Annotated in this window: 46 protein-coding genes (1 of these 46 running past the window's edge); 29 read left to right on the top strand and 17 right to left on the bottom strand. The window is 35.1% G+C overall.

Annotated features, from left to right (window positions below):
- The 15 genes from paaB to P7122_RS12600 form a co-directional block, all read left to right on the top strand.
- Positions 1-189, top strand: the 3' portion of a protein-coding gene (paaB, locus tag P7122_RS12670) for a 1,2-phenylacetyl-CoA epoxidase subunit PaaB (RefSeq protein WP_076620128.1). Its footprint begins 102 nt before the window's first position; the window shows 189 of its 291 coding nt (coding positions 103-291); the start codon falls outside the window, past its left edge; its stop codon occupies positions 187-189.
- A 98-nt stretch (positions 190-287) separates the two neighbouring features.
- On the top strand, positions 288-1,043 hold the full coding sequence (paaC, locus tag P7122_RS12665) for a 1,2-phenylacetyl-CoA epoxidase subunit PaaC (protein WP_278006174.1): 756 nt from the start codon (positions 288-290) through the stop codon (positions 1,041-1,043).
- 36 nt (positions 1,044-1,079) lie between these two features.
- On the top strand, positions 1,080-1,580 hold the full coding sequence (paaD, locus tag P7122_RS12660) for a 1,2-phenylacetyl-CoA epoxidase subunit PaaD (protein ID WP_278006173.1): 501 nt from the start codon (positions 1,080-1,082) through the stop codon (positions 1,578-1,580).
- 60 nt (positions 1,581-1,640) lie between these two features.
- The gene (locus P7122_RS12655) at positions 1,641-2,420 is read left to right on the top strand and encodes an enoyl-CoA hydratase-related protein (RefSeq protein ID WP_278006172.1); all 780 of its coding nucleotides are present in this window, start codon (positions 1,641-1,643) and stop codon (positions 2,418-2,420) included.
- 43 nt (positions 2,421-2,463) lie between these two features.
- A complete protein-coding gene (locus P7122_RS12650; protein ID WP_278006171.1) occupies positions 2,464-3,402 on the top strand; it encodes a pyridoxal-phosphate dependent enzyme in 939 nt (312 codons plus the stop codon).
- Positions 3,403-3,446: 44 nt separating this feature from the next.
- Positions 3,447-4,622: a 3-hydroxyacyl-CoA dehydrogenase NAD-binding domain-containing protein gene (locus P7122_RS12645; protein ID WP_278006170.1), complete on the top strand. Its 1,176-nt coding sequence runs from the start codon at positions 3,447-3,449 to the stop codon at positions 4,620-4,622.
- On the top strand, positions 4,622-4,930 hold the full coding sequence (locus P7122_RS12640) for a hypothetical protein (RefSeq protein ID WP_278006169.1): 309 nt from the start codon (positions 4,622-4,624) through the stop codon (positions 4,928-4,930). Before P7122_RS12645 ends, P7122_RS12640 begins: the two co-directional genes overlap by 1 nt.
- 23 nt (positions 4,931-4,953) lie before the next feature.
- Positions 4,954-5,331, top strand: a complete 378-nt coding sequence (locus P7122_RS12635; protein ID WP_278006284.1) for a PaaI family thioesterase — start codon at positions 4,954-4,956, stop codon at positions 5,329-5,331.
- A 108-nt stretch (positions 5,332-5,439) separates the two neighbouring features.
- Positions 5,440-6,648 carry a 3-oxoadipyl-CoA thiolase gene (gene pcaF / locus P7122_RS12630; RefSeq protein WP_278006168.1) on the top strand — a complete coding sequence of 403 codons (1,209 nt, stop codon included), beginning with the start codon at positions 5,440-5,442 and terminating at the stop codon, positions 6,646-6,648.
- Positions 6,649-6,882: 234 nt separating this feature from the next.
- Positions 6,883-9,420, top strand: coding sequence for a phenylacetic acid degradation bifunctional protein PaaZ (gene paaZ / locus P7122_RS12625; RefSeq protein ID WP_278006167.1), 2,538 nt, complete (start codon positions 6,883-6,885; stop codon positions 9,418-9,420).
- 158 nt (positions 9,421-9,578) lie between these two features.
- On the top strand, positions 9,579-12,044 hold the full coding sequence (locus P7122_RS12620; RefSeq protein ID WP_278006166.1) for a hypothetical protein: 2,466 nt from the start codon (positions 9,579-9,581) through the stop codon (positions 12,042-12,044).
- Positions 12,045-12,092: 48 nt separating this feature from the next.
- On the top strand, positions 12,093-14,909 hold the full coding sequence (locus P7122_RS12615; protein ID WP_278006165.1) for a CHAT domain-containing protein: 2,817 nt from the start codon (positions 12,093-12,095) through the stop codon (positions 14,907-14,909).
- 102 nt (positions 14,910-15,011) lie between these two features.
- The gene (locus tag P7122_RS12610) at positions 15,012-15,764 is read left to right on the top strand and encodes an enoyl-CoA hydratase/isomerase family protein (protein WP_278006164.1); all 753 of its coding nucleotides are present in this window, start codon (positions 15,012-15,014) and stop codon (positions 15,762-15,764) included.
- A gap of 57 nt (positions 15,765-15,821) precedes the next feature.
- Entirely contained in the window at positions 15,822-16,196 is a 375-nt protein-coding gene (locus P7122_RS12605) for a four helix bundle protein (RefSeq protein ID WP_278006163.1), read from the top strand.
- Between the two features lie 40 nt (positions 16,197-16,236).
- Positions 16,237-16,830 carry an acyltransferase gene (locus P7122_RS12600; RefSeq protein WP_278006162.1) on the top strand — a complete coding sequence of 198 codons (594 nt, stop codon included), beginning with the start codon at positions 16,237-16,239 and terminating at the stop codon, positions 16,828-16,830.
- A 78-nt stretch (positions 16,831-16,908) separates the two neighbouring features.
- Here the strand turns inward: P7122_RS12600 and P7122_RS12595 are convergent, their stop codons facing one another.
- Positions 16,909-17,382 carry an Lrp/AsnC family transcriptional regulator gene (locus tag P7122_RS12595; protein WP_278006161.1) on the bottom strand — a complete coding sequence of 158 codons (474 nt, stop codon included), beginning with the start codon at positions 17,380-17,382 and terminating at the stop codon, positions 16,909-16,911.
- A gap of 198 nt (positions 17,383-17,580) precedes the next feature.
- Here P7122_RS12595 and P7122_RS12590 point away from each other — a divergent pair, with 198 nt between their 5' ends.
- The 3 genes from P7122_RS12590 to P7122_RS12580 all read left to right on the top strand — a co-directional run bounded on the left by P7122_RS12590 (position 17,581) and on the right by P7122_RS12580 (position 22,254).
- Positions 17,581-18,864 carry a dihydrolipoamide acetyltransferase family protein gene (locus P7122_RS12590; RefSeq protein ID WP_437130092.1) on the top strand — a complete coding sequence of 428 codons (1,284 nt, stop codon included), beginning with the start codon at positions 17,581-17,583 and terminating at the stop codon, positions 18,862-18,864.
- 49 nt (positions 18,865-18,913) lie between these two features.
- Entirely contained in the window at positions 18,914-19,981 is a 1,068-nt protein-coding gene (locus tag P7122_RS12585) for a branched-chain amino acid aminotransferase (protein ID WP_278006159.1), read from the top strand.
- A gap of 197 nt (positions 19,982-20,178) precedes the next feature.
- A complete protein-coding gene (locus tag P7122_RS12580) occupies positions 20,179-22,254 on the top strand; it encodes an alpha-ketoacid dehydrogenase subunit alpha/beta (protein ID WP_278006158.1) in 2,076 nt (691 codons plus the stop codon).
- Between the two features lie 34 nt (positions 22,255-22,288).
- Here P7122_RS12580 and P7122_RS12575 read toward each other — a convergent pair whose 3' ends face one another.
- The 4 genes from P7122_RS12575 to P7122_RS12560 all read right to left on the bottom strand — a co-directional run bounded on the left by P7122_RS12575 (position 22,289) and on the right by P7122_RS12560 (position 26,820).
- Positions 22,289-23,959, bottom strand: a complete 1,671-nt coding sequence (locus P7122_RS12575) for a SulP family inorganic anion transporter (RefSeq protein ID WP_278006157.1) — start codon at positions 23,957-23,959, stop codon at positions 22,289-22,291.
- Between the two features lie 118 nt (positions 23,960-24,077).
- A complete protein-coding gene (locus P7122_RS12570; protein ID WP_278006156.1) occupies positions 24,078-24,638 on the bottom strand; it encodes a DUF4136 domain-containing protein in 561 nt (186 codons plus the stop codon).
- Positions 24,639-24,649: 11 nt separating this feature from the next.
- Positions 24,650-26,644 (bottom strand): urocanate hydratase, encoded by a 1,995-nt coding sequence (hutU, locus tag P7122_RS12565; RefSeq protein WP_278006283.1) that lies wholly within the window; start codon positions 26,642-26,644, stop codon positions 24,650-24,652.
- A 14-nt stretch (positions 26,645-26,658) separates the two neighbouring features.
- Positions 26,659-26,820, bottom strand: a complete 162-nt coding sequence (locus P7122_RS12560) for a C1orf53 family protein (protein ID WP_171032453.1) — start codon at positions 26,818-26,820, stop codon at positions 26,659-26,661.
- A gap of 380 nt (positions 26,821-27,200) precedes the next feature.
- Between P7122_RS12560 and P7122_RS12550 the strand changes: the two genes are divergently transcribed.
- Genes P7122_RS12550 through hemL form a run of 3 tightly spaced genes read left to right on the top strand, consistent with a single transcriptional unit; the run spans position 27,201 to position 30,207 of the window.
- Positions 27,201-28,106 carry a 1-aminocyclopropane-1-carboxylate deaminase/D-cysteine desulfhydrase gene (locus tag P7122_RS12550; protein ID WP_278006154.1) on the top strand — a complete coding sequence of 302 codons (906 nt, stop codon included), beginning with the start codon at positions 27,201-27,203 and terminating at the stop codon, positions 28,104-28,106.
- Positions 28,088-28,918, top strand: a complete 831-nt coding sequence (locus P7122_RS12545; protein ID WP_278006153.1) for a glucosaminidase domain-containing protein — start codon at positions 28,088-28,090, stop codon at positions 28,916-28,918. The genes P7122_RS12550 and P7122_RS12545 overlap by 19 nt, the downstream gene beginning before the upstream one ends.
- 2 nt (positions 28,919-28,920) lie before the next feature.
- The gene (gene hemL, locus P7122_RS12540; RefSeq protein ID WP_278006152.1) at positions 28,921-30,207 is read left to right on the top strand and encodes a glutamate-1-semialdehyde 2,1-aminomutase; all 1,287 of its coding nucleotides are present in this window, start codon (positions 28,921-28,923) and stop codon (positions 30,205-30,207) included.
- 48 nt (positions 30,208-30,255) lie between these two features.
- Here the strand turns inward: hemL and P7122_RS12535 are convergent, their stop codons facing one another.
- The 6 genes from P7122_RS12535 to P7122_RS12510 form a co-directional block, all read right to left on the bottom strand.
- On the bottom strand, positions 30,256-30,597 hold the full coding sequence (locus tag P7122_RS12535; protein WP_278006151.1) for a hypothetical protein: 342 nt from the start codon (positions 30,595-30,597) through the stop codon (positions 30,256-30,258).
- A 192-nt stretch (positions 30,598-30,789) separates the two neighbouring features.
- Positions 30,790-33,276, bottom strand: a complete 2,487-nt coding sequence (locus tag P7122_RS12530; RefSeq protein ID WP_278006150.1) for a zinc-dependent metalloprotease — start codon at positions 33,274-33,276, stop codon at positions 30,790-30,792.
- A 101-nt stretch (positions 33,277-33,377) separates the two neighbouring features.
- Positions 33,378-34,631 (bottom strand): fibronectin type III domain-containing protein, encoded by a 1,254-nt coding sequence (locus tag P7122_RS12525; protein ID WP_278006149.1) that lies wholly within the window; start codon positions 34,629-34,631, stop codon positions 33,378-33,380.
- Positions 34,632-34,785: 154 nt separating this feature from the next.
- The gene (gene lysS, locus P7122_RS12520) at positions 34,786-36,474 is read right to left on the bottom strand and encodes a lysine--tRNA ligase (protein ID WP_278006148.1); all 1,689 of its coding nucleotides are present in this window, start codon (positions 36,472-36,474) and stop codon (positions 34,786-34,788) included.
- A gap of 211 nt (positions 36,475-36,685) precedes the next feature.
- Positions 36,686-37,093: a DUF1573 domain-containing protein gene (locus P7122_RS12515; RefSeq protein ID WP_278006147.1), complete on the bottom strand. Its 408-nt coding sequence runs from the start codon at positions 37,091-37,093 to the stop codon at positions 36,686-36,688.
- Between the two features lie 109 nt (positions 37,094-37,202).
- Positions 37,203-38,258, bottom strand: coding sequence for a response regulator transcription factor (locus P7122_RS12510; RefSeq protein WP_278006146.1), 1,056 nt, complete (start codon positions 38,256-38,258; stop codon positions 37,203-37,205).
- Between the two features lie 108 nt (positions 38,259-38,366).
- On the opposite strand from P7122_RS12510, the gene P7122_RS12505 reads away from it, so the two are divergent.
- From P7122_RS12505 to lipB, 3 genes are read left to right on the top strand one after another with little or no spacing between them, the layout of a single operon-like run.
- Positions 38,367-38,525, top strand: coding sequence for a YqaE/Pmp3 family membrane protein (locus P7122_RS12505; protein WP_278006145.1), 159 nt, complete (start codon positions 38,367-38,369; stop codon positions 38,523-38,525).
- Between the two features lie 39 nt (positions 38,526-38,564).
- Positions 38,565-39,368: a hypothetical protein gene (locus tag P7122_RS12500; protein WP_278006144.1), complete on the top strand. Its 804-nt coding sequence runs from the start codon at positions 38,565-38,567 to the stop codon at positions 39,366-39,368.
- Positions 39,361-40,059, top strand: coding sequence for a lipoyl(octanoyl) transferase LipB (gene lipB / locus P7122_RS12495; protein WP_278006143.1), 699 nt, complete (start codon positions 39,361-39,363; stop codon positions 40,057-40,059). Before P7122_RS12500 ends, lipB begins: the two co-directional genes overlap by 8 nt.
- Here the strand turns inward: lipB and P7122_RS12490 are convergent.
- The 6 genes from P7122_RS12490 to rnhB form a co-directional block, all read right to left on the bottom strand.
- A complete protein-coding gene (locus tag P7122_RS12490) occupies positions 40,056-40,988 on the bottom strand; it encodes an ion channel (protein WP_278006142.1) in 933 nt (310 codons plus the stop codon). The genes lipB and P7122_RS12490 overlap by 4 nt on opposite strands.
- A 131-nt stretch (positions 40,989-41,119) precedes the next feature.
- Positions 41,120-41,683 (bottom strand): hypothetical protein, encoded by a 564-nt coding sequence (locus tag P7122_RS12485; protein WP_278006141.1) that lies wholly within the window; start codon positions 41,681-41,683, stop codon positions 41,120-41,122.
- A 220-nt stretch (positions 41,684-41,903) separates the two neighbouring features.
- A complete protein-coding gene (locus P7122_RS12480; protein WP_278006140.1) occupies positions 41,904-42,953 on the bottom strand; it encodes a nucleoid-associated protein in 1,050 nt (349 codons plus the stop codon).
- Positions 42,954-43,072: 119 nt separating this feature from the next.
- A complete protein-coding gene (locus P7122_RS12475; protein WP_278006139.1) occupies positions 43,073-44,611 on the bottom strand; it encodes an OmpA family protein in 1,539 nt (512 codons plus the stop codon).
- An 81-nt stretch (positions 44,612-44,692) separates the two neighbouring features.
- Positions 44,693-47,056 carry a ribonuclease HII gene (locus P7122_RS12470; RefSeq protein WP_278006138.1) on the bottom strand — a complete coding sequence of 788 codons (2,364 nt, stop codon included), beginning with the start codon at positions 47,054-47,056 and terminating at the stop codon, positions 44,693-44,695.
- A gap of 30 nt (positions 47,057-47,086) precedes the next feature.
- The gene (gene rnhB / locus P7122_RS12465; RefSeq protein ID WP_278006137.1) at positions 47,087-47,689 is read right to left on the bottom strand and encodes a ribonuclease HII; all 603 of its coding nucleotides are present in this window, start codon (positions 47,687-47,689) and stop codon (positions 47,087-47,089) included.
- Between the two features lie 215 nt (positions 47,690-47,904).
- On the opposite strand from rnhB, the gene P7122_RS12460 reads away from it, so the two are divergent.
- The 5 genes from P7122_RS12460 to P7122_RS12440 all read left to right on the top strand — a co-directional run bounded on the left by P7122_RS12460 (position 47,905) and on the right by P7122_RS12440 (position 57,590).
- A complete protein-coding gene (locus P7122_RS12460) occupies positions 47,905-51,135 on the top strand; it encodes a SusC/RagA family TonB-linked outer membrane protein (RefSeq protein ID WP_278006136.1) in 3,231 nt (1,076 codons plus the stop codon).
- A gap of 16 nt (positions 51,136-51,151) precedes the next feature.
- Positions 51,152-52,639, top strand: coding sequence for a RagB/SusD family nutrient uptake outer membrane protein (locus tag P7122_RS12455; RefSeq protein WP_278006135.1), 1,488 nt, complete (start codon positions 51,152-51,154; stop codon positions 52,637-52,639).
- Between the two features lie 10 nt (positions 52,640-52,649).
- Entirely contained in the window at positions 52,650-53,396 is a 747-nt protein-coding gene (locus P7122_RS12450; RefSeq protein ID WP_278006134.1) for a hypothetical protein, read from the top strand.
- Positions 53,397-53,519: 123 nt separating this feature from the next.
- Complete coding sequence (locus P7122_RS12445; protein WP_278006133.1) at positions 53,520-55,493, top strand: S8 family serine peptidase; 1,974 nt, start codon at positions 53,520-53,522, stop codon at positions 55,491-55,493.
- 198 nt (positions 55,494-55,691) lie between these two features.
- Positions 55,692-57,590: a putative porin gene (locus P7122_RS12440; RefSeq protein WP_278006132.1), complete on the top strand. Its 1,899-nt coding sequence runs from the start codon at positions 55,692-55,694 to the stop codon at positions 57,588-57,590.
- Positions 57,591-57,671 lie beyond the last annotated feature (81 nt).

Genomic DNA, 57,671 nt, shown 5'->3' with positions numbered 1-57,671 from the left:
ATGGCTTTAGAAAATGCAAGAGACGTTTACACAAGACGTAACGAAGGTGTAAGTATTTGGGTTGTAGAAAGTAAGCATATTACAGCATCAAATCCAGAGCATAATGGCGAATTATTTGAACCAGCACAAGATAAGGTGTATCGTCATCCAACATTTTATGATTTACCAGACGACGTAAAACATATGTAACAAAGCAAGGCTTTGTCATCCTGAACTCGTTTCAGGATCTCTTTATTTATGTTAAATGTCACCTTAAGCGCAGTCGAAAGGTCTCAATTTGATTAAAAATGAAAAACGAAAACTTATACAACTACATCCTGGGAATCGCAGATAACAGCCTAATTCTCGGTCAGAGATTAGGAGAGCTTTGCGGTCACGGACCAAGTTTAGAAACCGATATCGCGTGCACCAATATGTCGTTAGATTTATTAGGGCAAGTACGTAGTTATTATCAATATGCAACAAAAATTGCCGGAGATGGCAGAACAGAAGATGATATCGCGATGCTTCGTAAAGAACGCGAATACTTCAATGTTTTATTGGTAGAACAGCCAAATACCGATTTTGGGTACACAATGGCAAGACAATTCTTATTCGATGTATATCATTTTTTAATGCTAACCGAATTAGAAAAAAGTACTGATTTAAATCTGTCTGCAATTGCAAAAAAATCCATCAAAGAAGTGAGTTACCATAAGCGTTTCTCATCTGATTGGATTAAGCGATTAGGAGATGGTACTGAAGAAAGTCATAGTCGTATTCAAACAGCAATAAATGATTTATGGACGTATACCGATGAGTTATTCCATCAAACCGAAGCTGATAAAGCTATGGTTGCTGAAGGCGTTGGAGTAGATGTTACTAAATTAAAAGATGCTTATTACGAAGAAGTAAACGCAGTTTTAGAAGAAGCAACGTTAAGCGTTCCAGAAAGCAAATACTTTCAAAAAGGAGGAAAGCAAGGCATTCATACCGAACATATGGGTTACTTGCTGGCCGATTTACAATATATGCAACGTACCTATCCAAATATGGAATGGTAACAAATTCCTGCGAAAGCAGGAATCTCTTTTAAAATAATGACAACAACAGAGCAACATATCAACCCAAAACTGGTAAAGGTTCTGGAGTCTATTTCAGATCCAGAAATTCCAGTATTATCCATTATGGATATGGGTGTTGTGCGTTCTGCTGTTATCGAAAATGATATTGTAAAAATCGAAATCACACCAACTTACAGTGGCTGTCCTGCTATGGATGTTATCGGAGATGATATCAAACGCGCAATGCAAAAAGCAGGTTATATAGCTGAAGTAGATTTGATTTTACATCCAGCTTGGACAACCGATTGGATTACACCAAGAGGCAGAAAAGCACTCGAAGATTATGGTATCGCAGCACCATTAGATGAAGAAGCTGACAAGTCCGTGTTGCTGGAAGGAAAACAATTAGTAAAATGTCCGCAATGCGGAAGTGCAAATACAAAAATGATAAGTCAATTTGGTTCAACGGCTTGCAAAGCACAATTTCAGTGCAACGACTGTCAAGAGCCATTTGATTATTTTAAATGTTTGAAGTGACAACTTGTTGTTATCCTAAACTCGTTTCAGGATCTCATTAAGATTAATAATTATAAAATTATGAGTTCAATAGAACTAAAAATAGAAAACAACATAGCCTACATCACACTAAACCGACCAGAAGTTTTTAATAGCTTCAACCGTGAAATGGCATTAAACCTACAGCAAGTTTTTGACGATTGCGAAAGTAATTCTGAAGTAAGAGCAATTGTGCTAACCGGAAACGGAAAAGCATTTTGCGCAGGTCAAGATTTAAAAGAAGTAACAAGTCCGGAACTAAATCCAGGATTCAAGAAAATTCTAGAAGAGCATTACAACCCAATCATCACCAGAATTAGAAATATTAAAAAACCAATCATTGGTGCGATAAATGGTGTGGCGGCTGGTGCAGGAGCTAACATTGCATTGGCTTGTGATATCGTTGTGGCTAACGAAAAAGTAAGTTTCATACAAGCATTTAGTTTAATAGGTTTGATTCCTGATAGTGCAGGAACGTTCTTTTTACCTCGTTTAATCGGTTTTCAAAAAGCATCAGCACTAGCGATGTTAGGAGATAAAGTCTCTGCCGATGAAGCCGAAAAAATGGGAATGATTTACAAAGTGTTGCCATTAGAAAGTTTTGAAGAAGAAGTGAATAAATTAGCCTTAAAACTCGCTAATATGCCAACATTAGCTTTAGGGAAAATTAAGGAAGCGTTTAATCAATCTTTAACCAATAATTTAGAAGAACAGTTAGCATTAGAATCAAAATTACAGATCGAAGCAGCTCAAACTAAAGATTACGAAGAAGGCGTTTCAGCTTTTGTAGAAAAACGTAAACCAACTTTTAAAGGAAAATAACTTAGGTCTATCATCCTGAACTTGATTCAGGATCTCACCAATTATGAATAAAGAACTTCTCATACAAACCCACCAAAGAATAAAACCATTTATTCACAAAACACCTGTGTTAACATCACAATTATTAGATGAAATAGCAGGTTGTAATGGGTTTTTTAAATGCGAAAACTTTCAAAGAATGGGAGCGTTTAAAATGAGAGGTGCAGCAAACGCGATTTTATCCCTTTCTGATGAAGAAAGAAAAGGTGGAGTCGTAACACACTCTTCAGGTAATTTTGCTCAAGCTGTTTCATTAGCTGCCAAGAAAATTGGTGTTAAGGCATATATCGTTATGCCAGAAAATGCACCACAAGCCAAAAAAAATGGTGTTAAAACCTATGGTGGCAAAATTATAGAATGTGAGTCAACAGCTGAAGCGAGAGAGTTCACGGCCAATAAAATTCAGAAAGAAACCAAAGCCTCATTTTTACATCCATCTAATCAGGATGAAGTGATTTACGGTAATGCGACAGCAGCAATGGAGTTGTTAGAAGAACAGCCTAATCTTGATGTAATTATTACACCAGTTGGAGGTGGTGGATTATTAGCAGGTACAGCTTTAGCTGTTAATCAGTTTACACCAAATTGCAAAATAATAGGTGCAGAACCAAAGGAAGTCGATGATGCTTATCGTTCTTTAAAATCAGGTAAGATTGAAAAAAACGAAAGCGCAAATACCATTGCAGATGGCCTAAAAACCTATTTAGGCGACCGTAATTTTCCAATCATTAAAGCTTTGGTAAATAAAATTATTAGAGTAGAAGAACAAGAAATTAAAGAGGCTATGCAACTCATTTGGGAACGAATGAAAATAGTTGTAGAGCCATCAAGCGCAGTAGCTTTTGCGGCTGTTTTAAAGAATAAAGAAGAATTTAAAAATAAGAACGTCGGAATCATCATTTCTGGCGGAAATGTAGATTTGACAAATCTTCCCTTTGGATGATTTGTCATCCTGAATTTGTTTCAGGATCTCAATAAAAAACAAATATGAACGTAGGAATAATAGGTTCAGGAACAATGGGAAGCGGTATCGCTCAAGTAGCGGCAACTGCAGGTTGTTCCGTGGAATTATACGATACCAACCAAGCGGCTTTAGATAAAGCTAAAGCAAGCCTTGAAAAAATATTAAATAGACTCATAGAAAAAGGTCGAATAGATGCTGAAGAAAAAAACAGAATTCAGTCAAATATCAGGTATGTCGATAGCCTGAAAGCATTAGCAGATTCAAATCTTACGATTGAAGCTATTGTAGAAAATATCGATATCAAGAAGAAAGTCTTTTCAGAATTGGAAAGCTATGTTGCGGATGATTGTATCATTGCATCAAATACATCGAGTTTATCGATAGCATCCATAGCATCATCATTGCAAAAGCCGGAGCGTTGTATCGGAATTCACTTTTTCAACCCAGCACCATTAATGAAGTTGGTTGAGGTTATTCCAGCAGTGCAAACCTCAAAAGCAGTTTTAGACAAATCTGTTGAAACTATAAAAAGTTGGAAGAAAACAGTAGCTGTTGCCAAGGATACACCTGGTTTTATCGTAAACCGTGTAGCGCGACCATTTTACGGAGAAGCGTTAAGAATTTACGAAGAAGGCATTGCTGATTTTGAAACCATTGACCATAGTTTAAAAACATTGGGAGGTTTTAGAATGGGACCATTCGAATTAATGGATTTCATTGGTAACGATGTCAATTACACAGTAACGGAAACCGTGTTTACAGCCTTTTATTTCGACCCAAGATACAAACCTAGTTTCACACAAAAACGTTTAAGTGAAGCAGGCTATTTAGGAAGAAAATTTGGAAAAGGTTACTATGATTACGACCAAAATGGAAAAATTATAAATACTTGTCATCCTGAACTTGATTCAGGATCTCGTGAAGATTTGGCTCAAACCATTTTCGACCGTGTTCTAGTAATGTTAATCAACGAAGCAGCAGACGCTTTGTTTCTAAACATCGCATCAGCAGAAGATATAGACAACGCTATGACCAAAGGGGTTAATTACCCAAAAGGATTATTAGCTTGGGCAGATGAAAAAGGCATTGATTGGTGTGTAGTCAAACTAGATGAATTATACAACGAGTACCACGAAGACCGTTACCGTTGCAGTCCGTTGTTGCGTAAAATGAATAAAGAAAATAAAACATTCTTTTAATGCAAAAAAGTGCTGTTTTCTTTGTTCAATTTGTTGCAGTTATGAAAGGAGAAGGTTTGACTTTATTTGGGTATACGATTGATAATGAAAATGTTGAAATAGGAGAGTGCGTTGAGTTCAAATTTGAGGATAAAAAGATTCGAAGGAAAATTAAGGGAATAGCATTGGTTAATAATAGAGAGAACTTTGAAAAAGGACTTAATTCTATTGCACTTTTTATTCAAAGTAAAGATAAAGAAGAGTCTAAAATAATTTCTAATTCTTATTTAAAGAATACAGAGTGTGAAATTTATAAAGAAAAGAATTGAAAGGAAGAGATATACCACATAAAATGTTAAGTCAAGATGCATTCAGTACTTGGCTAGGCATCGAAATTTTAGAATGCGAAATTGGTCGTTGTCGAGTGGCAATGACGGTTCGGAATGAAATGTTGAATAGTATGGGAAAAGCACACGGTGGAATCAGTTACGCATTGGCAGATACCGCTTTTGGTTTTGCGGCAAATACACACGGAAAATTTGCTGTGTCCATAGAAACCAGCATCAACCATATAGAAGCTTTAGAAGAAGGAGATTATTTAGTCGCTGAATCTGTGATTGAAAACGTAAAAAATAAACTCGGATTTAATATCGTAGAAGTAAAACGAGGAGATGAACTGGTAGCCCTTTTTAAAGGTGTTGTTTATCGCACTCAAAAAGATTGGGAATAAAAAGACTTGTCATCCTGAACTTGATTCAGGATCTAAAAAAGAATAGAGAAAAATAAAAAGTAAGAAGTTCGACTTCAATTTCGATTTCGGCTTCGATTTCAAAATAATATGGAAGCATACATAATAGACGGCATAAGAACACCGATAGGAAATTACAAAGGCACATTATCGGCTGTACGTACAGACGATTTAGCAGCTTTAGTAATCAAAGAAATCGTAAAACGAAACCCAAATATCCCAAAAGAAGCATACGACGATGTTATTCTTGGTTGTGCTAACCAAGCCGGAGAAGACAATCGTAACGTAGCTCGTATGGCATCACTTTTAGCAGGATTACCATTTACAGTTCCAGGAGAAACCGTAAACAGACTGTGTAGTTCAGGTTTGTCAGCAATTATTCACGCAAACAGAGCGATAAAAGCTGGTGATGGAGATGTCTTTATTTCAGGAGGCGTAGAGAATATGACACGCGGACCATACGTTATGGCAAAACCATCAAGCGCTTTTGGAGGCGATTCAAAACTGTACGATTCTACATTCGGATGGAGGTTTGTAAACCCAAAAATGCACGAAATGTATGGCACTGACGGAATGGGAATGACAGCCGAAAATCTTGTCGAAAAATATAACATTTCAAGAGAAGACCAAGATGCATTCGCGTACTGGAGTCAGATGAAAGCATCACAAGCACAAGAAAACGGACGATTAGAAAAAGAAATTCTACCTGTCGAAATTCCTCAACGCAAAAAAGACCCAATCGTTTTTGCAAAAGACGAATTTGTAAAACCAACAACATCAAAAGAGATTTTAGCCAAATTACGACCAGCCTTTAAAAAAGAAGGAGGAAGCGTAACAGCAGGAAACGCATCAGGTTTAAACGACGGAGCAGCAGCAACCATTATCGCTTCAGAGGAAGCTGTAAAAAAATATAATCTAAAACCATTGGCGCGCATCGTGAGTTCAGCTGTCGTAGGAGTAGAGCCGCGAATCATGGGCATTGGTCCAGTCGAGGCGTCCAACAAAGCTTTGGCAAAAGCTGGATTAACAATGGACGATATCGACATCATAGAGCTCAACGAAGCCTTTGCTGCACAAGCATTGGCGTGCACCAGAGCTTGGGGATTGGCGGACAATGATCCAAGAATCAACCCAAATGGAGGTTCTATCGCAATTGGTCATCCGCTTGGCGTTACAGGTACCAGAATCGCCTATTCAGCGGCTTTAGAGCTCAAAGAGCAAAACAAACGTTACGCATTGGTAACAATGTGTATTGGCGTGGGTCAAGGCTATGCAGCTGTGATTGAAAACGTGAATTAAAATTAGAATGTAGACCGCTACGCTGTTAGAATTTAGAATAGAGACAGCAGATAGGTCTCGTTGAAATGCAGAATAAAAAAATGAAAGCGTTAAAAATTTTTGAAGCCTTGGAAAAAATTTAGATTTCATTTTGAGGTTTTCAATCTGTAAAACAAGATTGAAAAATTCCTCATTTCAACTTGAATTTTTGGTTCGTTTTGTTTCAAGACAAAATGAACATAAATATAAAATAAGATGAAAAAAATAGAACATTATATCTGCGGAAACTGGACCACAGGAAAAGAAGAAGGAGCACCAATTTACGATGCCATAACAGGCGAACACTTCACAAATTGGGCTGTTGAAGGATTAGATATTCCTGAAGTTCTTAACTACGGACGCACAAAAGGAGGCGAAGTACTTCGTAAAATGACCTTTCAAGAACGAGGTAATATGCTTAAAAAATTAGCACTTTACCTTACAAAACGCAAAGAGCAATTTTACGATTTAAGTTACAGAACTGGCGCAACTCGTGTAGATAGTTGGATTGATATTGAAGGTGGTTTTGGTAACTTGTTTGCCAATGCTTCATTACGAAAATTGTTTCCAAACAAACCGTTTCACGTAGAAGGCGACCCAATCGATTTGTCTCGTGGTGGACGCTTTATGGCGCATCATATTATGGTGCCCAAAAAAGGTGTTGCAGTACATATCAACGCTTTTAATTTCCCGGTTTGGGGAATGTTAGAAAAGTGTGCTGTAAACTGGATGGCTGGTGTGCCAGCAGTGGTTTTGCCAGCACCATCATCGGCTTATTTAGCAGAAGCGGTTGCGAGAGAAATTATCAATTCAGGTATTTTACCAGAAGGCGCACTTCAAATCATAAACGGAACAGTAAAAACCATTTTAGATACTGTTGAGTCTCAAGATGTCGTAACCTTTACAGGTTCGGCAACAACAGGTCGTTTGTTAAAAACACATCCAAGATTGATTGAAGAATCTGTGCCTTTTACTATGGAAGCCGATTCGCTTAACGCTTCTATTTTGGGCGAAGATGCAGTTCCTGGAACACCAGAATTCAATTTGTTCGTTAAGGAAGTTCGAAAGGAAATGACCGTAAAAGCTGGACAAAAATGTACAGCCATCCGACGCATTATTGTGCCTGAAAATTTAGTTGAAGATGTTCAAATTGCATTAGCAAAAGAACTCGATAAAGTTACCATTGGAGACCCAAGACTTAAGGAAGTGAGAATGGGCTCATTGGTGAGTAAGCAACAAGTTGAAGCTGTTAAAAGTTCTATTGCAGACATCAGTAAAGAAGCTGAAATGGTTTATGGCAATTTAGATAATATTGAAACCATTGGTGCGGATGCTAATAAAGGTGCGTTCTTAAGTCCAATAGTCTTTAGAACAGATAATCCTTTCCAGAATAATGTAGTTCACGAGCGCGAAGCTTTTGGACCAGTAAGTACCATTATGCCTTACAAGTCAATGGGCGAAGCTGTACAATTAGCACAAATGGGTAAAGGGTCGTTAGTGTCTTCTATTGCAACTTACGATGATAACATTGCAACCGATTATGTTGTAAATGCCGCTAGTCATCACGGAAGAATATTGGTGATTAATCGCGAAATGGCAAAACAAAGTACAGGTCACGGTTCGCCATTACCTTACTTGGTTCACGGAGGTCCAGGACGTGCTGGTGGTGGAGAAGAAATGGGTGGAATGCGTGGTATTAAACACTATTTGCAACGTACAGCCATTCAAGGAACACCAACTACAATTACAGAAATCACTGGCATATATCAGCAAAATGCAAAATATAAGGAAGCCGAAGACCATCCGTTTAAGTACCATTGGGAAGATATTCAACCAGGAGTGTCTTTAAAAACGCATAAGCGTACACTTACGGATACTGATATTCAGAATTTTGCCAATTTAACTTGGGACCATTTTTATGCACACACAGATATTACCTCTTTAGATGGAAGTATTTTCGAAAAACGAACAGCTCACGGTTATTTCATAATTTCGGCTGCGGCTGGATTGTTTGTGTATCCTAATAAAGGACCTGTAGCGGCAAATTACGGTTTGGATTCTATCCGATTTTTAAGACCGTTATATCACAACGATACCATTTATGTGCGTTTAACCTGCAAGGAAAAAGTAGATAGAGATGTGTCATCAACAGAACATCCAAGCGGTATTGTAAAATGGCACGTTGAGGTGTTTGATGCTAATTTTGAAAACCGACCAGAAAGTCAAAAAACAGACAAAGATAGTCCGTTGGTTGCAGTGGCTACTATTTTAACAATGGTTCAGAAAAAACAAGAAACCTTTGTTGAAATGACCGAAGAGAAAATCAACGAATGCTTATCAAAGTTAAAAGCAGATGCTAAACCAAAATGGGGCATTATGACGCCTCAACATATGATAGAGCATTTAGAATACACTTATAAAATTGCGTCTGGCGAAATTCAAGATTTTGAAATTTCTACACCAGAGAAGATTTTAGACAAGGTCCATGCAAGCTTGTATAACTATAGAAAGTTTCCACAAAACTCTCAATTTCCACAGTTAGAAAAAGACACGCTAGACGATTTAAAACATCAAGATTTAGAAACAGCGATTGAGAAGTTTAAAGAACAACGTAAAAAATACATCGAGTTTTTCAAGGAAAATCCAGATGCTAGATTGAAGAATTTAGTATTTGGCGAGTTGAATCGTTATGAGTCATACTTACTCGAAAGAAAACATTTAAACCATCATTTTGAGCAATTCGATTTGTTGTAGTTGGTTGTTAAAAATATATTGTGAAAATAAGCGCTTCCGAAAGGTGGCGCTTTTTGTTTTATAATGCCTATTTATAAGGTTTTGAAAAAAATATACGACATTCATCGTATGTTTTTACGTAGGATTTACAGTTAGTTTTGACTATCAAATCTTACTAAATGAAACATCTATTTTTTTGTGCCGCTATGATAGTGGCTTCTTTTTGTAATGCACAAGGAAATCATTTTTGGAAATCGCAAAATGAGAATACACAGATTCAAGTCATAGTAAATGCCAGCGAAACAAAAGCAGCAGTCTTTACAGGTGATTATCTCACAACCTACGATTTAGCAACTGGAGAAAAAATTACAAGTCACGGTTTTGTTTATGATGACGTGGTTAAATTTGCAAATGGCGAGCATATCACTTCTTTTTCTGAAGACCTTTCATTGGTTATTATTTCAAATGAAAATAACTCGTTCTGGTCTTTAAATACCGTAAAAAATAAGTTTGAATTACCAGCGAAGTATGATAAAAAGCATGCGTTCTCAGGTCTTGATTATGACGGTAACCCAATTCAATATAAAAAGAACGATAAAAGCTTATACATTAATTATACTTCAAGCGAATTTGAAATTGATTCTAAAGTAGCGAACTACAAAGATCTTATTGTAAAGCCGAGCGGATTGTATAGTGTTTATACAAAAGAGAATGATAGAAATATTTACATATTTAATCATAAAACACAGAAAACATCAAAGTTTCCTGAAAAGGATTTTATTCTAGATTTAGCTGAGAATAGAAACTTAAATAATGGAAATTACATATACGCTACACAAGGTGATACTTATGCTATTTATGATATAGAAAACGAAACCATTGAGAAACATAAAACCGCTTTAGTTAACTCAAAAGTACCAGAAAAATTCAAGAATTGTATAAGTAGCAATTCAATTAGTGCTAACAGTTTCAAAACTAAGAATTACTATTTCTCGGTTGAGGTTGATGCTGTTTTAAACAATTCAAAACCTTCAGGAGTTGAGCAAACACCATATAAACTTGTGCAGTATAATGTAGGTGACTGTGAAAAAAAATCTGAAATTCGATTCAGTTTACCACTAGAGGATTTTCAAAAAAGGTATAAAAAAGTACAAGATATTATAATCGCTAAAGAAGCAAAAGAGCAAGCTGAAATTGCAAAGGAGCAAGAACAAATTGATGCTAAAGCACCTATTTTTAAATTTCCTGAGCTTAATAATTTTGGTTGGAATCTTGGTCAGGATGGTAAGTATTTAGCAATAAATAGCGAAGAGGGAAAACAAATTGCTATTTGGAATCTTGAAACTATGGAACAGGTTTATAATTTCATAAAACCTGTAAGTAAAGATGGTATATATTATTGGCATTTCGATTTTGAAGAAGATAGAGATAATGCGCTCATTATTGGTATGCAGAGAGGTGGAAGTTCAGGTGTGTATTCAATTGTTGATAAGAATAAACATTTAGATGGTAACACAAATATACCTAATGATAGAGGTTACATAACTTATGTGAATGACAGAGAGGTTGGTATGGTAATTTCGAGATATGAAAAGGACAAAAAAGGACGCTTAGATTTTGATAAACCACTGTGGGCACAATATCAATTTATGAATGTAGATACTAAGCAATGGCATTCTAAGAGGTTTCCGGAGGCGAAAAGTTTAGAGCTTATACCAGGACAAAAGATCTTGTTGGTAAAGTATAAAAAGAAGTATGAATTGTATAAATATAAAGATGTTACATTCAGTAATCTTCAGAAAATAGATGAGGTGAAAACGGATTATCAAGATGTTAAATTCGATTTACAGAAACAAGATCATATATATTTTGTCAGAAAAACAAAAAGCGGACTACCAGATAAAGTTTTAGCCTACAACATTAACACAAAACAAAGCCATAATTTAGGTCCTGAAATAGCTAGAAGTCTCAATTACGAAAATAATGTTAGTCATTACGTGCCAGAAATAATTGATGTGGTTTCTGATGGGTTTAAAGCAAAGAAATTAGTGGTTACTAATTTGAAGAATAATAGTAAAAGTGAAGTGTTTCTAACGGCACAAACTACTGCTGAAAAAGAAGATTTAGAAGCCCAAATAAAAACATATCACGAAAATGATATAGAAAGCCAAATAGAATTAGAGGCTAAAAACTTAAAAGAGCTAGAGCGTCGCAAAAACATCAACTTCTTCTTTAATAATTTTGATTTTGTTGGTACAGGTAAATCCTACAGTTTAGATAAACTTCGTGGAAGAGAACTTAACAGTATTCCTATTGCAAATGAAATTTTAGGACAAACTTGGGGACAAAAAGCAGCTATTGGTAAGATTAAAGATTGCGGTTTTACTTGGATGCTATTCTATGTCATTAACGACCCTAATAATACAGATATTCGCGTTGCTAAAGTTAGTAAAGGTGGCGGACAGCTTATGGGTAAAAAACATTTGCTAAGTGTACCAATGGTTAATGGGCAAATAGCAGCTAAAACTAGCTTTACGTTTTTTAACACAACTAAAGGAGTGCGATTTGATTATACCAAAACCGACTTAAGAACTGGTAAGTCTGCCTCTGGTCAAATCGATTGTGGTTGTGATACTAGTTGGTAAGCTTCGGTCTGCATAAAAAGTTCTCTCTTTCTTTAATACATCTAAATTATGAAACATATTTCCTTAATTCTTTTATTGTTTTTGTCTTTGTTTACAAAAGCTCAAAATGCACAAAAAGCGCAAGAAAAATTTTCTCAAGGTTATGATACCAAAAATATTGCGCTAATGGATGTTGGCGCAGATGAGTATATTAAATACAATTCAGACAACAGTTTTGGGTATATTTTTAAGGCTTTTGCAGCAATAGCAAAAAATGATTTAACTACAGCAAAGCGTTATGCAAAAGCTGCAAATCAGATGTTTCCTATGGAGTCTGCCAATTACACATTGGCGAGTTACATCGCTTTTTTAGAAGGAAATACAAGTGAAGCTAGTAATCTTATGCATTACGCGTTTCAACTTTCGCCAGATGTAAAGGGAGCAGCATCTACAAAAGAGGAATTAGATATTTTGGCAGAATTAACTGGTAAGGATTTTTCGGCTTTAAAAACCATAGCAGAAAATGCAGAAAAAGCAACACCTGGAGCAATTCAGAATTTTAATAATTATAATGCTTGTGTTGGTCAATGGTATGAAGGAAAGTCTTGCGATCCATCTCAGTACTTAAAAGTTTGGGCAAGTTATTCGCCATCAAATCCTTTGTTAAAAGATTTTGCAACTGCAACGCAAGCTATTGCTTACTATTATGCAGGTCAGTTTGATTTGGCAAAACCAAAATTAGAGGAAGCTATAAACTCTCAGTATCTTAATCCATATACAAAAGCCTTGTGTTTTGAGCGCTTAACGTGGTATGATAGATATGATCTCAATAAAACATTTTTATATGCCAATAAAGGGCTTGCAGAAATAGATAAGCTAGGTTTTCCGACATTAACCAAAGCAGATTTGTTGTTTAGAAAATCACAAATTGTTGGAGATATGGGAAAACGAGACGAAATGTTACAGTTAGCTCAAGAGCTTTTAGTGCTGGCTACAGAACTTGGTAACGATTACCATATCATTAATGCCAACAATCTTATAGGTGCTTATTACGTAATGAAGCCTGGGTCTAATTCTACTAGTTTAGCCAATAAACACTTGGGAGAAGCCTATGTTTTAGCAAGTAAGCGGAATTTTGAAGATCAAAAAATGAAAGCAGCAGGTAATTATGCTGTTGTTCAGTTTAAAATCGGAAACAGATCTAAAGCCATAGAATTGAATAATGAAGTTTACGACTATCATTTAAAAACCGAGAATTGGTCTTCTGCACAGACTGCTGCCAATAATATAGGCTTTATGTTTTATATGAAGAATGATTATGCTAATGCAGCAGAACAGTTTCAGAAAGCAGTTGATATTACGGAGCAATTTTTGCCAAAATTCAGTACCAAAGAGCAGCTTTCAGCTCGTAATTTGCACGCTAGTGCCTATTCAGGCTTAATAATGTCGCTTCAAAAATTAGGCAATACAAACGAACTTTTTAAAGTTCAGGATATGAACCGAAGCAGAATTCTTCGTCAAAAATTAGATAAAAATTTACCCCAAATTACACTGCCACAAGTCCAGGCAAAACTTCAGCCACACGAAGCTATTATCTACTATTCTAACGGAGAACCAGGTCAAATGATTGCTACTGTTATTACAATGAATAGTGCTGATATAGTAGAGCATTTTCCGGTTAATGCTTGGCTGAATATGAAAAAGCAATACATCAATAACATACAGAAGAAGCCTAATAGCATCAATGGATATGTAACGAAGTTAAATGAAGAAATAATAAACGGTCAAATTTATAGTCATTCGGACCCTAAAACTGCTTTTAAAGCAGAAGATTATAGAGATTTTGTTGCCTTGTCCAGAGAAGTAATGGAAGTGTCAGATGCTCAGTTTTTAGATCTTCAACAAAAGATATTAAAGCACTGGTACTATTTTTTGATACAACCTTTAGAGGCTAAATTAGTCGGAAAAACAACACTAATTATTAGTGCAGAAGGCGAGTTGAATGCGATGCCTTTTGAAGCATTTTTGGATAGTAACGGTAAGTATGTTTTAGAGCGTTTTAATGTTAAGTATATGCCATCTGCAAGTGTTTGTGCAAGTCTGTCTAACCGAAATTATAGTGAGGACAGAAAACCGCTTTTAGCAATGGGAGGAGCTACGTATAAAGAACCTCAAAGTAGTGCTTCCAATAGCAGATCAACTCAAAGCTACTTTGAGTTGCAGGACCAATTAACCACAAAAATCAATAATAAACAGTCTAATTTAAGCAAAGAATTGGCTGCTTTGGGCTTTGGTGGAGCTAACTATCTACCAGGAACTTTGAGAGAGGTTCAGAATCTTAAAAAAATAATTCCAGAAGCTACTGTTTTGATTGATGGTCAGATGAAAGAAAGCGATATCAAAAGATTGAATAAATCAGGCGAGTTGAATCAATATAAATATGTACACATTGCAACTCACGGGTTTGCTAGTAATAGTATTCCTGAACTTTCTGGTGTAATGATGACACAGCCTGCTAATGGAGATGGATCTGAGGATACATTTTTGTTAGCTCACGAGATAGCGCAACTAGATTTAAAGGCAGATTTAGCTGTGCTTTCTGCTTGTGAAACTGCATTAGGAAAAAATTATAATGGAGAAGGAGTTAATGGTCTAAACTCAGCATTACTTGTAGCAGGTGCTAATAGTACCTTATTGAGTTTGTGGCCTGTTAATGATGCAGGAACTATGATATTAATGACCGAAACGTACAACAATCTTTACGTAAAAAAAATGAGTGTGGAAGATGCTGTGAATACAGCTAAACGCACAATGCTCAATGGCGTGTATGGCGAGCAATTTCAAACCCCAAAAATCTGGGCGCCATTTGTGTTGAGTGGTAAATAAATACCTAAATCTAGTGTGAGTTTTTGATGGTTTTTTCTGTGTTATCATTTAACAATGATAAGTTTTATTGTAATTTTGAAAATAACATATCAAAATTCAAAAATGAGCCAACCATACGTAAAATTAGAAATAGAAAACCAAGTAGGATACATCGAATTTTTTCATCCTGCGCATAACTCATTACCAGGAAATATTCTAGCTGAATTAGCACAAACTATTACAGACGCTGGCAATAATGACGATATTAAAGTTATCGTTCTTAAAAGTGGAGGAGATAGAACGTTTTGTGCTGGCGCAAGTTTTAACGAGCTTATTAATATTAATGATGAAGCCACAGGGAAAGTCTTCTTTTCAGGATTTGCTAACGTGATTAATGCGATGCGAAAATGTCCAAAATTTATCATTGGTCGCGTGCAAGGAAAAACCGTTGGAGGTGGAGTAGGAGTTGCGTCGGCAACTGATTATTGTATGGCAACCAAGTTTGCAGCTATTAAATTAAGCGAGCTAAATGTTGGTATCGGTCCGTTTGTAGTTGGTCCAGCAGTAGAGCGCAAGTTAGGTTTAAGCGGAATGTCACAAATCGCCATTGATGCCAATACATTTTATCCAGCAGAATGGGCAAAACAACAAGGCTTATTTACACAAGTGTTTGATACTACAGAAGCATTAGACGAAGCCGTAAAAACCTTTGCTGAAAATCTTTGCAACTACAATCCGGAAGCAATGAAAGAAATGAAGAAAATTTTCTGGCAAGGTACCGAAGATTGGGACGCGCTTCTAGCCGAAAGAGCAGCTATTAGTGGTCGCTTGGTATTAAGTGATTTTACAAAGAAGAAATTAGAATCGTATAAGTAAATAATAGTTTTGAGAAATGAGCTTTGAGTTGTGAGCAATTAGAAATGTATATGTTAAATGGAATTTAAAAGTCAATATCATTTTAGTTTTGAAAATTTAATAGTTTATCAAAAAGCTATTTTATTTGGAGAAGAAGTAAATAAATTGGTTGATACATTTCCTAAAAAGGAGATGTTCCGTTTATCATCACAATTTAGTAGAGCAGCAGACTCAATAGCAGCAAATATTTCGGAAGGTTCAGCAAGTACTGATGCTAATTTCAATAGATATTTAAAAATGGCTTGGGATAGTAGTCACGAATGTGTCACTTGGAATACAAAAGCCTATTTAAGAAATTATATCAACAAAGAACAGTTTGAAAAAAATAGAGCTATGTTAACCGAAATTGGTAAAATGATTTCATCATTAAGTAAAAAATTAAAAAATAATTAAACTCAAAGACTCAAGGCTAACTACTAAGAACTCACAGCTTATGATTTACGCATTCCAAGGATACACACCAGTTGTACACGAAAGTAGTTTCGTACACCCATTAGCTGCAGTCACTGGCAATGTCATCATTGGCAAAAACTGTTACATCGGTCCAGGTGCTGCCATTCGTGGAGATTGGGGACAAATCATTTTAGAGGATGGCGTTAACGTGCAAGAGAACTGTACAGTGCATATGTTTCCGGGTAAATCTATTACCTTAAAAGAAAGTGCGCATGTTGGTCACGGAGCCATCATTCACGGAGCGAATTTGGGTCGTAATTGCCTCATTGGTATGAATACCGTAATTATGGATGATGCCGAAATTGGAGATGAAAGTATTGTTGGCGCCATGGCATTTGTTAAGGCTGAAACTAAAATACCACCACGTAGTTTGGTGGTTGGTAATCCAGCAAAAGTCATCAAGCAGGTAAGCGACGAGATGATTGCTTGGAAAACCAAGGGAACGCAGTTATATCAGCAGTTACCGCAAGATTGCCACAACAGTCTAAAAGAAGTAGAACCATTGCGTGAAGTTCCCGAAAATATGAAGATGCAAGACAATGTCTATAAAACGCTTCGCGAAACTTTCAAATAGGAGGGATTGTCCCCTTGAGGGGACTTTAGGGGTGTTTTCATTATAGATAGAATGTCATTTTCAAGTTTAGCCTCGATTTTAAACCCTACTCAAATCAATCTCATTGGTTTCCTTTCCTGTAGATAAAGTTATTAAACTCTGCACATTCCCTAGATAAGGAAGAAGTGTTAGTTTAGAAATAAGGAAAGTTTCATAAGCTTGTATGTCTTCAACAATGAGTTTCAGTAGGTAATCATAATTTCCACTTACGCGATGGCATTCTGCAATTTCTGGGAAATTATTTATTTCAGTGACAAATTTTTCCAAATAACTTCTGGTATGACCTTGAAGGGTTATGCCAATAAATACAGTTAATTTCAAACCTACTTTCTTGTTATCTAATACAGCGACATATTTTTTGATGTAACCTTCTTTTTCAAGCTTTTTTATACGCTCAAAAACGGGTGAAGTGGTCATTCCTAATTCTTTAGCTATGCTTTTTGTAGTGCGATTGCTGTCTTTTTGGAGTATCGCTAAAATTTGGGTGTCGATTTTATCTAGTGTATAAGACATTAGAAAATATTTTTTTTGATTAATCAAAATTAACAATTAAAAGTTTAAAATTCTTCAAGTAAGTTATTTTGAAGATTTTTTTTCTTTTAAAAAATAAAATTAAGGGTTTTAAGAAAAGTGATGTTGAATATGTCTTATCTTTAATTCTTAAAATAAAACTGAATTTGTTTAATGATTTTTGAACTAAAAATGCCCAAAATGGGCGAGAGCATCACAGAAGGAACCATCATTAATTGGTTAATCAATGAAGGCGATTCTTTTGATGAAGGCGATATCATATTAGAAGTAGCCACAGATAAAGTAGATAACGAAGTGCCTGCACCAGCAGCAGGAACGTTGTTAGAACCCAAATACCAAGCAAAAGATGTGGTAAAAGTTGGTGAGGTTATCGCTATTTTAGAAGTTTCTGAAGAAGTAAAATCAACAAAGAAAACTGATGTCATTCAGAACGATAGCGAAGCATCTAAAAAAGATAAAAAGCAACAAAAAAAGAAGCGTTCTATAACATCGAGCACAGTTGAGGTATCCACTTCAAATTCATTTTCAGTAAATAATACAAATACATTCTTCTCACCACTAATTATTTCCATAGCCAAAGAGCATCACATTAGTTTTGAAGAATTAGCAAGAATCCCAGCAACCGGAAACGAAGGGCGATTAAGAAAAAGCGATGTATTCAATTATATCGAAGACGGAAGGCCTTACAAGTTTGCGCAGCCAGTGGTTCAAGATCCAACGGCTTATCGCATTCCGCAATTAACGTTTGATAAAGGCAAAGGGAAGATTGTAGAAATGGATCGTATGCGTCAAATGATTGCAGATCATATGGTGTATTCCAAACACACGTCACCGCACGTAACGGCTTATGTTGAAGCTGACTTAACCAATATGGTAAATTGGCGAAATGAAAATAAAGTTGCTTTTCAAGAAAAATATGGCGAAAAACTAACCTTTACACCATTGTTTGTAGAAGCAGTAGCTAAAGCGGTCAAGGATTTTCCAAATATCAATGCGTCTGTTGATGGCAGTAATATTATCGTAAAAGAAGATATTAATATTGGTATGGCAACAGCATTACCAAGTGGAAATTTAATTGTGCCAGTAGTTAGAAATGCCGATACCAAAGACTTAAAAACGTTAGCAGAAAACGTAAACGAACTCGCTGGAAAAGCAAGAGAAAATAAGTTGAGTGGCGACGATATTAAAGGCAGTACGTTCACTATTTCTAATGTTGGGACGTTTGGAAGCGTTATGGGAACACCAATAATCAACCAACCAGAAGTGGCCATTTTAGCATTAGGAATCATAAAAAAACGAGCCGAAGTCATCGAAACTGAAAAAGGCGACGAAATCGCTATCAGAAGTATGATGTACTTATCGCTGTCTTTCGATCATCGTGTCGTAGATGGTTTCCTAGGTGGAAGCTTTGTGCGTCGCGTAGCTGATTATTTAGAGCAATTTGATACGAATAGAAAAATATAGTTAACTGTCATCCTGAACTTGATTCAGGATCTCATCATTTATAAAAATTATGTCTTACAACATAGAAATCAAAAAAATAGAAAAATCAAAAGTCGATACTATCGACTTCAACAACATACCATTAGGAACCTCTTTCACAGATCATATGTTTATCTGCGATTATAAAGATGGCGAATGGCAAAACCCAAGAATAGAACCTTTAGCTTTAATTCCAACACATCCAGCAGCAATGGCGTTGCATTACGGACAAGCCATTTTTGAAGGTATGAAAGCTAATGTAGATGCCGATGGAACACCAATGCTATTCCGTGCCGATAAAAATGCAGCACGTTTAAACTTTAGTGCAGACAGAATGGGAATGCCAAATGTTCCAGAAGAGTTGTTTGTAGATGGTTTAAAACAGCTTGTAGCTATGGATAAAGCGTGGATTCCACCACAAGACGGTAGTGCATTGTACTTACGTCCATTTATGTATGCTGACGAAGCTTTTATTGGAATGCGTGCAGCCACAAGTTACAAGTTTATCATTATGGCATCACCAGCAGGTCCGTTTTTCAGCAAGCGTATAAAATTGTGGGCAGAAAAGAAATTCGTTCGTGCTGTAGATGGTGGTACAGGCGAAGCAAAAGCGGCTGGAAATTACGCAGCAGCAATTCGTCCAACGGAATTAGCAAAGGCAAAAGGCTATGACCAAGTATTGTGGCTAGATGCTGTTGAGCACGAGTACATTCAAGAGGTGGGAACAATGAATATTTTCTTCAAAATTGATGGAAAATTCATCACACCACGTCGAGATGGCGCCATTCTCGATGGCATTACCAGAATGAGCGTTATCGATATTCTAAAAGATAAAGGTTTTGAAGTTATTGAGCGTCCAATCACGCTTACTGAAATCCGAGAAGCATCAGAAAAAGGCCTTTTAGAGGAAGCTTTCGGAACAGGGACAGCCGTTGGTATTGCTTACATTCAGAGCATTGGTACGGAAAATGACGACATTCACGTCTCTGACGAAAGTCCGGTAGGATTAGAGGTTAACGATACGCTAAATGCCATAAAAACAGGAAAAATTGAAGATAAATTCAACTGGATGATAAAGGTTGAAAAGGAATTAGTGTAAAGATAACGTCACTTCGAGTGATTTGTGAGGAACGAGCAAATTGTATCGAGAAGTTATTATTAAGTTCTCGATACAAAATTGCTTAAGGCCATTTCACTGGAACTAATGTGAGTTTTGTCATTCCTGCGCAGGCAGGAATCTTTAACCAAAAAAGTATAGTATAACAAAAAGGATTCCCACTTTCGTGGGAAATAGTTATGAATAAAGACATATTAAAAAAAGGGTTTACCAATTTAGTAACCGCCAAAACAATGGCAGAATTGTATGAAGCCAACTTCAAAGTAGTTTCAAAATACGTGCACGCCACATCACGTGGTCACGAAGCCATTCAGACCGCTTTAGGAATGCAATTATTACCTCAAGATTATGCATTTCCGTATTATAGAGATGATGCAATGTTGTTAGCATTTGGTATGACACCTTACGATTTAATGCTTCAGGTGTTAGCTAAAAAAGACGATCCATTTTCTGGTGGAAGAACCTATTATTCGCATCCAAGTTTAAAAGATGCTGATAAGCCTAAAATTCCACATCAATCATCAGCAACAGGTATGCAAGCCATTCCTGCAACTGGTGTCGCGATGGGAATGCAATATTTGGAAAAGCAAGGACTTCAAAATTCAAATGTTGTTCAGAATGATAGCAAAGAATCGCAATTAAATCCAATCACGGTTTGTAGTTTAGGTGACGCATCAGTAACCGAAGGTGAAATTGCAGAAGCCTTTCAAATGGCTGCTTTAAAGCAAATGCCAATTCTATATTTGGTGCAAGACAATGGTTGGGATATTTCAGCCAATGAAGCCGAAACCAGAGCTCAAAATGCTGCAGAATATGCAAAAGGTTTTCACGGATTAGAGGCTATTTCTATTGATGGTGCTAACTTTATTGAAAGCTACGAAGCTTTAGAAAAAGTTATAAAAACCATAAGAGAAGAGCGTCGTCCATTTTTGGTGCACGCTAAAGTACCGTTATTAAATCATCATACGTCTGGTGTGCGTATGGAATGGTATCGTGATGACTTGGAAGAAGCAAAGTCTCGTGATCCATATCCTGTTTTAAAACAGCAAATGTTAGACAATGGTTTCACTCAAAATGATATAGATGCTATTGAAGCGGAAATAAAAACCTTGGTTGAAAGTGATTTTCAAAACGCCTTAAAAGCCGAAGATCCAACACCAGAAGATTTATTTACGCATGATTTTGCACCAACACCGATTACCGAAGAAAAAGGTGAGCGTTCACCAGAAGGTGCAGAAAAAGTAGTAATGGTAGATTGTGTCTTATTCGCTGTAGAAGAATTGATGCGCAAGCATCCGGAGTGTCTGCTTTACGGACAAGATGTTGGTGGACGACTTGGTGGTGTATTTAGAGAAGCGGCAACATTAGCACAGAAATTTGGTGACGACAGAGTCTTCAATACGCCTATTCAAGAAGCTTTTATTGTGGGCTCTACGGTTGGTATGAGTGCGGTAGGATTAAAGCCAATTGTTGAGGTTCAATTTGCCGATTATATTTGGCCAGGACTTAACCAATTATTTACGGAAGTGAGCCGTAGCTGTTATTTAAGTAACGGAAAATGGCCTGTAAGTATGATTTTACGTGTGCCAATTGGTGCTTATGGTAGTGGTGGACCTTACCACTCATCTTCTGTGGAAAGTGTAGTCACTAACATTAGAGGTGTAAAAATTGCTTACCCAAGTAATGGTGCTGATTTAAAAGGTTTAATGAAAGCCGCATATCACGACCCAAATCCAGTAGTTATTTTTGAGCATAAAGGTTTGTACTGGTCTAAAGTACCAGGAACACAAGGTGCAACCTCTGTAGAACCTGCTGAAGACTATGTATTACCTTTTGGAAAAGCTTGGGTATTACAAGAAATCTGGAAGCAAGACGATGTAGAAACCTGCACGATTGTAACCTACGGAATGGGTGTACATTGGGCAATGAATGCTTCAGAAGAATTGGGTTTAAAAGACCAAATAGAAGTTATTGATTTAAGAACATTGTATCCTCTAGATGAAGCAACGATAATGAAGTCGGTTAAGAAAACAGGTAAGTGTTTAGTGGTAACTGAAGAGCCAAGTAACAACAGTTTTGCAAGAGCATTATCTGGGAAAATTCAGGAAGAATGCTTCAAATATTTAGATGCACCAGTAATGACAATTGGTAGTGAAAATATGCCTGCCATTCCTTTGAATTCAACATTAGAGCAAACAATGATTCCTTCAACTGAAAAGGTGAAAGCAAAGATTGAAGTTTTACTTAATTATTAAAATAAAAAAGCGACTCTATTGAGTCGCTTTTCTTTTATAAATCGTATTCCGAAAGGGGTTTTGTAAATTCTTCAGGATTGGCTGCTAAATAATAGCGAGGATCGTTAATGTCTTCGATAATAACCTCTTTAAATTTAGGGCTTGCTTTATACATTAAAGCTTTGCAATCTTCACTAAGATGTTTCAATTTTAAGCTCTTACCAGCAGCTTCATATTTATTCACTAAATTGAAGATAGCTTCTAAGGCAGAATGATCACTTACACGAGATTCAATAAAATCGATTTCAACGTTTTCAGGATCATTTTTTACATCAAACTTAGAATTAAAACTCTGAATAGATCCAAAGAATAACGGTCCCCAAATTTCGTAAGTTTTTGTGCCATCTGCTTGCATACGCTTTCGTGCTCTAATCATTGTTGCATTCTTCCACGCAAATACGAGAGCTGATACAATAACACCAATAAATACAGCAATTGCTAAATCGAAAATTACTGTTACTGCAGAAACAATAACCAAAACAACAGCATCTGAAATAGGAATTTTTCTAATAATTCTAAAACTAGACCAGGCAAAAGTGTCTATAACCATCATAAACATCACACCAACTAAAGCTGCTATAGGAACTTGTTCTATATACTGCGCTGTGAATAAAATAAAGGTAAGTAATGTGAGTGCCATCATTATACCAGATAGTTTTCCTCTACCACCAGCATTGATGTTAATGACTGTTTGACCAATCATACCACAACCACCAGTGCCGCCAAAAAGACCACTGGTAATGTTTCCTACACCTTGAGCTACACATTCTCTATTTCCATTTCCTCTAGTTTCTGTAAGTTCATCAACAAGATTCATGGTCATTAAAGATTCTATTAAACCAACAGAGGCAGCTAAGAATGCGTAAGGTAGAATGAATTTTAATGTATCTAGATTTATCGGAAGGTTTTGCCAAAGTTCTACGTTTGGAGTAGGGAATTCACCTTTTAGGCCTTCACCACCTCCTTCAATAATATACGAACCAACTGTGCTTACGTCTAAACCACCAAAAACAACTATTCCTGTAGTGATTAATATAGCAGTAAGTGCGGCAGGAATTTTAGTTGTTAGTTTTGGAAGCAACCAAATAACAGCCATCGTTAAGCCTACAAGACCTAACATAGTGTATAGTTCAGTGCCTTCCATAGGAATGTTAATGTATTTTTTTAGTCCGTCAGCTCCAACTTGTAGTTCTTTGTGAGAAAACATTCGTACTTGAGCTAAGAATATAACTATGGCTAATCCATTTACAAATCCCATCATTACAGGATGTGGAATTAATCTTACAAAGCGTCCTAATTTTAAAACTCCAGCCGCAACCTGAATACCTCCCATTAGTATCACAGCAGCTAACAAATAGAAATAACCCATATTGTCAATTGGAGAATCGAACAATAACCCTTTATCATGCCCTTTAGCAATAAGGTCAACAAAAATAACAGCAACTGCACCAGCAGCACCAGAAATTAATCCAGGTCTACCGCCAAATACAGCAGTAATAAGACCAACGATAAAGGCACCTGAGAGCGCTACTAAAGGATCTATCTGGGCAACAAAAGCGAAAGCAACAACCTCTGGAATCATAGCCAGAGATACTGTAATACCTGCAAGAATGTCGTTTTTTGGGTTCTGAGTAAAATTTTTGAATAGAGTTTGACCTAAAATCATAACATTTTCATTTTGAAGTCGGCAAAGATAGAGTTTTTAAAGTAATCGACTGTTTTGAAATTGTAAACAAAAAAAAGCACTGATCTCTCAGTGCTTTAATTTTTAGATTTTCAATCTTTTATTTTGATGGAGGAAACTGCTCTAAAGTTTTTGATACAAATTCTTTGATACGTGCTTCTTTCTTTTCTACATTCTTGGTTACTAAGTAGCCAGTTCCTGAGCCTTGCCAAACCAATTCTTTTTTATTGGCGTCGATAAAGTCAATAAATAACATGCCTTCGGTTGTGGTTGAGATATTACTGCCTCCCCAGCCAAAACCAGGTCCCCAGCCCCAACCCCAACGGTTGAAACCTCCCCAGCCCCAAGCACCAGCACCCCAAGCATTATTGTATACGTCTACGCGTTGGTTTGATTTGGTGAAAATACTCACTAACATATCCGGATTTTCGGATTTAGTCATACCTTTTGCTAGTAATTCTGCTTCAATAGCTCTAAGGATACGTCTTTTGTCAATATCGCTTATTTCGGCTTTATCAATACCTGGTTTAAAAAATGCAAAGGTTTTGTATTGGTCAAAATTAGCCTCTCTGTCGTAATCTGCAGCCACTCTCACTGAGCTACATGACGATAGAAGGATGGCTAAAACTAAAATCGGAGTAAATTTGAGTAGTTTCTTCATATCACTTTTTTTTAAATGGTTTCTAAAAGATTATCATCAACAGTATTTGGTAATGTTACTTTTAAATTTGGTTCGGTTTCCATAGCACGCTTTATCGCGAAAACCGCACCTTCATTCCTTGCCCAGCTTCTTCTTGAGATACCATTATTTACATCCCAAAATAGCATTTGTCTGAGACGTGTTGATGCTTCTTTAGTACCATCAAGAACCATGCCGAAACCACCATTGATAACTTCTCCCCAACCAACACCACCACCATTGTGGATGCTTACCCAAGTGGCTCCTCTAAAACTATCACCTATAACATTGTGTATAGCCATATCTGAAGTGAAACGAGAACCATCATAAATATTGCTGGTTTCACGATAGGGTGAATCTGTCCCAGAAACATCATGATGATCACGGCCTAGAACTACGTAGCCTATTTCTCCTTTTGCAATTGCCTCGTTGAAAGCTTGGGCAATTTTCATTCGACCTTCGGCATCTGCATATAGGATTCTGGCTTGTGAGCCTACGACTAATTTGTTTTCTTGAGCACCTTTAATCCACTGAATATTATCAGCCATTTGCTGTTGGATTTCTTCAGGTGAATTTTTCATAATTTCCTCTAAAACTTCGCAAGCAATAGCGTCGGTTTTTGCCAGATCTTCTGGTTTACCCGAAGCACAAACCCAACGGAATGGACCAAATCCATAATCAAAACACATTGGTCCCATAATATCTTGCACGTAACTTGGATACTTGAATTCACGACCTATAGTTGGGTTTTTAGACATTATATCTGCTCCAGCACGAGAAGCTTCTAGCAGGAAAGCGTTTCCGTAATCAAAGAAATAAGTGCCTTTCTCTGTATGTTTATTAATTGCAGTTGCATGACGACGTAAGCTTTCCTGAACTTTAGTTTTGAATAGGTCTGGATTATTAGCCATCATGTCGTTAGCATCTTCAAAAGATAATTCAACAGGATAATAACCGCCTGCCCAAGGGTTGTGAAGAGAGGTTTGGTCACTACCTAAATCGATATGGATATTTGATTCATCAAACTTTTCCCAGACTTCAACAACATTTCCTAGGTATGCGATTGATATTGTTTCTTTATTTGTCTGTGCTTTTTGTACTCGTGCTACTAATTCATCTAAATCGGTGATTTTTTCATCAATCCAACCTTGGTCTAATCGTATTTGAGTGATTTTAGGATTCACTTCTGCGCAAATCGTAATACAACCAGCAATGTTACCAGCTTTTGGTTGTGCGCCAGACATGCCACCTAAACCAGAGGTAACAAAAATGTGTCCTTTAGGTGATTTATTTATCTTTCTAAATCCGTTTAAAACGGTTATTGTTGTACCGTGAACAATGCCTTGAGGTCCAATATACATGTAGCTTCCGGCAGTCATTTGTCCGTATTGTGTAACACCTAATGCATTGAATTTTTCCCAATCATCCGGTTTAGAATAGTTAGGAATCATCATGCCGTTGGTAACAACCACTCTTGGTGCTTCTTTGTGAGAAGGAAATAAACCCATAGGATGACCAGAATACATTACAAGTGTTTGCTCGTCATTCATTTCAGCCAAATATTTCATTGTAAGTCTGTACTGTGCCCAGTTAGAAAATACAGCACCATTGCCACCATAAGTAATTAATTCGTGCGGATGTTGTGCTACAGCATAGTCCAAATTGTTTTGAATCATTAGCATAATCGCGGCAGCTTGCTTTGATTTTGCAGGATACTCGTCAATTGGTCTTGCATACATTTTATAATCAGGACGTAAACGGTACATGTAGATACGACCATATTTGTCTAATTCTTCCTTAAATTCAGGGAGTAGAGTACTGTGGTGTTTTTTATCAAAATAACGCAATGCATTTCTAAGTGCTAGTTTTTCTTCTTCTGGAGATAGAATAGCTTTTCTTTTAGGCGCATGATTTATATTCGGATCATAGGGTTTTGGTTGAGGTAAGGTGTTGGGTATACCTTCTAAAATCTGATCCTTAAATGATATTTCTGTTACTTGCATTATTTCTTCTTTAATTTTTCTTTGTTAAATCCGTAAGGGCAATGTCTGCAACCACTTTCGCAACAGTAGCCACGTTTTAGGTGGTATTGTTCTGTAAAACAACGATAACCTTCTGGAGTTAAGTAGTAATCGCCTTCTTCTATTGGGACATATTTTTTCATGTCTCACAAAGATAATGTAATTTGGATTGATTTTTGAATGGACACTGTTGTGATATTAGTTTCAAAATATTTAGTTCCTGATGGTTATATAGGTTTAACCTTGTTTCCTTTTGTGATTCTGAAAGATAAATCATTGAAGACGAATGAGGTATTAATTAATCATGAAAAAATTCATTTAAGACAACAGTTAGAGTTATTGGTACTTCCCTTTTTTGTGATTTATTTCATTGAATTTTTTATTCAATTAATACGATATAAAAATTGGAATTTAGCTTATAGAAATATTTCATTTGAACTAGAAGCTTATACAAATGAAAGCGACTTTAGCTACTTGAAAAGAAAATCGTTTTTTAGTTTTACGCGCTATTATAAGAATTTAAATGTTAGAAATTAATACTGTACATAATCAGTTTTTAGAATTAAATAACAGTACTGTTCAATTGGCTCTAAAACCTGAGTATCTCATACATACTTTTATTTCCGGAAATAAGTATAGAAAGCTGAAATATAATCTTGAAAAAGCTAAAGATCTTAAGAACGATACTATATTAAGTTTTGGTGGTGCTTATTCAAATCATATTGCAGCAACCGCATTTGCAGGTAAGTTTTATGGATTTAGAACAGTTGGTATTATAAGAGGCGAGGAGTTAGTTGATAAGGTAGACTCTAATCCTACTTTAAAGTTTGCGAAAGGTTGTGGAATGCAATTCAAATTTGTAGATAGAGAAACGTATAGACATAAGGCAGAAGTTGATTTTATTGATAGTCTAAAAGCAGAGTTTGGTGACTTTTATTTAGTGCCAGAAGGCGGAACAAATCTTTTAGCTGTGCAAGGTTGTGAGGAAATTTTAAATGAAAATGATTCTGATTTTGATTTTATTTGTTGCAGTATTGGTACAGGTGGTACAATTTCAGGTGTAATAAATGCTTCAAAATCACACCAGAAAATATTAGGTTTTCCTGCATTGAAAGGTGATTTTATCCGAGAGGATATTCGTAAATTTGCAACAAAGGACAATTGGGATTTAATAACGGATTACCATTTTGGAGGTTATGGGAAAATAAAGCCAGAATTAATCGCGTTTATTAATGACTTTAAAAAGAGATACAATATTCCTCTTGACCCTGTATACACAGGCAAAATGATGTATGGTATTTTTGATTTGATGGAGAAACAGTTTTTTCCAAAGGACTCAAAAATATTAGCAATTCATACTGGTGGTTTGCAAGGTATAGAAGGGATGAATATAACATTGAAACGAAAAGGATGGCCTCTAATAAAATAGAAATTAAATTTAAACATATCGCCTTAGTTACAGCTTTGGTTGTGTTTTCTTGTGGACCAAAAAAAGGAATTGTAACCAAAAAAAGACAGCAGAAAGAAAAGGTAGAAACCGTTGAGGTTGTAAAAACTGAGAAACCAGAAGAAGTTAAAACTCCTGAGATAGAAGCAGAAGTTAAGCCGCCATCTTCTACGGCTGTATATATTGCAACTTATGCAGATATAGCAAAAGAAGAAATGCGTAGGTACAAAATACCAGCAAGTATTACATTGGCTCAGGGAATTTTGGAGTCTGCATCTGGAAAAGGAAGATTAGCTGTAAAAGCTAATAATCATTTTGGAATAAAATGTCATGGTTGGACAGGAGCAAAAATCTACCATGATGATGATCGTTCTCAAGAATGTTTCAGGAAATATAAAGAAGCGAAGTCTTCCTATGAAGATCATTCTAAGTTTTTAACAGGACGAGGTCGTTATGCCGATTTATTCAAATTAAAGCAAGATGATTATAAAGGCTGGGCTAGAGGTTTAAAAAAAGCTGGCTATGCTACTGATAGAAAATATCCAGATAAACTTATTAGTCTAATTGAACGTTACAAGCTTTATGAATATGATGAGGAGGTTCTGGGTTCAAAAAAAGATGAGATTAAAATTGTTAGAGTCAATAGCGGAACAAAGATACATATAGTAGAAAAAGGAGATACATTATATTCCTTGTCTAAACGTTACAATACAACTGTAGATGCTATAAAAAGTACAAACAGATTGAGTTCTAACTCGCTTGCTATTGGTCAAGAATTAAAGATTCCAAATTAAATATGTTATATCAAAGAAGTAGTGCTTTGTTTAAAGAAGCACAACAAGTAATTCCTGGAGGTGTAAATTCTCCTGTAAGAGCGTTTAAAGCTGTTGGTGGTACACCAATTTTTGCCAAATCAGCAAAAGGGGCTTATGTCTATGACGAAGATGGAAACCGTTTTATAGATTATATTAATTCTTGGGGACCAATGTTGTTGGGTCATGCTTTTCAGCCAGTTGTTGATGCTGTAATAGAGAAAACTAAAGAAGGAACTTCTTTTGGGATGCCAACAGCACTAGAAACAGAGATTGCAGAATTAGCCGTTTCTATGGTGCCTAATATTGATAAAATTCGTTTTGTAAATTCTGGTACAGAGGCCTGTATGAGTGCTATTCGCTTAGCACGAGGTTACACCAAAAAAGATAAAATTATAAAATTTGCAGGTTGCTATCATGGACATAGTGATTCTTTTTTAATTGCAGCAGGTAGTGGTGCTGTTACGTTTGGTACTCCAAATAGTCCAGGAGTAACACAAGGTACAGCTAAGGATACGTTGTTGGCTACTTACAATGATATTGAGAATGTAAAATCATTAGTTGAAGCAAATAAAGGAGAAATAGCTGCAATTATTATAGAGCCTATTGCAGGAAATATGGGTTGTATTCCGCCAGTTGAAGGCTTTTTAGAAGGCTTAAGAGCGGTTTGCGATGCTAACGATATACTCTTGATTTTTGATGAAGTTATGACTGGTTTTAGACTGGCTAATGGTGGAGCGCAAGAGCTAAAAGGAATAGATGCAGATATCGTATGTTTTGGTAAAGTAGTAGGTGGTGGTTTACCTGTTGGTGCTTTTGCTGCGAGAAATGAAATAATGAATCATCTGGCGCCTTTAGGACCTGTATACCAGGCAGGAACTTTAAGTGGTAACCCATTAGCAATGGCTGCTGGTTTGGCTATGCTTAAGGCAATTAATACAGATACAGGCTTAATGAGTAGATTGGAGGAGAAGACAAAATACCTTCATAAGGGTATTACTGAAGCCTTAAGTAAAAATAATGTTACACATACTATAAACAGAATAGGTTCAATGATTTCAGTTCATTTTTCTGATGAGCCTGTTGTAGATTTTGAAAGTGCAGCTAAGGGTAATAATGATACCTTTAAGAAATTCTTTCACGGTATGCTTAATAAGGGTATTTATATAGCGCCAAGCGCTTTTGAAACTTGGTTTATTACAGATGCATTGACTTATCAGGATTTAAATGAAACTATTGCAGCTGTTGAAGAAATAGCAAAAGATTTATAAATAAAAAAAGCTTCGCAATTGCGAAGCTTTTTTTTTGTGTCTTTATGATTATTCGTTTGACAAGGCTTTGTATTTAGAAAATTGCTCGTCATTTAAAATTTCTTTCATTTGGCTCTCCAGTCTTGTTTTGTTTTTTTCAATTTCAGCTGGTAGAGTATTTTCGTTCCTAGATAAACTTAACTCAGTGCTAAGGAAAAGTTTTAATGCTTCGTATACATCATCTTTTTGATTGCTGTGAAATTTTAAAGCTCTTCCAAGAACTTCTGTTTTTTCTGAAGCTTTAGTATTTATTTCTACTTTGTCTTCTAGTTTTGTGTTTTGTGCAGTCAGTGTTTGGCTACCAATAAACATTGCAAAAGCAAATAAGCCTAATGTAAATATCTTTTTCATTATGGGTTGTTTAGTTAAATAGATTACTAAAGTAATAATTTTTATTTAAATCATTGAAGTTTTTGTTTGTTTTGAGTGAATTTATTTGTTTGTACACAGACAATATAATTTATACATGTAGCAGCATTTATTTTAACCAAAAAAGGCTTCAAATTAACTTGAAGCCTTTTTTAGAATGTTATTTATTTTAGATTATTTAGGATCTAAAATATTATTGATACGCTCTATCGCGTCAGCAATATGAATTCTACTCATACTATCTCCTCCTCTTGCAGAACGTAATTGACTACGTAAAGTCTTTAATTCTGCTCTTACAACTGCTCTAATATCAGATTGACTCGTGTTAACAGCTGTAGCTTTCATGTAAGGACTTCTGGTTCTTCCGCTTTGGTTTTCAGCAGTCATTAAATACGCTAAACGATCTATGTGTGCACGTTGAAGATTACGTCTGTAAGTATCTATTTTCTTTCCAGTGCGTAATTCGCTCCATACACCTTTGCGTAAATCGCTCATCATGTCAGTTAAAGCATATGCTTTGCTGTCATAGGTGTGTGCTTCAGTTAAACGTTGCATCTTACCTAAGCTTAAAATGTTATTTAGTGTTCTTGCTTGTAAAGCACGTATGCGTTCTACAGAACCAGAATACTCAATACGACCAAAGATTTCCTCATCTAATAACCACTCTGGAGTCTTAAATAAATTATCTTGAATAAACTGCATAGCTTCTTTTTGATGAGATTTTGGCACTGGAGTGTAAACTGCTCCTTCTTGGTCAGCAGTTTTGTAATACTCATAAACACCACCAATATTGTTAGAAACATGTCCCATGTATCTGTTAAACTGAGATATAACATGGCCATACATTTCATCTAAATCATCATAATCTTCACCAGCTTCAGTAGTCCATTTTATTAGGTTAGGAACAATACGCTTTAAGTTTTTAATACCATACTCGCTGGCAAGCATTGCGTTATCACCTAAATCTTCAGTTTGAGAACTTGGATCGTGAATATCTCCAACTTGTTGGTGACCGAAACGATACATTGGGTCTCCTGCGTGTTCAGTAATCCATTGGTTAAGGATTTCTTTTTCTTCTTCAGCAGTTTTGTCTAAAATAGGTTTGTAACCCCAAGCAATAGCGTATTTATCATAAACGCCAATATTAGGCATTAAAGCAACGCCTTCGTCACCAGGTTGAGCTACGTAGTTGAAACGTGCGTAGTCCATTATAGATGGTGCTGTTCCAAATTTTTGAGTAAACTCAGCATCTCTAAGCTTTTCAACAGGGTAAGCAACACTACTTCCCATGTTGTGTGGTAATCCTAAAGTGTGTCCAACTTCGTGAGCTGAAACAAAACGGATAAGACGTCCCATAACTTCATCTTTAAACTGTGGACTTTGTGCATCTGGATTAATAGCAGCAGTCTGTACAAAGAACCAACCACGTAATAATGACATTACGTTGTGGTACCAGTTAATATCACTTTCTAAAATTTCACCAGTTCTAGGATCGCTTACGTGAGGTCCGTTTGCATTAGGAATCGGAGATGCTAAATAACGTACTACAGAATAACGAACATCTTCAGGACTCCAATCAGGATCTTCTTCTACTGATGGTGGATCTTTAGCAATGATTGCTTCTTTAAAACCAGCAGCTTCAAATGCAACCTGCCAATCTTCAATACCTTGCTTAATATATTTTCTCCACTTTTCAGGTGTAGCTCTATCAATATAATAAACGATTTGTTTCTTAGGAACTACTAATTCGCCTCGTTTAAACTTTTCAATATCCTCATCTCTAACCTCTAGTCTCCAACGGTCTAAATAAGTTAATGTTTCACTTTTTTGATCTTCTAAACCATAATCGGTAGTACCACTTGTAAACCAGCCTACGCGCTCGTCAAAGTAGCGACGTTTCATAGGATTGTCTGGTAGTAAAATCATAGAGTTATTAATCTCAATTGAGATACTTCCTGTGCTCCAGTTAGATGGAGGTGAGCCAGCAGCATATGTTTTTACGTGGCGAGCTTCAATGTTTCTAGGATAGCTTTTAATGGTTTCAATAAAAGACTTATCGCTCTCTAATCTTGTAACTTTGTATGGTCTTCTTCTAAATTGAGGAAGCCCTAATGATTTTACATCTTTGCTAAATAAAGGCGTAGCATCTATAACAGTGCTTGTAGAATCTTTGCTGTAAGCTTGTATTGGAAATGTAAATAATACTGGTTCAAAATTAGAATTCTTTACAGCTTCATTAACAGGTAAAGAGTCTGCAGCAGTAACATTGTAAGATACCACACGAAGCACTACTTTTTTGCCTTTCTTTTCCCAGCGTAAAACTTGCTCGTTTTGCTTTCCTCCACCAAAACCAAGTCCGCTTGCGGTTTTAGAAATACGAGTTACCATCAGCATTTCTCTATTAAAAAGAGAATCTGGAATTTCGTAATAAAATTTATCATCTAAAGAGTGCACTGTAAAGAGACCTTTGTCTGTTTTAGCGTCTTTAGTAATAACTTTACTGTAAGGTTTTGGATCATTTTTGCCAGGTTTTTTTCCGGCTGGTTTTGCCATTGCTGTGGCATCAGTTTTTTTTGATTTACTGGCTTTTTTAGCGGTAGAACAAGAAAATGCTAAAAAAGCAGAAGCTACAAAAAGTAGCTTAACGGATAGTTGCTTCACTTTGAGTCGGTTTTAAAAAATTTGCATGAAAATAAGGATTCCATTAAGAATCTTTCAGTTTCAAAACTTATTTTATAATTTTTTTAACGCTGGTTTTTGTATTATTCTAAAGAGTCTAGATACTCGCGAATAAGTTCTACGCCTTCAGGATGAATCATAGTTGTGCCAATGTATGGCATGCTAAACCCTTCGCTGTACTCTGAAACTCTAATTGAAATACTGAAACTTCTTTCAGCTATTTTAGAATCTCCCAATGAAGTTTCGTAAGCCAATCGTAGAATAGATTGATTTCCGCAATTACCACCTTGAATATGGCAATGTGCACAATTGATATCAAAATATGATCTGGCCCTGTCTTCTAATGATGCTGAGGTGTCTTCCCAGTTAACAATAGAAGAAACTTCTGAGCTACCAGATAAACCGCTTAAATGTTGATTGTTTATAAAAGCATCTAATTGATTTACTCCATCAACTTCAAAGTTCATGTTTCTCAGTTTTGGGCCGATGGGAGTAACGTCTTCATAGATGTTATGGCATGTAAAGCAATCGGTATTAGACGGTATATTGTAGTTAGAAGAATTTGTGGCACCATCAACATCAATCCAGGTTACAGGAACAATACTACCATCTAAATCTAATGTCGCTTCATTTTGTGCTGCGTTCCATTTGTAATCTCCAGTTTCCCAAACTCCGTTGATTTTTATGAGCACACGAGTTTCTATAATTATTCGTCCAAGAGATAAGTCGCGCTCGTCTACATTGTAATAAAATGTTTTGGCAATTACAGTGTTGTCAGGAAAAATAGGTAATCCATCACCATCGTATAGCATTGATGTATTTTCTGGTAAAGCTATTAGACGTTGTTTGTGAGCGTAGTCTGTAAATAACTCTGTGTTAAGTTCGTATTTAAAGGCTTTCGATGAAATGTTTAAATCTCCAAGATTACCTGAAAATAGATTCAATTCAGAAAGGTTAGTTCTAAATTCTGGTACCACAGGCGATATCTCTGTTGTGAAGCTTAAAACTTCAGAATGTAAGCTTGTGTTATTAGTAGCGCAAATTGCCTGAATATAAACATCGTAAGTTGTTTCAGGATTCAGGTTTGTTAAAGTCGCTGAAGTTGTGGTTTCTTCAATTGTAGAACCAGATCCTAAAGCAAAGCCTGATTCTCCATATTCCACAACATAAGCGTTGCTTAGATTGGGGTCTGTCCATGTAATAGTTGCAGAGGAGGTAGTAATATCGTTTGCTACAATATTTGTGGTTGCAAGGCAAGCACTTACTGTATCATCTTCATCTTTTCCGCAGGAAAAAATAACAAAACAGATTAGGAATAGGAATGTAATTTTTCTCATTTTGTAATAAGTAACTGATTCATAGCGATTGTGAAAATAAGAAAAAAGCTGTAATGAACAAGTTGTTAAAATGTAATGTGTATTGATTTTAAATAAAAAAAGGATTCATCTTTCGATAAATCCTTTCTTAAAATTATATATTGTTAGTTGGTGTTTATGCCATCTCAACAAATAAGCCTTCATCCGTTTTTTCAACTTTAGTTAAGCCGTGTTTTCCTAAGCCTTTAATACCTTTATCCCAACCTTTATTACTTAGACCAGATTGTGCTTTAAGTTCATTTAAGTCCATTCGTTGTTCTTTTTTAAGAATTTCAAAAATGGCTTTTTCGTTATCGCTTAAATCCACTTTTTTCTTCTCTGGTCGCATTTGTGGGAAGAACAATACTTCTTGTATACTTTGGTTATTGGTTAAGAACATTATTAGTCTGTCCATTCCAATTCCCATTCCAGATGTTGGTGGCATACCGTATTCTAAAGCACGTAAGAAGTCGAAATCAATGAATTCCGTAGCTTCATCATCACCTTTTTGAGCTAGTTTTAATTGGTGCTCAAAACGCTCGCGTTGATCAATTGGGTCGTTAAGCTCAGAATAGGCATTTGCGATTTCCTTACCACAAACCATAAGTTCAAAACGCTCTGTTAATTCAGGATTTTCTCTATGCTCTTTACATAAAGGACTCATCTCCTTAGGATAGTCTGTAATAAATGTTGGTTGTATGTAGTTGCCTTCACACTTTTCTCCAAAAATCTCATCAATCAACTTGCCTTTGCCCATTGTGTCGTCAACTTCAATACCCATGTCTTTGGCTGCAGTTCTAATTTCAGCTTCAGTTTTATCGTAGATGTCAAAACCTGTAAATTCTAAAATAGAATCGCGCATAGAAATACGCTTGTATGGTGCTTTAAAGTTAATTTTGTGCTCGCCAAACGTTGCTTCAGAAGTTCCATTAACTGCAATGGCACAATGCTCTAATAGCTTTTCGCAGAAATCCATCATCCAGTTGTAATCCTTGTAGGCAACATAGATTTCCATTGCTGTAAACTCAGGATTATGCGTACGGTCCATACCTTCGTTTCGGAAGTTTTTAGAGAACTCATACACGCCTTCAAAACCACCAACAATTAAACGCTTTAAGTAAAGCTCATTGGCAATTCTCATGTATAATGGAATGTCCAAGCTATTGTGGTGTGTAATGAACGGTCTTGCAGCTGCACCTCCTGGAATTGGTTGTAAGATTGGTGTTTCAACTTCAAAATAACCAGAGTCATTAAAAAACTGACGCATAGCGTTAAATAATTTTGTACGCTTTACAAACACATCTTTTACGTGCGGATTTACAGCCAAATCTGCATAACGTTGTCTGTAACGTTGCTCTGGGTCTGTAAATGCATCATAGGTTTTTCCGTCTTTTTGTTTTGGGATTGGTAATGGTTTTAAAGCTTTGCTCAACAGTTTAAACTGTTTTACCATTACCGTTTTTTCACCAACTTTAGTGGTGAATAATTCTCCTTCGATACCAATAAAATCGCCTAAATCGATTAATTTTTTAAAGACATCGTTGTACAATGACTTGTCTTCGCCTTGGCAGATTTCATCTCTGTTAAAATATACTTGAATACGTCCTTCGCTGTCTTGTAACTGAGCAAAAGAAGCCTTTCCTTGAACATTAATTGCCATAAGACGACCAGCTATAACCACCTGTTTACTTTCTTCGTAATCAGATTTTATCTGTTTGGAAGTGTGTGTTACAGGATATAAATCGGCTGGATAAGGATTAATCCCTAAAGCACGAAGTTTTTCTAACTTTTGACGTCTTACTAATTCTTGTTCTGAAAGTTGCATTTTTTAATTCATTTAAGACGGCAAAATTACGTTATTTATTTAAAGTATAAAACAAAGAAATAAGGCTGTTTGAAAAGAATTTGTTTTGTCAATCTGAACTTGATTCAGATTCTAAAACAATGAAGAAATGTGTATTTGAATATTCTGAAATAAATTCGGAATGACAGATTTCTCACTTTCCAAACAGCCTTGTTTTAAGACTGGTTTCAAATTATTTTGAAGCTACAATGTTGCCTTTAATTTTTAAGATTTTGTTGCCACCTTCAGCATTAGAAATTACCGTAATGGTTTTTGTGAATGCACCAAGTCTTTTGGTGTCGTACTTAATGTTTAATTCTCCAGTTTTTCCTGGTAGGATAGGCGCTTTAGAGTAGCTAGGTACAGTGCAACCACAACTGGTTTTTACATTAGTAATAAGTAGTGGTGCATCGCCTTCATTGGTAAAGGTAAATAATCGTGCGCCATCGGAATGTTGTTCTATTGTTCCGTAATCAATCACTTCTGTTTCAAATTTAATAACGGCTATTTTGTTGCCTTTTAATACAGTGTTGTTTGATGTTGCATTGAATAATCCAACTGAAAGGATTAAAATTAAAATAGTGTTTACTGTTCGTTTCATAGTAAAATAAATTTTTGATTAATACTGAAACAAACTTCAAACTTAGAATTGAAAAAACTGAAAAATGATGGTTGGAAAAAGGTACTAGTACCTGGTTTGAATTTTGTAATCACTTAATAAACAGTGATTTTGCTTCGTCTCTGGATTGTACTTCTAACTTTTTGTAAATGTTATTAGTATGTGTTTTTATGGTGCTAACGCTTAAGAAAAGTGCCTCAGCAATGTCTTTGTTGGTTTTGTCTTGTAGTAAATGTTCTAAGACAACTTGCTCTTGTTTGGATAGTTTAGATTTTAAATCTTCGGATTTAGATTGCTTGTTTTTCCAAATTTGGTAAAGGAGAAATAAATTCAAGAGAAAAGAAGCGGCAAGAACAGCGTATAGGTAAATATTAGAAGAAGTACTTCTGTTTTCTTCTGCCGATGAAAGCATAAAGCGATCTGCAGCTAATTCATTTCTGTATTGAGCTGTGTATGGTGCATTAGGATATGCGGTTTCTAAGCGTTCCTTGAGATTATCGTAGTAGGAATTGTTTTGTAGGTCTTCAACATAGTAGCTGTGTAAATCACTGCTTCTATCTGATAAATAAGCGTAAATGGCGAGTTCGGCTACTGGCTCGTTTAAGGCGGTTCCGTAGTCTTGTAATGTAGTAAACCACTTTTTATTGTTCAGTTTTCTGTTGGCTTCACTTCGTACCTCACCATAAGCAAAACGCATATCGTTTTTAAGGGAATCTATCTTTAAAAACGCATTCGCCTTAGGATTGTTAGATTCAACTCTGCAAAACACCTGGTTACCAAACGAAAAAGGCAGTTTTAAAGTGTCCGTGTTTTTGGCAATAAAAAGTAACTCTTCACTATCACTACAATGACCGTTAAAGTGGTTAATGTCTTGTTGTGTTTCGGTGCACTTATCTACATGGATGCGATAGATGCGGTTTTCTGCACTAAGCATATCACCTTTAAACTCAAAGTATCCAGTCTCATCTGCTGAAGTTTTAGCGATGATTTGTTCGGAATACACACCAGACATTTTTCGGTAATCTTCTACAATAGAGAGGTACACGGTTTTTTGCCATTCTTCAGGATTGGTGTAGCCAGAGAAAGAGTACTGGGCTTCACAACACCAAGAAAAAATTAAAAATGCTATAAGACATCGTAATTGCATAAAACGAATCTACACAATTTTATAAAATTCTAATAGCTTCATTTTAATAAGTGTAACAATTTTAACACGATTACGTCCTACAAGTACATCAAATCATCAAACGAAATTATGAGTGTCTGGCGTGTTATTTTAGCTGTTATTTTTCCACCTTTAGCTGTTTTGGATAAGGGCTGTGGGTCTTTTCTTATTACCTTTATATTGTTCTTCTGCGGATGGGTTCCTGGAGTTATTGCAGCTTTGGTTATTCTTAATAATCCTGAGCGATAAATCAGTATCTTTGTACTTTATAAAATCAACATAAAGTACATGAAAAAACTATTCCTACTTATCATTTTTGCTTGTTTTATAGCAAGTTGTAATGTTACAGAGTCTATTGCTTTTAATCAAGATGGCTCTGGTGAATTTTTAGTTACCTATGAGATGGGTGAAGCAATGAAAGCTATGACCAAAGCAATGGGAGGCGAAGAAAACAACGAGAAAAAAGACGGAGGAGAAATTATGGATACCACTATGGTGTTTGCAGATATTATGGAAACCTATAAAGATAGTGTGGCAGCTTTGCCAGAGGAAAAGCGCTTAGCTATGGAGGCTGTAAAGGATATGTACATGAAAATGCATATTAACGAAGATGAAGGAGTAATGAATTTTGGTATGGGAATGGATTTTGAGTCTATCGAAGAGCTCAAAGATATGAACCAAAAACTTAAGAAAATACAAAGTTTAAACTCGCAAGGAGATCAAGTTGGTGCCATGAAAGATAATTCGCCATTAGGCAAATTTATGGGTAGTGAAAACAGCAATGTTGCATATTCTTACACAGACAAAGGGTTTTCTAGAGCTACAAGCATAAAAATGAATGATGACGAAACAGAAGAAGCTATAGATGAACTTTTTGATGAAACAGATGAGGGTAATCAAAAGTTTTTAGAATACTTTAAAGGTTCTTTTTATAACGTGAAATTAACCTTTCCGAAGGCTGTCAAATCTATAGATATAGATGGTGCAGAATTCTCTGATGATAGAAAAACAGTAACTTATAAAACTAATTGGGTAGAGTATCTTAAAAACCCAAAGTTGCTAGATGTTAACGTTAAATTTTTTGATGAATAAAACTGTAAAACTTCAAGATTTAGGCTTAAAGGACTTTAAAGAAACCTGGGATTATCAGGAAACCCTTTTTAAAGCCATTTTAGATACTAAAATTAAGAACAGAAGAGAAGATGCTGGTTTAGCAACCGATAACTATTTTTTGTATGTAGAGCATCCGCACGTCTATACATTAGGTAAAAGTGGAGACTTGTCTAATCTATTACTTTCAGAAGAACAACTGGTAGAAAAAGGGGCAACATTCTATAAGATTAATAGAGGTGGAGATATTACTTATCATGGTCCTGGACAAATTGTAGGTTATCCTATTTTAGATTTAGATAACTTCTTTACAGATATACATAAATACTTGAGGTTTTTAGAAGAAATGATCATTCTTACATTAGCTGAATATGGTCTAAAAACTGAACGCAGTCCTGGTGAAACAGGTGTGTGGCTAGATGTTGGCACTCCATTTGCTCGAAAAATTTGTGCTATGGGAGTGCGCGCCAGTCGTTGGGTTACAATGCATGGTTTTGCACTAAACGTCAATGCTGATTTAGGGTATTTTGATAATATTATTCCTTGTGGAATTCGAGGTAAGGCAGTAACGTCTTTGAATAATGAGCTTGGTGTAGATAAGGTAGACGAAGAAGAGGTGAAATCTAAGATTTTAAAGCATTTTAAGGTGCTTTTCGAGGCAGAGTTTGTTTAGTTTAACTCTGCTTTTTCACTTTCATTAATTCTACTAACATCGACTAGTAATTTTCCATTGTCTCTTTTGGCGGCATAGACAAATTTTTGTCCCCATTCTATTTCTTCTGGTTTGTAAGAAGATCTTGAATATACCATTTGACCTGAAGACTCGTCAAAAGCCTTTAGCATAGCAATAAACTCAAGGTCTTTTTCAAAATAATCACTTTTGCTTAACTCAGAAAGTGGGCTGTTTTTATCAATGGGATGAACAACCGTCCACATGGATGGGAAAAATCTAACATTATCTCTTTCTAAATCTAGAATATGAAAATCTCTTAGTTCTGAGTTTTTTCGTTTCATGGATACGCTTACGTTGATTTCAACATCTAATAATTCGTTTTTTTGAGGGTTAACCAATCTAAACATAAATCCGTTAATGTCTTGGTATGGTGCAATTATGGCTTTTTGACTAAACTTAATTTTAGAGATAGGTTTAGAGAATCTTCCGTAAAATAAACCTGTAGCAAGTGCAAAAAACAGAAGTCCAAGAAGCGATTCTATAGCTGCTACAATATTAGCTAGAAGACCTAAAGGAGCAACTTGTCCGTAGCCTAAAGTTGTTATGGTCTGTGCACTAAAAAAGAAAGCTTCCATAAACTGCTCAAAAGGCGATAAGCCATGAATACCTGTTAGATTTTCTATCCCAATAAGGCTGTAGATGGATGCAAAAAGTGTATTAACAAGAAAATATGTAAGCGCTACAATACCAAAGAAATGCGACCATTTCATGGTTACAAGGCTATGGAAAAAATTTAAGCGCTCAAGGAAAGAGATGTTTGTTTTTTCAATATTAAAACTTCCATCTTTGTTTAAGCTTCTATAGCCTTTAGAGTATGATTTTTCGCCTAAACCAAAATCTTCAAAATCTTCTTTTGTGTGTTTTGCCATAAGGCTCTAAATTAAGAAAAAAATGAATGATGTTTTTTGTTGATTTTCTGTGTTTAAAACTCTTTAGCTAAACAGATTTTAAATTACTTTTGATGTGGATTTCGTCTAACGAATTTGTTTAAATTACTTAATTAATGAAGGATTCTATGATTGATAACTTCAGTTTTAATCAGCTTTTTATTCTTGTCATATGTTTTTATAATAGTCTTCCTTCCTTTTGACGTACGAATCTCATACTTAATCAACTCACTATTATCGTTATAGTACAATATTTTAAAAGGAACGAATCTTTTTTTATTATACAACTCCGTTCTTTTTTTACTTCCATCTTGTCTAAAATACGTAATTAATTTTGGCTTTCCCTTTTTAAACTTTCCTTCCAATCGTTTATTACCATTTGTATAGAAATCAATTTCATCTCCATTACAGAGTTTTGAGCAGTTAAAATAATAGTCTTCACTATTATGGTGCTCTTTAGTTGACATATAACGTATTTTTGGCATTACAATAGTGTCTCTGTATACACCTTCTTTTTCAAATTCATATGTTTTTAATCCAACAGATGAATATTGATTTTGTCCTAATGTTTCAATTTCGTAGACAATACTCAAAAAGGTTCCTACAGGTATAGAGTCAATTTTTGAATCATAAATTTCCAAAGGGTCATAATCTATTTCAACGTTTGGATTGTTCATTATATCAATAGAAAATTTTAGCTCTTTTACCGTTCCATTACATTCATCAAGGGAATATAGGTTTAATTGCACTTGAGAGTGTGAGAAATAAAAGTTAAAAAACAAAAGAAGATATAGTGCGTATTTCATCTATTATGTCATGTCTTATCGCTATAAACCTATTTAAATAACTAAAGTGAGTTATAAGACGAAGTTAGTTGAAAATTTCTACAAAGTCAACCTAAGCTTCCTCATTAAAAAACACCTTGTAATAGTGCATCTTCTTCTCTTCGTCATAACCGCGTTCTAAATATTCAGCAGAAGCATCTGGTGCATCAACATCGAGTTTTATCTGTATGTTGGTGTCTAGTTTTATTTCAGGTTTTATCTTTTGTTTTTGCTTTTTTAAGACGCGTTCTGAGACATCAAATTGGTTTCTAATGAGTACGTTGTTTTCGGCTTCGTAGGTTTTTTTGTAGTCTTCAAAAAGTTGTATTTGGTCTTCCTCTTCAAATACTTCTTCTTTAAAGTTTTCAATATTTACAATTTCATTTTCTTTAAAAAAGTCTACTGTTTTTGCTAAGAAATTACTCTGCTCTTGGCCGCCAAAATTGGGTTGCAAAACCTCTTTAGAAAACTCTCTACAAAGCTCTATGCAGTTTTTGGTGTGTTGGTTGCTATCGTCTGGATATTTAATGTTTAAGAAGCTCTTAATCCAGTAATGGGTATCGTAAGTGTTATTATCTACGCTAAACACTATTTTGCCTTCCATGTCTGAGGTGTTTAGGATTAGACAACCTTTGTCGACCTTTTTGGCCTGAATTCCTTTTTGCACCAAAATATCGTAGTTACCTTCTTCTAAATAGGTCTGAAAAAACTCGGTTTTATTTTCAATTTTATAAATACCAATGGCATCTACAAAAAAGTCTTCGTATTGTATGTTTTCAAAATGACAAACCAATACATCTCCAGTTTTTATTTGGGCAGAATTACTCTGTTCGTATAAATGTGTTACGATGTGTTTTGAGGTCTCTACAAAATCGGCTTCCTCTTTAAAAAGTTGCTCAGAGTAGGTGTTGATTTCATTAAGACCAACGTTGCTATGATGATGAAAACGATAGCTCTCGGCAACACTGACAAAAGGCTTTAGTAAATAAGGTAGCATAAGGTTGTATGTAGCTTCATCAAAGTGTACGTCTGTGTCTGAGAAAGCATTTTTAGTGTCGTTAAACTTGTTACCAACCTTATGAATAATACAGTGTTTTATTGAGGCTTTTTGTCGTTTTATCATCAGAAAATAAATAAGAAAATAGTGTTTGCAATACTACAAAAGGAATGGCTTAAAACTAAAGAAAACGCCAAAATAAATTTGGCGTTTTCTGACCCAGGGACTTTTAGATTTGGTTACCGTTATATTTTTATAAACTCGACACGTCGGTTTTGTGCTTTTCCATCTGCTGTGCCATTATCTGCAACAGGTTCTGTTTCGCCTTTACCATTAGTTGTAAGACGATCTGAAGAAATATTGTAAATACTTACTAAAGCATTTTTTACAGCTTCAGCTCTGTCCTTAGAGAGTTTTAGATTAGAGTCGTCAGGACCATCAGAATCTGTATGCCCAACAATGTTGAGTTTTATACTGTTATCTTGCATTAACACTTGAGAAATTTGCCTTACAATTCCTAAAGATTGTGGTTGTATGTTAGCTGAACCTGAATTGAATAAAATGCCATTGGTAGATATTTTGCCTTCTGACATTAATTTGCGTCTTAGATCTATTCCGCCTTCTGCAACTTTAACGTTTTTGATAAAAACACGTTCTTCTCCATCTGCTAAACCGTAAACATGGAATTTTAAATAATTGAGAATGTTTAGTTTTTCAATAAATCTTGGGATGTCTACATATTTTACTTCATTAACCCAGAGTCTGTAACGTTTTTTGGTTACAGAAATAGCAATGTGTGGCTGGTTTTTAATTTCGTCTCTTATATCTGCTGATAAGCCAGAATTAATCATTCCATTTTGATTGTCGAAAAAATTATACGCATCAATATCAAAAGGCGCGTATTGACCTAATGGAATTGAAATTGATACATAGCTACTTTCGCCTTGTGTAAAGGTATTTGCATCACTCAATATTATAAAGAGTCTTGTGCCTGAGGATGTTTGGTTGCTTAGGCCAGAAGTGAGCAAATCAAACTCTATGGTGTAGTCTTCTGGCAGTTGGTTAATGTCTGGTATGGCAAATAATCTGTAGCCTGCTTTTAGCTCGAACCAGTTGTCTTCAACTTTATTGAATTTTACGATGTTTCCAGAGCCATTAGTATTCCATTTGCTTGGTAAATCTCCAATGAAATCATTGGTGAAATCATCAAAGAAAATAGGCTTATCGCCTGGTACAAAATCGTATTTGCTGTAGACTTCTAGACCGTCAGACACATTTGTATTTGCATTTTTAATAGTGTCGTCATTGTTATTTTCAATGTTACTAACTTCATCATCTAAATCTTCATCGGATTTTGAGTTGTTATCTTCGTTTTCTGTTTTGCGTTCTCGTTGTCCTAAGAGAAGTTCTTTGGCAGTTTTTATACTGTATTTTAAGGCTTTCTTTGCTTTGTTCATCTGCAAAGTGGCTTTTCCTTGTTTTAAAACACCGACTCCGTCTAGATCATTTAAAATATCAGGTGCGCTTTCGCTAAGAGAAGACATTTCGTCTAGTGCTTCTTCAAGGACATCTATGTCGTCATCATCTAGAGACTGGCCGGAAGCTGCGTAGCCATCATATTTGTATACTTTGTCATATAAATCAAACGATTCTTGAACAAAATTATCTACACTAGTAACGCCAACTCTGTTTTTGGGGCGTTTAATTTTTTTTGTCTGAGCGTTAAGCGTGGGAGAAATAATGAGTATAACGCAAAACGCAAGAATGATTTTTGTGAAATTCATTTTAAGTGATTGATTAATAGCGCTCTAAAAATAAAAAGAACTATCGATACTTAAAAATGAAAATTATAAATGGTTGATAAATTAATGTAGTTTGTAAACAACTATTGTTTTATCGTCAGTCTGAGTTATTAATTCTAAGCCTTTGCTCTTATCGAGTTTTTGTAATTCTGCGGAAGAAGTTCCAAAAACAGGAAAGTTAGGAATGGATTTTGCTTGGCTGTCAAATAAATATACTTTTTTAGACTGTAAATCTGTTGTGGTAATATAGATTTTATCGTTAAGGTAAAAGATTTTTGGTGCTGTGTAAACACCGTAATCTAGGTCTAACTTTCGGGTTTTGATGTAGAGTTTGTTCTCGTACATAGAAACCAAAGTTTTGCTTGTGGTGGTAATATTGTGTTTGTCTGTAAGGTTGAGATCTTTTCGACTTATCTTTCCTTTAGTGTCTACTTGCACGAGTTGCCCAAGAGTGTTTGATGATGTAAACTTGTCTTGATAGAGATAAACCTCGTTATTAGAAAAACGAATCTTGTCTTTTACATCTATTCTAACGCTGCCTTGGCGATTAAGAATTTTTAGATTGTCTTCTGTAGAAAACACAATGTAATCCTTGCTTCCGATTCTAAAATGCTTAGGTTGAGATGTTATGCTTTTAGAATTGCTTTTGTACCTAAAGCCATTAATAGCTTTTCCTTTGACATCATACATAAGAAGGGTTTTGTCTTGTGTTACCAGTAGTCTGTAGTTTTTTTGTTTGTCGTAATCAAATACCGAAAGAGGTTGCGTTATCTCATCATTAAATTTTCTTGGAAATGGTGAAACGTCATTACCATTTCTGTCTAAAACATAAAGACGGTTTGGTGTGGTGAAAGCCAATTGTAGCCTTCCGTTTTTGTACATATCTATTTGTTCTATTTTTCCGAGTATTTTTCCTTGAAGTTGTTTTTTCCAAAGTATGTTCCCTGAATTAGAGATAAGATATAGTACGTTATTGGTGTCTTGTACCGCAATGTCGTGTGTGTTGTTAATGTAATTCTCTACCGTTTGTGGAGGTGAGATGATTTGAGCATCTAAGCCAGTTGTAAATGTTTCAGTCACCGAATTAGAAGCAGCTCTTTTTTTGAACTCTTCAATAACTCCATTGACGTGAGCGTAGTTGTCTTCGTATGTATATTGCACCACATTGGCATGATAATTTTTTAGGCCAATGCCTAAATGTTCAGAAAGTTTATCATTGTTTTTATAGATAAAGATTGAAGCGTCGTCACTTAGGTAGGATTCAATGTTTTTAAAAGCTTCAGAATTAGCTATGGTTTGGTCGTTTAGCGCATCAGAAAGAAATGATTTTAAGGTTTCTATATTGTCCGAAAACACAACAAAATCTTCGTGTTTAAAAAAGTAGCTGGCAGTTTCGAAACTAATAATTGGCTGTAGTCTTTGTTTGAAAAACGCTGTATTTTCAAATTCATAGATGTCAACATCTCTAAAAGTTTCTGCAATAGATTTTTCTTCAATAGTTTCTACAATAAGATTTGCGTCCAGAGAGTGGAGGATTAGTGTGTTGTCTGCCAGAGCAATTTCGTTTGTAAAGTTTAAAAATGTTTTAGTGCTATCAGGTGTTTTAGAATTTAACTTTTTTAAGTTGTTTTTGAAAAGAGAGTAATCATCAAAAGACACACTAAATAAAGACTGGGTAGTTGCAGGAGCTATATTTATTGTCTTTGTAGTTTGCGGAATGGTCTTTTTAAAACAATCTAAAATTTGAGATATAGAATCAGTGGCAGTTACAATGCCATTAAAATGTAGGTTGTTGTCAGAGAAATTTAAATCGATTAACGAGTAATTGTCATTAGATTCTTTGAAAGTGTTAGAAAATAAAAGATTTGAATAGTTTGAGGTTTTTGATTTAAATATTACAGAAGCAATTGTTTTATTTTCTACTGTTTCTAATAAATCGGTAAGCTTATTTTTTGTTTCGTTCTGTTTTAGGTTTTTAATGACATCTAAATTGTTTGAGGCTGCAAATACATTATTCAAAACCTTATGGTAAAATATGATAGAGTCAATTTGTGTTTTGGTAATATTAAACTCTGGTAAATTTTCTGAAATATGATTTGGTATGGAGTCTACAATAAATAAAGAGGAGTCGTTTTTTGTTAAAATAAGATTTTCTGTAGCTGATGAATTTAAGAACGCAACATAAACCTTATTTGAGGTATTTAAGTTTTTAAGTATTTCTGATGTCTTGTTTAACTCCTTATTATATATACCATTTAGAATGCTGTGTTCTTTTATGCTACTTGTAAAGTCGCTTAACTCATTTATTGAAATAACAACTTCAGTGTCTGAAGAAATAAATTTATAAGGAGATTTTGAAGAATTATAGTCTTTTTGACAAGATGATAAAGTAAAAAGTAAAATCAGTAAAAATCCAAATGGCTTCATATGTAAAGATATATTTACAAATATAAAAAGTTATAAATCTAAACAGTATTGCTCTGGTAATAATCTAAAGGATTTTCTATGATATTTTGTAACTCCGTATTTTTCTATTGCAGCTCTGTGTTCTTTGGTTGGGTAGCCTTTGTTTTTTTTCCAGTTATACATAGGGAACTCTTCATGGATTTTTTCCATATAAAGATCTCTGTATGTTTTTGCTAAAACCGAAGCTGCGGCAATGTTAAGGTATTTACTATCTCCTTTTATAATAGTTTGATGCGGAATGGAGTTGTAGGGTTTAAATTTGTTTCCATCCACTATAATATAATTAGGCACAATGTTGAGTTGAGCAATAGAACCATGCATAGCTTTTATGGAAGCGTTAAGTATGTTTATGGAGTCTATCTCATCTTCAAAAATGTGTTGCACGCCATAGGATAAGGATAGCTCCTCTATGATAGGTTTTAAAACCATCCTTTTCTTTTCAGATAACTGTTTAGAGTCATTTAATACTTTGTTACTAAAGTTTGTAGGTAGTATAACTGCAGCAGCAGTAACAGGGCCAGCTAGACAACCTCTGCCAGCTTCATCGGTGCCACATTCAAAATCGAAAGAAGAGAATTGAGTTTTTAATGTCAAAATGTTAAAATTTGAACAAAGTTAATATTTTAACGCAACCCTTTTACAATTTTGGTATCTATGTAATGAGTTAAGCGTCAAAAAACACTAATTAAATTATAGTTAAGTTTTGTTGATGAAATCGCAAAACCATTAACATTTTTTTGGCAAAAACGCTTGTTTATTTAATATTTAATTAAGATGTTTGCAACTAGACTAACTCAAATAATTGTTTTATGAAATTAAAGTTAACATGGTTATTAACGCTTTTTATGGCGTTCGTGATGCAATTTTCTTTTGCGCAAGAAAAAATGGTCACAGGTACAGTTACAACTGAATCGGACGGTTTACCGCTTCCTGGAGCAAGTGTAATTGTAAAGGGTACTACTAAAGGTGCTCAAACTGACTTTGATGGTAAGTATACCATTGGAGTTAATTCAGGAGATATTCTTGTTATATCTTATGTTGGTATGGATCCTATTGAAGTAACAGTAGGTGCATCTAATGTATATGACGTTGTTTTAAAAGAAGGTAATTCTCTTGATGAAGTAATAGTTGTAGGATATAACACAACAACTAAAGAAGCTTACACTGGTACCGCAACTAAAATTGAAACTGAAAATGTTGAAGCAAAGGCTGTTTCGAATGTTTCTCAAGCACTTAGAGGTGAGGTAGCGGGTGTTAATGTTGTTGCTGGGTCTGGTGCTCCGGGTTCTGATGCAACAGTACGTATTCGTGGTTTTGGTTCTGTGAATGGTAACCGTGATCCATTATATATAGTTGACGGTGCTCCTTATACGAGTGATCTTTCGTCGATAAACCCTGCGGATATTGAGAGTATGACAATTTTAAAAGATGCTGCTGCGACTTCTATCTACGGATCTAGAGGTGCTAATGGTGTGATTGTAATTACAACAAAGCAAGGTAAGGTTGGAAAAACAGTTGTATCTGTAGATTTTAAAACAAGTGTTAATACACTGTATTTGCCTCAATATGATGTGATAGAGTCGCCTGAAGATTATATTGAATTGTCTTGGAGGTCTTTAAAAAATAAAGGTCTTTTGCTGGGTGAGTCAGATCCTGCTGCTTGGGCAAGTGCAAATCTTTATGGTACTACAGAAGGTATTAATAATGCTTATAATATATGGAACGCTGCTGGTGCTGATTTAATCAATCCAGCTACTGGAGAGTTTAATTCTGGTATTTCAAGAAGATTTACACCGACTAAATGGGCTGATGCAGCGTTTAGTGACGGGCTTAGAACCGAAGCAAACGTTCAGGTTAGAGGTGGTAATGAGAAAACTCGTTTTGCACTTTCTTTTGGATACTTAGATGATGAAGGTTATGCTATTAAGTCTAATTACAAACGTTATACTACGAGATTAAATGTAGAGCACAAACCTTATGATTGGTTAACTGTTGGTAGTAATATAGCATTAACAGGTGGTAGATATACCAACTCATCAAGTTCAGAAGGTTCTGCAGGTAGTTCTGGAAATGTATTTGCCTTAACAACTACAACGCCAACTATATATGATGTTTTCCTTAGGGATACTGACGGTGTTTTAGTGGCGGACCCAATTTTTGGTGGATCCCAATATGATTATGGTAACGAATATGGTCGTAGAGCATGGAATGCTACAAATGGTATTGCAGATGCTAATTATGATTTGTCAAGAACTGATGTAATGACAGTGCTGGCTAACTTTAACGTTGGTGTAGATATAACAGATTGGTTAAAGTTTGAGACAAGGTATAGTGGTCAATATAATACTTTCAATGCTTCTTCAATGCAAAACCCTTACTACGGTGCAGGTGCTTCTAGTCAAGGTTTCTTAAGCAGAACTGAGCGTACAAATATTAATCAAAACTTCCTTCAAATGTTGCGTTTTTCTAAGCAGTATGGAGATCACGGTATTGAAGCTTTTGTAGCGCATGAATCTACAGTAAATAGATTTGATTTCTTTAGTGCTGCTGCTCAGACTGCAATTATACCTTTTTCTTTAAGTTTGAATCAATATACTACATCATTTGGTAGAGCATCTAATTATACAACAAGAACTAGTTTAGATAGTTATTTTGCAAACGTAAATTATAACTACGCTCAGAAATACTTTTTAACAGGATCTGTTAGACGTGATGGTTCTTCTAGATTTATTAGAGATAAATGGGGTACATTTGGTTCTGTTGGTTTAGGATGGGTAGTTTCTAAAGAAGATTTCTTTGATGTAAATTTCATAGATTACTTAAAGCTTAAAGCTAGTTATGGTGTAATAGGGGATCAAGGTGTAAATACACTTTACGGTTATAAATTCTTTAATATCAATACTACTGCTGATGGTTCTATTTCTTACTCACCTAATGGTGAAGCACAAAATGTAGATTTAACATGGGAAACATCTAAAGTTGCTCAGGTTGGTTTAGAGAGTACTTGGTTTAATGGTTATTTAGATTTAGATGTAGATTACTATGTGAAGAATACTACTAATCTTTTCTTTGAGCAAACCTTACCACCTTCTCCAGGTGATGATTATATCCTTTATAACGATGGGAAGCTTAGAAATAGTGGTATAGAGTTTAATGCTACAGTTCAAGTGTTTAAACCATCAAATGATTTTAGATTATCTCTTAATGTTAATGGTGAAATGTTTGATAACGAAATTGTAGAAATGCCTATAGATTTTTCAACTGGCGAGCCAAAAGTATTAGATGGTAGATATTCTCAAGGACACTCATTATACGATTGGTATATGAGAGAATGGGCTGGTGTTGATCCGGCAACTGGATCGGCTTTATGGTATTCATATTATAACGATGTTGATGGTGATGGTGTGTTTAATGAAGCTAATGGTGATGAAACTATTACGAGTTTAACAGTGTATTTAGATGAAAACCCTGATGCTAATGTTCAAAAAAGAACAACAACAACCTACAGTGAAGGAACTCAAAAATATGTTGGTAAATCGGCTATTCCTGATGTAAGAGGAAGTTTCCGTATAAATACTGGTTTTAAGAATTTTGATTTATCTGCTCAATTTGGTTATAGCATCGGCGGATATGTTTACGACTCTGGTTATGCTAGATTGATGGAGAATAGAGATTTAATTGGTACGACAAACTGGCATACTGATATGCAAAATGCGTGGCAAGAGCCAGGAGATATTACTAATGTACCAAGACAATCAGCTGGTTTTAATACAGATGTGCAGTTTAATGGTACGTCAACACGTTTCTTAACTAAGGCTGATTATCTATCTCTTAACAATATTAGGTTAGGATATAATTTGCCAGCTGATGCTGTAGAAGCTCTAAAACTTAGCAAATTTAACGTATACATTTCTGGAGATAATTTAATGATGTTGAGTGCAAGAGATGGTTTAAACCCAACAACTTTAATTGGTTCTAGTAATTCAGGTATATATATGCCGATGACCACTTTTAGTCTTGGTGCCAAAATAGAATTTTAAAAAAAAAGTGATGAATATGAAAAAAAAGTTAATTTACGGAATGATGTTAACCTCAATGTTTTTTTTGGGGTGTAACGATGAATTTTTAGAAGGAGAACAAACAAATGTTTTAACCTCAGAAACAATAGCAGATCATTCAGATAATTATCCTGCATTGTTAGAAGGATCTTTAAATGGTATTACAAGTTTTATTATTGAACCATTTGCAGTAACTGGTACTAGACATTTTGATTTTGGACAAAAGGCTGTAGATATTTGGATGGATATGACTTGTGGTGATATGGCACTTTCAACTAGTGCTTATGGTTGGTATAATGATGCTGCTAACTTAATTGCACCTGTAGATTTTACCCAAGAAGAAAATGAGATAATTTGGATATACTATTACAGAATTATCAGTGTTGCAAATACTGTGATTTCTTCTATTGGAGGAAATGATGTTGTGCCTGAAAATGATGAGTCTAAACGAATCTTAGGACAAGCAAAGACTTATCGTGCTTATGCATATTTCTATTTGCTACAATTGTATCAAAGATCTTATGATCCAGCGCAAGAAGTACTGCCTTTCTATAATATAGATACTTTTAGTTTGGCTAAAGTGCCTGCAGGAGATATATATGATCAGGTAGTTAGTGATTTAACTCACGCTATTGAGTTATTGGATGGTTATACTAGGTCTGCTAAGAATTTAATTGATAAAACTGTAGCACAAGGATTTTTAGCATATACGTATGCTGCTATGGGGATGTACCCTGAAGCAAAAGTTCAAGCAGATAATTTAATTAGTGCTTATTCTCCAACTACAGCTGGTCAATTAGTATTCCCTGGAGCAGGTTCTGGTTTTAATGATGTGAATACCGCATCTTGGATCTGGGGTTATGATTTAACAGAAGACTTAGGACACCAATTAATTGATTGGTGGGGTCAAGTAGATCCTTTTACCTATAGTTATGCTTGGGCTGGTGATTCTAAATCTATTGATGATTTATTATATTCTCAAATCCCTGAAGGTGATGTGAGAAAAGATCAATTTGCTACTGCTACTGGAGCTTTACAGCCAATCAACAAATTTTTTGATCCAGGTCGTACTATTGGTGGACAGTATATAATTACTACTGATTTAATTCATATGAGAGTAGAAGAGTTTATTCTTTTAAGTGCAGAGTCTGCTGCTAAATCAGGTGCTGCTGGTGGTGAAGCAACTGCTAAGGCGATGATGATAGACTTTTTAACACCACGTGTTGGTGCTGCAGAAGCCTCTGCTACAATTACACCTTTATCAGGTCAAGCTCTTCTTGACGAAATTTACTTACAAACAAGAATTGAACTTTGGGGTGAAGGTAAGAGTTATTTAGCAATGAAACGTAATCAAGCCACAGTAACTCGTGGAACTAACCATGTGTATCGTTCAGGCGAGTCATTTGCATACGATTCAGATGAGATGAGTTTCCAAATACCTGAAGTTGAAATTATTAATAATGGACTTATTAACGGCCAAAACTAAAATTAAAATTATGAATAAATATTTTAAATATTTTACAGTTTTTTTAGCTGTAACCTTAATGTTCAATTGTGAACAAGACGATAGTTCAGAGTTGTCTAACTATGTAGGTTTTGAGCAAGGTCCAAGAGCCTATACTGTAGACAATGGTGCAACACAAACTTTTGAAGTAGCTGTTGCAGCAAGTGAAACAACTAGTTCAGATCGTACATATACTGTAATTGTTGATGATGCTTCAACATTAGCTAGCCCTTACACAGTACCTTCAACAGTTACTATTCCTGGCGGATCTAATGTAGGATCTATATCAATAACAGTTACAGATAATGATGATTTAAGCTTTGTGTCTCAAAGTTTAATTTTAGATTTCTCTGATGAAGTAGGTATGGATTTTGGTAATCCTCTTACCCTAAATTTTACAGAAACGTGTTTAGATACTATAGTAAGTTTAGAATTAACATTTGATGCTTATGCTGAGGAATGTGTATGGGAAATATATGATTTATCTGGGACTCCAACTGTTGTTCAGACAGGAGGTTCGGGTAGTGAGTATGATGATTTAGATAACAGTACTATAAGCTTTGATTTCTGTTTACCTTCTGGAAATTATGGTATCGTTGTATATGATTTATATGGAGACGGAGGTACAAGTTATACTGTGACATCTGGCGGGGCTACATTAGCTTCAGGATCAACACCAGATGCTGGTGGTGGATATCCTGTTACAACACAAGATTCTGCAACTTATACAGTCAACTAGATTAATTATTTAGTAATTACAAATTTTTTAAAAGGTCACCTCATAGAGGTGGCCTTTTATTTTTATTTATGATATGATTTAAAATATCTTTATATTGCGTCAAAAATTTCAATACCTATGAACATGAGAAAAATTTTATTTTCTATTGTATTACTTTTTACCTACGGTATTTATGCCCAAGAATTAAGTAATGATATTTCTGAAGAAAACAAACAACTGCTTGTTGAACTTAGTGAACAAGAGAATTTAAGAAAAGCAAGAGTAAATACTTTTTTATTAAATAACCCTTCTGTTAAAGCTACTTTAGTCAATGATGGATATAAATTAGTGTGTATATATGATGTCTATGATGGGAAACCAATTTATAGATCTACGGATAACCTAGAAGCTGCAAGAGCAACCAAAACAGTAGAGTTGTGGGTAGGTGGAAGCATGGGCTTAGATTTAGACGGCACTGGTATGACAGTTGGTGTTTGGGATGGTGGACCTGTAGATAATACACATGCAGAATTTCAAAATTCTACTAATACAGTTACACGTGTTACAGTAATTGATAATTCTATGTCAGATACTGATGATCCAGGTCCTTCCAGTACTCATGGCACCCATGTCGCAGGGACTATTTCAGCAAAAGGAGTAAATGTTGATGCGCATGGAATGGCATCTAATGTTAATGTTAAATCCTATAATTGGGATAATGATGAGACTGAAATAGTTTCAGCCGTAAATGCTGCTACTAACCCTATCATTTTATCAAACCATTCATATGGTGTACCAATAGGAACTGGTGGTAGTCAGCTAGATGCATCATTAATTGGAGCGTATACTCAAAGTGCTAGAAATGTTGACCTCATTGCTAGAAATAATCCTAAATATTTAGGAGTGTATTCAGCTGGTAATTCAGGTACAGTTAGTTATTCCGGTGGAATGTTAGCTGGTTATGATAAATTAACTACAGATAAAAATGCAAAAAACAGTTTAATTGTAGCAAACGCAAGTCCAGCCTCAGCTGAACAACCCCTTTTTAGCGGTAACTATGAGTTAACAAATTTAATTATTAATACAGGAAGTAGTCAGGGGCCTACGGATGATTTGCGTATTAAACCAGATATAGCTGCTGATGGTACTGATTTAGAATCAGCGACTCCTAATAATACTTACTCAATTTTTACAGGTACTTCTATGGCAGCTCCTAATACTACTGGTACATTAACTTTGTTACAACAGTATTACAGTCAATTACGAGGAGAGTATATGAATTCTTCAACGTTAAAAGCCTTGGTTTGCCATACTGCAATAGATGATAACGCGGCTACAGGTCCTGATCCAAAGTTTGGATGGGGTTTCTTAAATGCTCGTGAAGCAGCACAAACACTTACTGATGCTGATGGTTCTCAGGCTGTTGTTGATGAATTGACTTTAGGTCAAGGCGAAACATACACCTATACTTTCTCTGCTCAAGCTGGAGAAAAATTATCAGCTACTATTTGTTGGACAGATATGCCAGGTAATATTGCCAATGGTCCAGCTAATGACCCTACACCAAGATTAGTGAATGATTTAGATTTACGTATTTCTGATGGCACTACTACATACATGCCTTGGAAGCTTGATTTTTCTGGAAGTGCATTTACAAACTCAAAAGGCGATAATATTGTAGATAATATAGAACGAGTTGATATTGATGTGCCTGCTACTGGTATGTATACATTAACAGTTTCTCATAAAGGTACGTTAAAAGGAACTGTAGGTGGACCTTTCGATCCTCAAAGTCAAGATTTTTCATTAGTAGTTACAGGTAATAACTTAACATTAAGCGTTGATGATAATGATTTAGCTAGGAAGTTAGCTGTTTATCCTAACCCTTCTAAAGGTAAGTTCACTATTACTTTTGAGTCTAATAGTAATAGTACAAGTAATGATGTTAAAGTAGATGTGTATGATTTACAAGGTAGACTTGTATATAACAATAGTTTTACAAATACATCTTCGATTTTTAAAGAAAAGATTATTTTAGAAAATGCTAAAGCAGGTGTTTATATGGTAAATATTTCAGAGGGAAATAGAACAACATCTCATAAGCTTGTTATCGAATAATTCTATAATTCAAATCAAAATTAAAAGACCAACAATCATGTTGGTCTTTTTTTGTGTTAAGTAATTTGTAATTCTTCTCGCTAAAACAATAAAATATAGTTTACTTTGTTTTAGTTTATATTTGAATAGATGCGACGTAAAATATTTATAATTTTTTTGTTTTGTTTTGTTACAGCGAATGTTAATGCTCAAATAAAATTGAATAGTACAAACGCTCCTAAAGGTTCACGAAACTTAAATGATTCTACGGACACTAAACGGTCTCGAGGTTTTAAAGATGTAGCCTCAATAGATATGTATTTGCAGTTCAATACAGAGGTAGATACTTCTATGGTTGATACTACACTAACAATAAGGAAGGATTACAAGTTCAACTATCTTCAAAAAGATAATTTTGGTTTAATGCCTTTTGCCAACATAGGTCAGACGTATAATTCATTAAGCTTTAATGCAATTAATTTTGAAACCAGCCCATTGTTTGGTGCAAGAGCTAGGCATTATAATTATATGGACAAAAATGATGTGCAATATTACCAGGTTCCTACACCATGGACAAGATTGACATATAAAACAGCATTTGAGCAAGGGCAAATGTTAGATGCATTCTTTTCAGTAAATCTATCCAAACAGTTCAATTTTTCAATTGCCTATAAAGGTCTCAGGTCACTGGGGAATTATCAAGATGCTTTAACAAGTACAGGAAATTTTAGAATAAGTACTAATTATATAACAAAGAATAATAGGTATACGGCAAAGGCTCATATTGTTATGCAAGATTTACTCAATCAAGAGAATGGTGGCATTAAAGATGACGATATTGAAAGTTTCACATCAGGTGATGAAGAGTTTATTGATAGGTCAGTTTTTGATCTCAATATTGAAAATGCTGAAAGCATCTTAGAGGGTAAGCGCTTTTTCTTAAATCATTCGTATGCTATAGTCAACCAAAAAGATTCAACTAATACTAATAGGCTTGCCGTCGTAAACGAAATCTCTTTTGAGGATAAATATTTCCAATATTATCAAGATACACCTTCTAGTGCTTTTTTCGGAGATTCATTTACGAGTAAAATTAATGATAAAGTAACTTTAGAGGATTTTAGAACAAAAATTTATTTAGAATACATTAACGACCTTTTAGGAGAGGTAAGTTTTGGTATTAATTATACAGATATTAATTATGGCTACAATAGCGTAGTTTTATTTTCTGATCAGTTAATACCAAATAGAATTAAAGGAAATTATATTGGACTAGATGCGTCGTATAATAAAACTTTAAAATCTATAAACTTAAAAAGTAAAGCAAGTTTAAATTTGTCCGATGAATTTACAGGTAGTTATATTGACGCAGAATTAGGTTTAAAATTAAGTGACGATATTAGGATATCAGGTGGTGTAAATGTCAGTTCTAAGTTGCCAAACTATAATTATCTTTTATATCAAAGTGATTATACTAATTATAATTGGTATAATTTCAATGATTTTAAAAATGTAAATACTCAACAGTTAAGATTCAACATTCAATCTCAAAAACTATTTAATGCCACTTTTGATTTATCTAATATTGAAAATTATACATATTTCAATTTAGAGCAGATAGATGATGAAGGTGTTAAAGTGATAAAACCAAAGCAGTATAATAGATCAGTACAATATATAAGAGTAAAAGCACAAAGAGAGATCAAGGTAGGTAAGTTTGCATTAGATAATACAATAATGTATCAAAATGTTCTTAGCGATTCTGAAGTTTTAAATGTACCTACTTTTATTTCCAGAAATACCCTTTATTATTCTAATCATATCTTTAAAAAAGCCATGCAGCTTCAAACAGGTATAACATTCAATTATTTTACAGAGTATAATATGAATGGTTACGATCCACTTTTGGCAGAATTCTATACACAGAACACAACCAAGCTTGGCGGCTTTCCAAGATTAGACTTTTTTATAAATGCTAAAGTAAGGCAAACACGCATTTTTTTAAAAGCTGAGCACTTTAATTCATCATTCACAGGTTATGATTATTTCTCAGCTCCAAACCATCCATATAGAGATTTCACTATTCGATTTGGTTTAGTTTGGGATTTTTTCTTGTGATCAAAAAAAAAATAAGACCTCATATAGTTGTTATACAAGGTGTTGGTTGTTTGGGGTTAAAAAAAGGCAAAAATAATTTCA

Source organism: Winogradskyella marincola (genome assembly GCF_029624125.1).
Lineage (GTDB): Bacteria > Bacteroidota > Bacteroidia > Flavobacteriales > Flavobacteriaceae > Winogradskyella > Winogradskyella marincola.
This window is presented reverse-complemented; position numbering and strand designations above follow the sequence as displayed.

What these genes read in the sequence shown, in the direction of transcription:
- paaC (WP_278006174.1), top strand. Translation starts at nt 288, where the DNA reads ATGAAAAACGAAAACTTATACAACTACATCCTGGGAATCGCAGATAAC.
- paaD (WP_278006173.1), top strand. Translation starts at nt 1,080, where the DNA reads ATGACAACAACAGAGCAACATATCAACCCAAAACTGGTAAAGGTTCTG.
- P7122_RS12655 (WP_278006172.1), top strand. Translation starts at nt 1,641, where the DNA reads ATGAGTTCAATAGAACTAAAAATAGAAAACAACATAGCCTACATCACA.
- P7122_RS12650 (WP_278006171.1), top strand. Translation starts at nt 2,464, where the DNA reads ATGAATAAAGAACTTCTCATACAAACCCACCAAAGAATAAAACCATTT.
- P7122_RS12645 (WP_278006170.1), top strand. Translation starts at nt 3,447, where the DNA reads ATGAACGTAGGAATAATAGGTTCAGGAACAATGGGAAGCGGTATCGCT.
- P7122_RS12640 (WP_278006169.1), top strand. Translation starts at nt 4,622, where the DNA reads ATGCAAAAAAGTGCTGTTTTCTTTGTTCAATTTGTTGCAGTTATGAAA.
- P7122_RS12635 (WP_278006284.1), top strand. Translation starts at nt 4,954, where the DNA reads ATGTTAAGTCAAGATGCATTCAGTACTTGGCTAGGCATCGAAATTTTA.
- pcaF (WP_278006168.1), top strand. Translation starts at nt 5,440, where the DNA reads ATGGAAGCATACATAATAGACGGCATAAGAACACCGATAGGAAATTAC.
- paaZ (WP_278006167.1), top strand. Translation starts at nt 6,883, where the DNA reads ATGAAAAAAATAGAACATTATATCTGCGGAAACTGGACCACAGGAAAA.
- P7122_RS12620 (WP_278006166.1), top strand. Translation starts at nt 9,579, where the DNA reads ATGAAACATCTATTTTTTTGTGCCGCTATGATAGTGGCTTCTTTTTGT.
- P7122_RS12615 (WP_278006165.1), top strand. Translation starts at nt 12,093, where the DNA reads ATGAAACATATTTCCTTAATTCTTTTATTGTTTTTGTCTTTGTTTACA.
- P7122_RS12610 (WP_278006164.1), top strand. Translation starts at nt 15,012, where the DNA reads ATGAGCCAACCATACGTAAAATTAGAAATAGAAAACCAAGTAGGATAC.
- P7122_RS12605 (WP_278006163.1), top strand. Translation starts at nt 15,822, where the DNA reads ATGGAATTTAAAAGTCAATATCATTTTAGTTTTGAAAATTTAATAGTT.
- P7122_RS12600 (WP_278006162.1), top strand. Translation starts at nt 16,237, where the DNA reads ATGATTTACGCATTCCAAGGATACACACCAGTTGTACACGAAAGTAGT.
- P7122_RS12595 (WP_278006161.1), bottom strand. Translation starts at nt 17,382, where the DNA reads ATGTCTTATACACTAGATAAAATCGACACCCAAATTTTAGCGATACTC.
- P7122_RS12590 (WP_437130092.1), top strand. Translation starts at nt 17,581, where the DNA reads ATGGGCGAGAGCATCACAGAAGGAACCATCATTAATTGGTTAATCAAT.
- P7122_RS12585 (WP_278006159.1), top strand. Translation starts at nt 18,914, where the DNA reads ATGTCTTACAACATAGAAATCAAAAAAATAGAAAAATCAAAAGTCGAT.
- P7122_RS12580 (WP_278006158.1), top strand. Translation starts at nt 20,179, where the DNA reads ATGAATAAAGACATATTAAAAAAAGGGTTTACCAATTTAGTAACCGCC.
- P7122_RS12575 (WP_278006157.1), bottom strand. Translation starts at nt 23,959, where the DNA reads ATGATTTTAGGTCAAACTCTATTCAAAAATTTTACTCAGAACCCAAAA.
- P7122_RS12570 (WP_278006156.1), bottom strand. Translation starts at nt 24,638, where the DNA reads ATGAAGAAACTACTCAAATTTACTCCGATTTTAGTTTTAGCCATCCTT.
- P7122_RS12560 (WP_171032453.1), bottom strand. Translation starts at nt 26,820, where the DNA reads ATGAAAAAATATGTCCCAATAGAAGAAGGCGATTACTACTTAACTCCA.
- P7122_RS12550 (WP_278006154.1), top strand. Translation starts at nt 27,201, where the DNA reads ATGTTAGAAATTAATACTGTACATAATCAGTTTTTAGAATTAAATAAC.
- P7122_RS12545 (WP_278006153.1), top strand. Translation starts at nt 28,088, where the DNA reads ATGGCCTCTAATAAAATAGAAATTAAATTTAAACATATCGCCTTAGTT.
- hemL (WP_278006152.1), top strand. Translation starts at nt 28,921, where the DNA reads ATGTTATATCAAAGAAGTAGTGCTTTGTTTAAAGAAGCACAACAAGTA.
- P7122_RS12535 (WP_278006151.1), bottom strand. Translation starts at nt 30,597, where the DNA reads ATGAAAAAGATATTTACATTAGGCTTATTTGCTTTTGCAATGTTTATT.
- P7122_RS12525 (WP_278006149.1), bottom strand. Translation starts at nt 34,631, where the DNA reads ATGAGAAAAATTACATTCCTATTCCTAATCTGTTTTGTTATTTTTTCC.
- lysS (WP_278006148.1), bottom strand. Translation starts at nt 36,474, where the DNA reads ATGCAACTTTCAGAACAAGAATTAGTAAGACGTCAAAAGTTAGAAAAA.
- P7122_RS12515 (WP_278006147.1), bottom strand. Translation starts at nt 37,093, where the DNA reads ATGAAACGAACAGTAAACACTATTTTAATTTTAATCCTTTCAGTTGGA.
- P7122_RS12510 (WP_278006146.1), bottom strand. Translation starts at nt 38,258, where the DNA reads ATGCAATTACGATGTCTTATAGCATTTTTAATTTTTTCTTGGTGTTGT.
- P7122_RS12505 (WP_278006145.1), top strand. Translation starts at nt 38,367, where the DNA reads ATGAGTGTCTGGCGTGTTATTTTAGCTGTTATTTTTCCACCTTTAGCT.
- P7122_RS12500 (WP_278006144.1), top strand. Translation starts at nt 38,565, where the DNA reads ATGAAAAAACTATTCCTACTTATCATTTTTGCTTGTTTTATAGCAAGT.
- lipB (WP_278006143.1), top strand. Translation starts at nt 39,361, where the DNA reads ATGAATAAAACTGTAAAACTTCAAGATTTAGGCTTAAAGGACTTTAAA.
- P7122_RS12490 (WP_278006142.1), bottom strand. Translation starts at nt 40,988, where the DNA reads ATGGCAAAACACACAAAAGAAGATTTTGAAGATTTTGGTTTAGGCGAA.
- P7122_RS12485 (WP_278006141.1), bottom strand. Translation starts at nt 41,683, where the DNA reads ATGAACAATCCAAACGTTGAAATAGATTATGACCCTTTGGAAATTTAT.
- P7122_RS12480 (WP_278006140.1), bottom strand. Translation starts at nt 42,953, where the DNA reads ATGATAAAACGACAAAAAGCCTCAATAAAACACTGTATTATTCATAAG.
- P7122_RS12475 (WP_278006139.1), bottom strand. Translation starts at nt 44,611, where the DNA reads ATGAATTTCACAAAAATCATTCTTGCGTTTTGCGTTATACTCATTATT.
- P7122_RS12470 (WP_278006138.1), bottom strand. Translation starts at nt 47,056, where the DNA reads ATGAAGCCATTTGGATTTTTACTGATTTTACTTTTTACTTTATCATCT.
- P7122_RS12460 (WP_278006136.1), top strand. Translation starts at nt 47,905, where the DNA reads ATGAAATTAAAGTTAACATGGTTATTAACGCTTTTTATGGCGTTCGTG.
- P7122_RS12455 (WP_278006135.1), top strand. Translation starts at nt 51,152, where the DNA reads ATGAAAAAAAAGTTAATTTACGGAATGATGTTAACCTCAATGTTTTTT.
- P7122_RS12450 (WP_278006134.1), top strand. Translation starts at nt 52,650, where the DNA reads ATGAATAAATATTTTAAATATTTTACAGTTTTTTTAGCTGTAACCTTA.
- P7122_RS12445 (WP_278006133.1), top strand. Translation starts at nt 53,520, where the DNA reads ATGAGAAAAATTTTATTTTCTATTGTATTACTTTTTACCTACGGTATT.